Source organism: Candidatus Alcyoniella australis (genome assembly GCA_030765605.1).
Lineage (GTDB): Bacteria > Lernaellota > Lernaellaia > JAVCCG01 > Alcyoniellaceae > Alcyoniella > Alcyoniella australis.
In genome coordinates this window covers 1-57671 of the sequence record JAVCCG010000095.1, presented here as the reverse complement: position 1 = coordinate 57671, position 57671 = coordinate 1, and the positions used below count along the sequence as shown (strand labels likewise).

General features: G+C 62.7%; 53 protein-coding genes, 1 tRNA gene and 1 other RNA gene (1 of these 55 running past the window's edge). 30 read left to right on the top strand and 25 right to left on the bottom strand.

The features are described 5' to 3' along the window. Positions 1 to 1209: the 3' portion of a hypothetical protein gene (locus tag P9M14_10965; GenBank protein MDP8256260.1), read on the top strand. The gene continues 438 nt to the left of window position 1, outside the view; the window shows 1209 of its 1647 coding nt (coding positions 439–1647); its start codon lies beyond the left edge, outside the window; its stop codon occupies positions 1207 to 1209. 72 nt (positions 1210 to 1281) lie between these two features. On the opposite strand, the gene P9M14_10960 is transcribed toward P9M14_10965, so the two are convergent. Further along, positions 1282 to 2133, bottom strand: coding sequence for a formate/nitrite family transporter (locus P9M14_10960; GenBank protein MDP8256259.1), 852 nt, complete (start codon positions 2131 to 2133; stop codon positions 1282 to 1284). A 445-nt stretch (positions 2134 to 2578) separates the two neighbouring features. Here P9M14_10960 and P9M14_10955 point away from each other — a divergent pair, with 445 nt between their 5' ends. From P9M14_10955 to hypB, 11 genes are read left to right on the top strand one after another with little or no spacing between them, the layout of a single operon-like run. Next, complete coding sequence (locus P9M14_10955) at positions 2579 to 4396, top strand: NAD(P)H-dependent oxidoreductase subunit E (GenBank protein MDP8256258.1); 1818 nt, start codon at positions 2579 to 2581, stop codon at positions 4394 to 4396. 14 nt (positions 4397 to 4410) lie between these two features. After that, positions 4411 to 5127: a 2Fe-2S iron-sulfur cluster-binding protein gene (locus P9M14_10950; protein ID MDP8256257.1), complete on the top strand. Its 717-nt coding sequence runs from the start codon at positions 4411 to 4413 to the stop codon at positions 5125 to 5127. A gap of 11 nt (positions 5128 to 5138) precedes the next feature. Continuing rightward, entirely contained in the window at positions 5139 to 5684 is a 546-nt protein-coding gene (locus tag P9M14_10945; GenBank protein ID MDP8256256.1) for a hypothetical protein, read from the top strand. Between the two features lie 29 nt (positions 5685 to 5713). Beyond that, the gene (locus P9M14_10940) at positions 5714 to 7156 is read left to right on the top strand and encodes a Ni/Fe hydrogenase subunit alpha (protein ID MDP8256255.1); all 1443 of its coding nucleotides are present in this window, start codon (positions 5714 to 5716) and stop codon (positions 7154 to 7156) included. Continuing rightward, entirely contained in the window at positions 7153 to 7653 is a 501-nt protein-coding gene (locus tag P9M14_10935; protein MDP8256254.1) for a hydrogenase maturation protease, read from the top strand. Before P9M14_10940 ends, P9M14_10935 begins: the two co-directional genes overlap by 4 nt. A 15-nt stretch (positions 7654 to 7668) precedes the next feature. After that, positions 7669 to 8802, top strand: a complete 1134-nt coding sequence (locus P9M14_10930; GenBank protein MDP8256253.1) for a hypothetical protein — start codon at positions 7669 to 7671, stop codon at positions 8800 to 8802. A 4-nt stretch (positions 8803 to 8806) separates the two neighbouring features. Then, positions 8807 to 9058 carry a HypC/HybG/HupF family hydrogenase formation chaperone gene (locus P9M14_10925; protein ID MDP8256252.1) on the top strand — a complete coding sequence of 84 codons (252 nt, stop codon included), beginning with the start codon at positions 8807 to 8809 and terminating at the stop codon, positions 9056 to 9058. Next, complete coding sequence (hypD, locus tag P9M14_10920; GenBank protein ID MDP8256251.1) at positions 9051 to 10145, top strand: hydrogenase formation protein HypD; 1095 nt, start codon at positions 9051 to 9053, stop codon at positions 10143 to 10145. The genes P9M14_10925 and hypD overlap by 8 nt, the downstream gene beginning before the upstream one ends. Further along, the gene (gene hypE, locus P9M14_10915; GenBank protein ID MDP8256250.1) at positions 10138 to 11151 is read left to right on the top strand and encodes a hydrogenase expression/formation protein HypE; all 1014 of its coding nucleotides are present in this window, start codon (positions 10138 to 10140) and stop codon (positions 11149 to 11151) included. Before hypD ends, hypE begins: the two co-directional genes overlap by 8 nt. Further along, positions 11151 to 11495, top strand: a complete 345-nt coding sequence (locus P9M14_10910) for a hydrogenase maturation nickel metallochaperone HypA (GenBank protein ID MDP8256249.1) — start codon at positions 11151 to 11153, stop codon at positions 11493 to 11495. Before hypE ends, P9M14_10910 begins: the two co-directional genes overlap by 1 nt. Continuing rightward, the gene (gene hypB / locus P9M14_10905; GenBank protein ID MDP8256248.1) at positions 11492 to 12157 is read left to right on the top strand and encodes a hydrogenase nickel incorporation protein HypB; all 666 of its coding nucleotides are present in this window, start codon (positions 11492 to 11494) and stop codon (positions 12155 to 12157) included. Before P9M14_10910 ends, hypB begins: the two co-directional genes overlap by 4 nt. 21 nt (positions 12158 to 12178) lie before the next feature. On the opposite strand, the gene P9M14_10900 is transcribed toward hypB, so the two are convergent. Further along, on the bottom strand, positions 12179 to 13555 hold the full coding sequence (locus tag P9M14_10900; GenBank protein MDP8256247.1) for an NAD(P)/FAD-dependent oxidoreductase: 1377 nt from the start codon (positions 13553 to 13555) through the stop codon (positions 12179 to 12181). Positions 13556 to 13750: 195 nt separating this feature from the next. Here P9M14_10900 and P9M14_10895 point away from each other — a divergent pair, with 195 nt between their 5' ends. From P9M14_10895 to P9M14_10870, 6 genes are all read left to right on the top strand, one after another. Further along, the gene (locus P9M14_10895; GenBank protein ID MDP8256246.1) at positions 13751 to 15091 is read left to right on the top strand and encodes an acetyl ornithine aminotransferase family protein; all 1341 of its coding nucleotides are present in this window, start codon (positions 13751 to 13753) and stop codon (positions 15089 to 15091) included. A 2-nt stretch (positions 15092 to 15093) separates the two neighbouring features. Next, complete coding sequence (locus P9M14_10890) at positions 15094 to 16584, top strand: aldehyde dehydrogenase family protein (protein ID MDP8256245.1); 1491 nt, start codon at positions 15094 to 15096, stop codon at positions 16582 to 16584. 69 nt (positions 16585 to 16653) lie between these two features. Continuing rightward, a complete protein-coding gene (locus P9M14_10885; protein MDP8256244.1) occupies positions 16654 to 17841 on the top strand; it encodes an acyl-CoA dehydrogenase family protein in 1188 nt (395 codons plus the stop codon). 22 nt (positions 17842 to 17863) lie between these two features. Further along, on the top strand, positions 17864 to 18718 hold the full coding sequence (locus P9M14_10880) for a 3-hydroxyacyl-CoA dehydrogenase NAD-binding domain-containing protein (protein ID MDP8256243.1): 855 nt from the start codon (positions 17864 to 17866) through the stop codon (positions 18716 to 18718). Positions 18719 to 19001: 283 nt separating this feature from the next. Continuing rightward, on the top strand, positions 19002 to 19382 hold the full coding sequence (locus tag P9M14_10875) for a response regulator (GenBank protein ID MDP8256242.1): 381 nt from the start codon (positions 19002 to 19004) through the stop codon (positions 19380 to 19382). Between the two features lie 99 nt (positions 19383 to 19481). After that, positions 19482 to 20036, top strand: coding sequence for a hypothetical protein (locus P9M14_10870; GenBank protein ID MDP8256241.1), 555 nt, complete (start codon positions 19482 to 19484; stop codon positions 20034 to 20036). Between the two features lie 21 nt (positions 20037 to 20057). Here P9M14_10870 and P9M14_10865 read toward each other — a convergent pair whose 3' ends face one another. The 15 genes from P9M14_10865 to lnt form a co-directional block, all read right to left on the bottom strand. Continuing rightward, complete coding sequence (locus P9M14_10865) at positions 20058 to 22103, bottom strand: hypothetical protein (protein ID MDP8256240.1); 2046 nt, start codon at positions 22101 to 22103, stop codon at positions 20058 to 20060. Then, positions 22100 to 24121, bottom strand: a complete 2022-nt coding sequence (locus tag P9M14_10860; protein MDP8256239.1) for a hypothetical protein — start codon at positions 24119 to 24121, stop codon at positions 22100 to 22102. The genes P9M14_10865 and P9M14_10860 overlap by 4 nt, the downstream gene beginning before the upstream one ends. A 10-nt stretch (positions 24122 to 24131) precedes the next feature. Beyond that, the gene (locus tag P9M14_10855) at positions 24132 to 25697 is read right to left on the bottom strand and encodes a hypothetical protein (protein ID MDP8256238.1); all 1566 of its coding nucleotides are present in this window, start codon (positions 25695 to 25697) and stop codon (positions 24132 to 24134) included. Then, entirely contained in the window at positions 25697 to 26524 is an 828-nt protein-coding gene (gene lpxI / locus P9M14_10850; GenBank protein ID MDP8256237.1) for a UDP-2,3-diacylglucosamine diphosphatase LpxI, read from the bottom strand. Before lpxI ends, P9M14_10855 begins: the two co-directional genes overlap by 1 nt. Then, positions 26514 to 27473: a Gfo/Idh/MocA family oxidoreductase gene (locus P9M14_10845; protein MDP8256236.1), complete on the bottom strand. Its 960-nt coding sequence runs from the start codon at positions 27471 to 27473 to the stop codon at positions 26514 to 26516. Before P9M14_10845 ends, lpxI begins: the two co-directional genes overlap by 11 nt. A 10-nt stretch (positions 27474 to 27483) precedes the next feature. Next, positions 27484 to 28260, bottom strand: coding sequence for an acyl-ACP--UDP-N-acetylglucosamine O-acyltransferase (lpxA, locus tag P9M14_10840; protein ID MDP8256235.1), 777 nt, complete (start codon positions 28258 to 28260; stop codon positions 27484 to 27486). Next, on the bottom strand, positions 28257 to 28721 hold the full coding sequence (fabZ, locus tag P9M14_10835; GenBank protein MDP8256234.1) for a 3-hydroxyacyl-ACP dehydratase FabZ: 465 nt from the start codon (positions 28719 to 28721) through the stop codon (positions 28257 to 28259). The genes lpxA and fabZ overlap by 4 nt, the downstream gene beginning before the upstream one ends. After that, on the bottom strand, positions 28718 to 29746 hold the full coding sequence (gene lpxD / locus P9M14_10830; protein ID MDP8256233.1) for a UDP-3-O-(3-hydroxymyristoyl)glucosamine N-acyltransferase: 1029 nt from the start codon (positions 29744 to 29746) through the stop codon (positions 28718 to 28720). The genes fabZ and lpxD overlap by 4 nt, the downstream gene beginning before the upstream one ends. A 22-nt stretch (positions 29747 to 29768) precedes the next feature. Then, entirely contained in the window at positions 29769 to 30335 is a 567-nt protein-coding gene (locus P9M14_10825) for an OmpH family outer membrane protein (protein ID MDP8256232.1), read from the bottom strand. 23 nt (positions 30336 to 30358) lie between these two features. Beyond that, positions 30359 to 32665 (bottom strand): outer membrane protein assembly factor BamA, encoded by a 2307-nt coding sequence (gene bamA / locus P9M14_10820; GenBank protein ID MDP8256231.1) that lies wholly within the window; start codon positions 32663 to 32665, stop codon positions 30359 to 30361. Then, positions 32662 to 33366, bottom strand: coding sequence for an ABC transporter ATP-binding protein (locus P9M14_10815; protein ID MDP8256230.1), 705 nt, complete (start codon positions 33364 to 33366; stop codon positions 32662 to 32664). The genes bamA and P9M14_10815 overlap by 4 nt, the downstream gene beginning before the upstream one ends. Continuing rightward, positions 33359 to 34687, bottom strand: a complete 1329-nt coding sequence (locus P9M14_10810) for an ABC transporter permease (GenBank protein MDP8256229.1) — start codon at positions 34685 to 34687, stop codon at positions 33359 to 33361. Before P9M14_10810 ends, P9M14_10815 begins: the two co-directional genes overlap by 8 nt. A 9-nt stretch (positions 34688 to 34696) precedes the next feature. Then, positions 34697 to 36235, bottom strand: a complete 1539-nt coding sequence (gene lysS / locus P9M14_10805; GenBank protein ID MDP8256228.1) for a lysine--tRNA ligase — start codon at positions 36233 to 36235, stop codon at positions 34697 to 34699. Next, entirely contained in the window at positions 36232 to 37290 is a 1059-nt protein-coding gene (prfB, locus tag P9M14_10800) for a peptide chain release factor 2 (GenBank protein ID MDP8256227.1), read from the bottom strand. The genes lysS and prfB overlap by 4 nt, the downstream gene beginning before the upstream one ends. A 75-nt stretch (positions 37291 to 37365) precedes the next feature. Continuing rightward, positions 37366 to 39189 (bottom strand): apolipoprotein N-acyltransferase, encoded by a 1824-nt coding sequence (gene lnt, locus P9M14_10795; protein MDP8256226.1) that lies wholly within the window; start codon positions 39187 to 39189, stop codon positions 37366 to 37368. Between the two features lie 927 nt (positions 39190 to 40116). Here lnt and P9M14_10790 point away from each other — a divergent pair. From P9M14_10790 to P9M14_10780, 3 genes are read left to right on the top strand one after another with little or no spacing between them, the layout of a single operon-like run. Then, entirely contained in the window at positions 40117 to 40584 is a 468-nt protein-coding gene (locus P9M14_10790) for a hypothetical protein (protein MDP8256225.1), read from the top strand. Between the two features lie 12 nt (positions 40585 to 40596). After that, complete coding sequence (locus tag P9M14_10785; GenBank protein ID MDP8256224.1) at positions 40597 to 40815, top strand: hypothetical protein; 219 nt, start codon at positions 40597 to 40599, stop codon at positions 40813 to 40815. Positions 40816 to 40869: 54 nt separating this feature from the next. Then, positions 40870 to 41952 carry a hypothetical protein gene (locus tag P9M14_10780; GenBank protein ID MDP8256223.1) on the top strand — a complete coding sequence of 361 codons (1083 nt, stop codon included), beginning with the start codon at positions 40870 to 40872 and terminating at the stop codon, positions 41950 to 41952. 52 nt (positions 41953 to 42004) lie between these two features. Here the strand turns inward: P9M14_10780 and P9M14_10775 are convergent, their stop codons facing one another. After that, on the bottom strand, positions 42005 to 43594 hold the full coding sequence (locus P9M14_10775; protein ID MDP8256222.1) for a hypothetical protein: 1590 nt from the start codon (positions 43592 to 43594) through the stop codon (positions 42005 to 42007). A gap of 177 nt (positions 43595 to 43771) precedes the next feature. On the opposite strand from P9M14_10775, the gene P9M14_10770 reads away from it, so the two are divergent. Further along, a complete protein-coding gene (locus P9M14_10770; GenBank protein ID MDP8256221.1) occupies positions 43772 to 44344 on the top strand; it encodes a transposase in 573 nt (190 codons plus the stop codon). Positions 44345 to 44534: 190 nt separating this feature from the next. Here the strand turns inward: P9M14_10770 and P9M14_10765 are convergent, their stop codons facing one another. The 6 genes from P9M14_10765 to P9M14_10740 are packed head-to-tail and all read right to left on the bottom strand — an operon-like array spanning position 44535 to position 50907. Then, complete coding sequence (locus P9M14_10765) at positions 44535 to 45758, bottom strand: dienelactone hydrolase family protein (protein MDP8256220.1); 1224 nt, start codon at positions 45756 to 45758, stop codon at positions 44535 to 44537. An 8-nt stretch (positions 45759 to 45766) separates the two neighbouring features. Further along, entirely contained in the window at positions 45767 to 46609 is an 843-nt protein-coding gene (locus tag P9M14_10760) for a hemolysin family protein (protein MDP8256219.1), read from the bottom strand. Further along, on the bottom strand, positions 46610 to 46981 hold the full coding sequence (gene ybeY, locus P9M14_10755; GenBank protein MDP8256218.1) for an rRNA maturation RNase YbeY: 372 nt from the start codon (positions 46979 to 46981) through the stop codon (positions 46610 to 46612). 28 nt (positions 46982 to 47009) lie between these two features. Beyond that, a complete protein-coding gene (locus P9M14_10750) occupies positions 47010 to 49475 on the bottom strand; it encodes an HDIG domain-containing protein (GenBank protein ID MDP8256217.1) in 2466 nt (821 codons plus the stop codon). After that, positions 49475 to 50485 (bottom strand): PhoH family protein, encoded by a 1011-nt coding sequence (locus P9M14_10745; GenBank protein ID MDP8256216.1) that lies wholly within the window; start codon positions 50483 to 50485, stop codon positions 49475 to 49477. The genes P9M14_10750 and P9M14_10745 overlap by 1 nt, the downstream gene beginning before the upstream one ends. After that, entirely contained in the window at positions 50482 to 50907 is a 426-nt protein-coding gene (locus P9M14_10740; GenBank protein ID MDP8256215.1) for a secondary thiamine-phosphate synthase enzyme YjbQ, read from the bottom strand. Before P9M14_10740 ends, P9M14_10745 begins: the two co-directional genes overlap by 4 nt. A 120-nt stretch (positions 50908 to 51027) precedes the next feature. Between P9M14_10740 and mazG the strand changes: the two genes are divergently transcribed. After that, positions 51028 to 51807: a nucleoside triphosphate pyrophosphohydrolase gene (mazG, locus tag P9M14_10735; GenBank protein ID MDP8256214.1), complete on the top strand. Its 780-nt coding sequence runs from the start codon at positions 51028 to 51030 to the stop codon at positions 51805 to 51807. A gap of 338 nt (positions 51808 to 52145) precedes the next feature. Further along, the gene (locus P9M14_10730; protein ID MDP8256213.1) at positions 52146 to 52499 is read left to right on the top strand and encodes a hypothetical protein; all 354 of its coding nucleotides are present in this window, start codon (positions 52146 to 52148) and stop codon (positions 52497 to 52499) included. A 728-nt stretch (positions 52500 to 53227) separates the two neighbouring features. Here P9M14_10730 and P9M14_10725 read toward each other — a convergent pair. After that, positions 53228 to 53716 (bottom strand): hypothetical protein, encoded by a 489-nt coding sequence (locus P9M14_10725; GenBank protein MDP8256212.1) that lies wholly within the window; start codon positions 53714 to 53716, stop codon positions 53228 to 53230. A 176-nt stretch (positions 53717 to 53892) separates the two neighbouring features. Between P9M14_10725 and ffs the strand changes: the two genes are divergently transcribed. From ffs to P9M14_10695, 6 genes are all read left to right on the top strand, one after another. Next, positions 53893 to 54157, top strand: an RNA gene (ffs, locus tag P9M14_10720) — signal recognition particle sRNA large type. 59 nt (positions 54158 to 54216) lie between these two features. After that, positions 54217 to 55905 carry a DNA polymerase III subunit gamma/tau gene (gene dnaX, locus P9M14_10715; GenBank protein MDP8256211.1) on the top strand — a complete coding sequence of 563 codons (1689 nt, stop codon included), beginning with the start codon at positions 54217 to 54219 and terminating at the stop codon, positions 55903 to 55905. Between the two features lie 17 nt (positions 55906 to 55922). Continuing rightward, positions 55923 to 56237 carry a YbaB/EbfC family nucleoid-associated protein gene (locus P9M14_10710; protein ID MDP8256210.1) on the top strand — a complete coding sequence of 105 codons (315 nt, stop codon included), beginning with the start codon at positions 55923 to 55925 and terminating at the stop codon, positions 56235 to 56237. 7 nt (positions 56238 to 56244) lie between these two features. Beyond that, entirely contained in the window at positions 56245 to 56841 is a 597-nt protein-coding gene (gene recR / locus P9M14_10705; GenBank protein MDP8256209.1) for a recombination mediator RecR, read from the top strand. A gap of 2 nt (positions 56842 to 56843) precedes the next feature. After that, entirely contained in the window at positions 56844 to 57431 is a 588-nt protein-coding gene (locus P9M14_10700; protein ID MDP8256208.1) for an ADP-ribosylation factor-like protein, read from the top strand. 85 nt (positions 57432 to 57516) lie between these two features. Then, positions 57517 to 57592: transfer RNA gene (locus P9M14_10695), tRNA-Asn, on the top strand. The last annotated feature ends 79 nt before the right edge of the window (positions 57593 to 57671 follow it).

Here is a 57671-nt window from a genome sequence, read left to right as displayed (position 1 = left end):
AAATTCTTCCACGGGATGTACGTGCGGGCCCTGGGCGCGACTAAGGCCGGCGAGCACTTCGTGGCGATCACCGACTCCGGGAAGCAGCTTGAGAAGCTGGCCGGCGAGCTGGGGCTGCGCGATTGCTTTATCAACGACCCGCAGGTCGGCGGCCGCTACTCGGCCCTGACCTACTTCGGCCTGGTGCCCGCGGGCCTGATCGGCGTAGACCTCGAACGGCTGCTGGAACCGGCCGCGCGCCTGGCCGTTGATCCCGGGCCCGGGCTGGAGCTCGGCGCGGCCCTGGGCGAACTGGCGCTGGCCGGACGCGACAAATTAACCCTATTGCTCTCCCCCCAGCTGGCCGCGCTGGGCGACTGGCTCGAACAGCTAATCGCCGAGAGCACCGGCAAACACGGCCAAGGCATTTTGCCGATCATCCACGAGCCGATCGCCGCGGTCGACGAATACGGATCGGATCGCGTGTTCGTGCGCATCGGTCTTGCCGGGGACGTACCGCACCAAGCCCTGTGCAGCTCCCTGGTCGAACGCGGCCACCCGCTGATCAGCTTCCGGCTGCACGATGTCTACCAGCTGGGAGAGCAGATCATGCTCTGGGAGCTGGCAACGGCCGCGACCTGCCACGTGCTGGGAGTCAACCCCTTTGACCAGCCGGACGTAGAATCGGCCAAGGCCGTGGCGCGGGAACTGACCGCCGAGTACATCCGCACCGAGTCCTTGGAATCGGCGGACAAGGCCCTGCCCCCACTGCTGACCGACGAGGCGCAAATCAGCGCCGTCCTGTCGAAGTTTGCGCAAAGCTGCCCGCAGGGCGGCTACTTGGCGTTGCAGGCCTACGTCGATCCCCGGCCGCAGACCTATGCCGCGCTGAACAAGCTGCGCGGCCGCCTGTTCGCAATCAATCCCGTGGCCACCACCGCGAGCTTCGGCCCGCGCTATTTGCACTCGACAGGACAGCTGCATAAGGGCGGACCGAACAACGGCGTGTTCGTGCAAATCATCTCCAGGGCCGAACTGGACGTGCCGATCCCAGACGAGCCCGGCGGGATCAGTTCAAACGTCAGTTTCGCCGTATTGAAACACGCCCAGGCCATGGGCGATTGTCGCGCGCTGCTAAAGTGCGGCAGGCACGTGCTGCGCATCGGCCTGGGACCTGATCCGGCCACACAAATCGAGCGCATCGCCGCGGCGATTGGCAACGACGGCTAACCCGGATAATTAGCGCGGGTAAAAAAAAGGGCCGGCGCAAGGCCGGCCCTTTTAAGCTCTCGTGTAGTCCGATCAGTCTTTTGCATTCCTGCGATAGACGATCCAGTAGACAACGCCCACGAATCCGGAACCACCGATGATGTTACCGATGGTTACAGGCAGCAGGTTGCCGATGAAGAATTTCCCCCAGGTCAGGTTGGCCAGCGCCACATCCTTGGCCGCTGCCAAGTACTCGGGGCTCGCACCGGACTTGATGAACAGGCCGGCCGGGATGAAGTACATGTTGGCAACACAATGCTCAAACCCGGCGGCGACAAACGCTGCGATCGGGAAGATGATTGCCAGGATCTTGCCTTCGACGCTACGCGCCGAGAAGCACAGCCACACGGCCAGGCAGACCAGCGCGTTACAGAAAATGCCGCGGGTCAGCGCCACGACGAAGGTCAAACCGGCTTTGCCGCCGGCGATATTGACGGCCGTGATACCCAATGCTCCACCAGCACCGGTCTCCCAGGTGCGGGTGAGGTACATCAAGTAGGCTGTCAGCACTGAGCCGATTAAGTTGCCCACGTAGACGATCACCCAGTTGCGCAGCAGCTTGGACATCGGCAGCTTTTTGCTGGCAACGGCCATCACGATCAAGTTGTTGCCGGTGAAAAGTTCCGCGCCCGCAACTACTACCAGGATTAAACCCAGGCAGAACGCCAAGCCACCGAGCAGCTTGGTAATGCCATAAGGCAGATCGCCACCGTTGGTGACCGCAGTTGTGCAGAACACGGCGCCCATCGCGATGAAGGCGCCAGCCAGAATGGCAAGGAAAAACATGGAAATCGCGTCCATGTTACCCTTTGCCACTCCGACGTTCTCGGCCTTGTTCGCCATCGCAGCCGGGATCAAAGCGTCAAAAGAGATTTTCTCGCTCATCACTCGCTCCCTTTTTGTTTCATCGGGTTGTTTTTTCAATCATGGGCTCACGCTACTTGTTGCCCGATCATCTAGTCAGACATATCGCCAGTTGCCGATAATTTATGTCTGCTTTCTGTGATTGGTATAGGTGGCTACCAAACCGCCTTATGAATGAGCCCTCATTCACTGCGCGGGAGTCTAGCTTTTATTTGCGATTCCGACAAGCTCGATTTGATATTGTTTTTTTCTTTTGGTTTGTTACCGGCTCTTAACGACGGCCGAAGCGGGGGCTGGCGGACTTGTTTGACCAATTAATATCAATATAGGAATTATTTGTGTTTTTATCAACATATTATCGTTTATTTGTCATTCTTCATGTGGACTTATGACTTTTTAGATGCTAATTAAATGTTTGGTTTTTGCTGGCAAGTAACGTAGTAAGCACATCCGGTTGAGGTAATCAATGCAAACTTCCACTAATGGCACCATTATATCCTTGTGCAAGGATTATGGCAATTCACCAATGCGCTTAATGGACGTTGTCCAGGCAGTGCAGGCGAAGTTCGGCCACGTCAGCGGCGAGGCAATGGAGATCATCGCTCGCCAGCTGGGTACACACCGCGTCGAGGTTCAGGGAGTGGTCAGCTTCTACGCTTTTCTCTCCGAGCAACCCCAGGGCAAAATTGTCATCCGACTATCGAACTGTGCGATGGGCAACATCGGCGGCGCCCAGCAGATCGGCGAGGCGCTGGAGCAGGAGCTGGGCATCAGCTTTGGCCAGACCACGCCGGACTCGATGATCTCCCTTGAGCACACCTCATGCATCGGAATGTGCGACCAGTGTCCCGCGGCCCTGGTCAACGACGTGGTGGTCACCGGCCTGACTCCCGACAGCGCGCGCGAGATGGCGCGCAAGCTTAAGCAGACCGGCGACCCGCGCTCGCTGATCACCCAGCCGGGCGAGGGCAACAACGCCTCGGAGCTGGTAAACCAGATGGTGCGCAACAACCTGCGCAAGGCCGGCGAGGTGATCTTCAGCGACTACCAGCCCGGCGCGGCGTTGGCCAAGGCGCTCGAGCTCAGCCCCGAGGAGTTGATCGGACAGATCAAGGACAGCAAGCTGCGCGGCCGCGGCGGCGCCGGATTCCCCACGGGCATGAAGTGGGAATTTGCGCGCAGGGCCAAGGGCGAGCGGCGTTTTGTGATCTGCAACGCCGACGAGGGCGAGCCGGGCACTTTCAAAGACCGCGTGATCCTGACCCAGATGCCCGAGCTGATGATCGAGGGCATGACCTTAGCGGGCTACGCCATCGGCTCAAGCGAGGGCATCATCTACCTACGCGGCGAATACGCCTATCTGCGCCGGTTCCTTGAGGCCACCCTGGATCAGCGTCGCGCCGCCGGACTGCTGGGCAAGGACATCGGCGGCAAGGCTGGGTTTTACTTCGACATCCGGATCCAGATGGGCGCCGGCGCCTATATCTGCGGCGAGGAGACCGCGCTGATCGCCTCGGCCGAGGGCGGACGCGGCGAGCCCAAGAATCGCCCGCCCTTCCCCGCTCAAAAGGGCTACCTCGACGCGCCGACGATCGTCAACAACGTCGAGACCTTCTGCTGCGCGGCGCGCGTGGCCGAAAACGGCCCAGCGTGGTTCGCGGCCATCGGCGACCCGGAGAGCCCGGGCACCAAGCTGCTCAGCGTCTCGGGCGACATCGAGCGCCCCGGCGTCTACGAGATGGAAATGGGCGTCACGGTCACCGAGCTGCTGGCCGAGGTCGGCGCCCAAGACGCAGTGGCGGTGCAGGTCGGCGGCCCCTCGGGCCAGTGCATCGGCCAGGACAAGTTCGACAACAGGATCAGCTACTCCGACCTGGCCACGGGCGGATCGATGATGGTCTTCGGCCCGCAGCGCGACGTGTTGGAGATCGCCTCGCACTTCATGGAATTCTTCATCGAGGAGAGCTGCGGCTTCTGCACCCCCTGCCGCGTGGGCAATGTGCTGCTCAAACAGCGCCTCGACTTGATCCGCGAGGGCCAGGGCGAGCCCAGCGACATCGATTACCTGACCGAACTTGGCAAGGCGGTCAAGGTCACCAGCCGCTGCGGCCTGGGGCAGACCTCGCCCAACCCGATACTGACCACGATCGAGAATTTCCGTGCCCTGTACGATTCGAAGCTGCACGAGGTCACCGACGGCATGCAGTCGACGTTCGACATCAACAAGGCGCTGGGCGACGCAGTGAGGGTTCAGGGCCGTCAGCCGGTTCACTTTGACGACTGAGAGGAAATAAACAGATGAGCGACACTTTCACATTCACGATCGACGGCGTCGAGGTCACCGCAACCAAGGGCCAGACGATCATCGAGGCGGCGGATCAATCCGGCGTGTACATCCCGCGCCTGTGCTACTGCGAGGGGCTCAAGCCCTACGGCGGCTGCCGGATCTGCACCGTGCTGATCAACGGCCGGCCGCAGGCGGCCTGCACCCAGCCCGCAGCGCCCGGGATCGAGGTCACCAACGAATCGGCGGAACTCAACAAGCACCGCCGCGCCTTGATCGACATGCACTTCGTCGAGGGAAATCACTTCTGCATGTTCTGCGAGAAGAGCGGAGACTGCGAGCTGCAGGCCCTGGCCTACCGCTTCGGCATCACCGCGCCGCAGTATCCCTACATGTTCCCCAAGCGCGACATCGACGCCACGCACCCGGACATCTTCATCGACCGCAACCGCTGCGTGATGTGCGGCCGCTGCGTCCAGGCCTCGCGCGACGTCGACGGTAAAAACGTATTCCAGTTCGTCGGCCGCGGCAGCGATAAGCGCGTGGCAGTCAACTCCGAGGCCAACCTCGCCGACACCGACATGGCCGCCTCGGACAAAGCCGCCGAGGTCTGCCCCGTGGGAGCGCTGTTGCGCAAGCGCGTGGGCTTTGCCAAGCCGATCGGCAAACGCGACTACGACAATACGCCCATCGGATCGGATATCGAATCCGGTAAATCCGCGGCCCAGTAGTGGAGAATCAAATGAGCAAACCCAAAGTGGCAACAACGTCGCTGGCCGGCTGCTTCGGCTGCCACATGTCGCTGCTGGACATCGACGATCGCATTCTCAAGCTGATCGAACTTGTGGATTTCGACAAGTCGCCGATCAACGACATCAAGAAGTTCACGGGGCGCTGCGCCGTGGGCCTGGTCGAGGGCGGCTGCGCCAACGAACACAACGTTCACGTACTGCAAGATTTCCGTCGCAACTGCGAGATTCTGATCTCGGTGGGCGACTGCGCGATCATGGGCGGCATCCCGGCGGTGCGCAACGGCATCCCGCTTAAGGAATGCCTGGACGAGGCCTATATCAACGGCCCCACGGTTTACAACCCCAGCGGGCAGATCCCCAACGACCCCGAACTGCCACTGATTCTCGATCGCGTCTACCCTTGCCACGAAGTAGTTAAAATCGACTACCACCTCCCCGGCTGCCCGCCCCCGGCGGACATGCTCTGGGAGGCTTTAGTGGCGCTGCTGACCGACAAACCGCTCGATCTGCCCTATGAGCTGATCAAGTACGACTGAGCCAACTCACGGACACTAGGAGCCCAACAGTGGAAGCCAACTCCAATTTAAAACGAATCGCCATTGAGCCCGTGACCCGCGTCGAAGGGCACGGCAAGGTCTCGCTGTTGCTTGACGAGCACAACAAGGTCAAGCAGGCACGGCTGCATATCGTCGAATTTCGCGGGTTCGAACGCTTTGTCCAAGGCCGACCCTATTGGGAGGCGCCGGTGCTGGTCCAGCGTCTGTGCGGCATCTGCCCGGTGAGCCATCACCTGGCCGCGGCCAAGGCGATGGACCTCATCGTGGGCGTGGACCAGCTGACTCCCACCGCCGAAAAAATGCGACGGCTGATGCACTACGGCCAGACCTTCCAATCGCACGCGCTGCACTTCTTCCACCTGGTCTCTCCGGACCTGCTGTTCGGCTTTGACGCCGACCCGGCGATCCGCAACGTGATCGGCGTGGCCAAAAAGTTCCCGGAACTGGCGGTACAGGGCGTAATGATGCGCAAGTACGGCCAGGAGATCATCCGCGCCACCGCGGGCAAGAAGATCCACGGCACCGGCGCGATCCCCGGCGGCATCAACAAGAACCTGACTATCGAAGAACGCGACGAGTTCCTCAAGGACATCGATCAGATGCTCGCCTGGTCGCGCTCGGCCCTGGAGCTTTGCAAGAACTACACGCGTGAACACCTGGGCACCCTGGCCAGCTTCGGCACGTTTGAGTCAAACCACCTGAGCCTGGTGCGCGAGGACGGAGCGCTGGACCTCTATCACGGCAACCTGCGCGCCATCGACGCCGAGGGCAACAAGATCTTCGACCAGGTCGACTACTCGAACTACACCGACTACATCGCCGAAGAGGTCCGCCCCTGGTCGTACATGAAGTTCCCGTTCATCAAATCGATCGGACCTGAAGACGGCTGGTACCGCGTGGGACCGCTGTCGCGCATCAACTGCTGCGACTTCATCGACACTCCCGAGGCCGAGGCCGAACGCAAGGAGTTCATGGAGCTCGGCAACGGCAAGCCGGTCCACGTCTCGATGGCCTATCACTGGGCGCGGCTGATCGAGCTGCTGCATTCGGCCGAGAAGATCAACGAGCTGCTGCACGACCCGGATCTGCAGAAGCTCGACCTGGTCAAGACCGGCGAGCGTCGCGGCGAGGCCGTGGGCCTGCTCGAGGCGCCGCGCGGCACGCTGTTCCATCACTATAAAGTCGATCAGAACGACCAGATCACCATGGCCAACCTGATCGTCTCCACGACCAACAACAATGAGCCGATGAATCGCGCCGTGCAGAAGGTCTGCGATGAATACTTCGACGGTCGCGAGATCACCGAGGGCCTTCTCAACCACATCGAGGTCGCGATCCGCGCCTACGATCCGTGCCTGTCGTGCGCCACGCACGCCATGGGTCAAATGCCGCTGATCGTCGAGCTCTACGATCACGCGGGCGATCTGGTCGACAGGAAAGTCAAAGGTTGATCGATTCCAAAACCCGGGTGCTGCTGATCGGCTACGGCAACCCGGGTCGCCTTGACGATGGCTTGGGTCCGGCGCTGATTGAAAGGCTGACCGGGCTGGATCTTCCAGAGGTCACGGTGGACTCCAACTATCAGCTCAGCGTGGAGGACGCTGCGGCCGTGGCCGAACACGACGTGGTGATCTTCGTTGACGCCGCGGTTAAAGGGCCTGAGCCGTTTTTCTTTTGCCGAATCCAGCCCAAGGCGGCGACGAGCTTCAGCAGCCACAGCGTGGAACCCGCGGCGGTGCTTGCCCTGGCCCATGAGCTGTTCCAGAGCAAGGCCCGCGGCTACGCATTGGGAATCCGCGGCCACGAGTTCAACGAGTTCGGCCAGTGGCTGGGCGAGCGCGCAACAGCCAACCTCGAGGCCGCGTTGGAGTTCATCGTACCGTTACTGCTCTCTAAAGATTTCGAGACCGCGCTCACCGACGACTTATCGTTTGCTGATTTAAACTAATTTAGAGTGTCATCTATGGTCAGCATCCAACTACCCCGCCCGACCGCCGTTCCGCTGATAGCCATCGGCGGCGATCTCAAGTGCCGCCCTGCTCTGGCCGATGGCGGCATGGCGCACGTGGCCGACGAGATCGGCGATCTGGCCGACCCGGACAATCAGGACGCCCTCGAGGACTTCGTCGAACAGCACCGGCCGGCAGGCATTGTACGAGACGCGCACCCCGGCTACTTCTCGAGCATGCTCGCGCAGCGCATCGCCGACGAGCGCGGGATCGAGCTGATCACGGTCCAGCACCACCGGGCGCATGTGGCCGCGGTTTGCCTGGAACACGGGCTGTACCACGAACCGGTTGTCGGCCTGGCGTTTGACGGCACGGGATTTGGCGACGACGGCACGGCCTGGGGCGGCGAGCTGTTCAGCGGCTCGTTGGACGATGGTCTTGTGCGGCGCGCGCACTTCGCCCCCCTGCCCCTGCCCGGCGGCGACGCGGCAATCAGACAGCCTTGGCGCATCGCCCTGGCTCTGCTGCTCGAACGCGGCATGCCCCACGATACCATCGAAGGTTGGCTTGCACTGCGCAAGGTCGATCCGGGCGATCTGGACCTGCTGCTGCGCTCGCTGACCAGCGACATGCCAATGGCGCGTTCGACCTCCCTTGGCCGCTGGTTCGACGCGGTCTCAGCTTTGCTCGGTGTACGCACCCAGGCCCAATTCGAGGCCCAGCCCGCCATTGACCTGCAGAACTTGGCACAGCAACAAGACGTGCACGGTTTGACCGCCCAGTGGCCGTTTAGGGTCGAATCCAATGCCGACGGCCTGCTGCAAATCGACTTTCCCAACCTGGTCCAAGACGCTCTGAGCGCGCCCGAACATGCACCCGAGCTGGCGGCCGCGTTTCACGTCGCAGCGGCACAGGCCACGGCCAGCGTTGCAATTGAGTTGGCGGCGCAAGCCTCGACCGACAAGGTGCTAGCCGCTGGCGGATGTTTTCTCAACAGCCTGTTCGAGGGATTGCTCGTCGAACGCCTGCACGCCGCGGGGCTGCAATATCTCAAGTCGAACAAGTTGCCTGTGGGCGACCAGGCTATCGCCTTGGGGCAGATCGGCTTGGCCCTTAATCACGAACCGCTTCCGCGCGATAAGGGGTAGGCAAATGTGTCTGGCAGTTCCGCTACGGTTGATCGATGTAGATAAGGCACTCAACGTCGGAACCGTGAGCAGCGGCAGCACGACCATCGAGGTCGGACTCGATCTGGTGCCCGACGCACAGCCCGGCGACTATCTATTGGTGCATGCAGGCATGGCCATCGAGCGCATGGACGAGGACGAGGCGCGCAAGACCATCGAGATCTATCGCGAGTACGCCCAGGTGCCCGGGATGATCGAGCCGGAGCACAATGACTGACTCGGCAATGCGCTCGCGCGAGCTGGTGCAGCGTCTGACCGACGCGCTGGCGGACGAGGCTGCTTTGCTTGGGCACGTGCGGATCATGCACGTCTGCGGCACTCACGAACACGAGATCAGACGCTTTGCCCTGCGCTCGCTGCTGCCCTCCAACCTGGAGGTGATCGCCGGGCCGGGCTGCCCGGTGTGCATCACGCCCGCCTCGGCGATTGCCACGGCAATCAGCCTGGCGCAACTCGATCAGCGGCCGATGCTGTGCACCTACGGCGACATCGTACGCGTGCCGATCGAGTCCGGCTCCCTGTGGTCGCAACGCGCCGCAGGGGCCGACGTGCGCATTGTCTACGGTCCACGCGACGCAGTGCGCTTGGCGCGCGAAAATCCGGAGCGCACGGTGATCTTCTTCAGCGTGGGATTCGAGACCACGGCCGCGCCCGTGGCCGGGCTGCTGCTCGGCGAACTTCCCGACAATCTGCTGCTCTACTGCTGTCATCGCTACGTGCCGCCCGCAGTACGCACCCTGGCCCAAGACGACGACGGTTTTATCAGCGGCTACCTGCTTCCCGGACACGCGGCGGTGATCACCGGCACCCGCGCCTACGAGTTTTTGCCCGAACAATGCAACGCGGCAAGCGCTGTGACCGGGTTCGAGCCGGTGGATGTGCTCAGCGGACTGCTCTCCATCTTGCGCCAGTTGCGTACCGGCGAGCCGCACGTGGCTAACTGCTACCCGCGGGCCGTGCGCGCCGCGGGCAACGAGCGCGCCCAGGCCGTTCTGGCCGAGGTATTCGACATCGAGGATGCGTCCTGGCGCGGCATCGGCGTACTGCCCGGCACAGGATTCAAACTCAAGGAGCGATTCGCAGCCCACGACGCTTTGATGCGGCTCGGATTGAGCGAGGTTCCTGCCGACGACATTCTGCCCGGCTGCCAATGCCACAAGGTCGTGGTCGGACGATTGCAACCGGACCAGTGCGGACTGTTCGGCTCCCGCTGCACGCCCGAGCACCCGCAGGGTCCGTGCATGGTTGGCAACGAGGGGACCTGCCGCGCGGCCTATCTATTCCCGGAGAACGACGATGACTGACAACATTCGACTGGCACACGGTTTCGGCGGACGGCTGACCCAGGAGCTGCTCGACGAGTTGATCCTGCCCGCGCTCTCAGGGCGCGAGGGGCATGCGATCACCCTCGACGCGGCACTGATTGAAGACATCGAAACTCCGCTGGCCTTTTCCACCGACTCGTTCACCATCAGTCCGATCTTTTTCCCCGGCGGCGACATCGGCAAGCTGGCGGTCTGCGGCACGCTCAACGACGTGGCGATGATCGGCGCGCGTCCGCGCTACCTCTCGCTGAGCCTGCTGATCGAGGAGGGGTTGCCGCTTGACGACCTGCGGCGGGTGATGGCCTCCATCGGCGACACCTGCCGCGGCCAGGGGGTCGAGGTGGTCACTGGCGACACCAAGGTCTTGGAGCGCGGCGCGCTGGACAAACTGTTCATCAACACCACCGGGATCGGCCCGCGACTGACCGGTCCCTTGGGCCCGGCGCAGGTGCGTGAGGGCGACGCGATTTTGATTTCGGGCACCATCGGCGACCACGGCGCGGCGATCCTCAACGAGCGCGAACAGATGGGATTCCGCGGTGAGCTTAAAAGCGACTGCGCGCCGCTGTGGCCCATCGTGCAGGCGGCGCATGAGGCTGCTGCCGATAAGTTGCACGCCTTGCGCGACCCGACCCGCGGCGGACTGGCCGCCACGCTCAACGAGTTTGCCACCGATACCGGATTGCAATACGTGATCCAGGAGCAGAACCTGCCGATCCGCGATGACGTGGCCGCGTTCCTCGAAGTGCTGGGCCTGGATCCGCTGCCGTTGGCCAACGAGGGCAAGTGCCTGCTTTTCGTCGATCCATCGGCCGCAGGAGACGTGCTCGACGCGGTGCGTAGCGCGCCCTACGGCGAGAACGCGACCCAAATCGGCCACGTGGAACCGGCCAAGCGCCGCGGACGCGTGGTGCTCCAAACCGCCATCGGCACCCGCCGCGTAATCGAAATGCCCCTCGAGGCCGGGCTGCCCAGGATCTGCTGATGCACGAGCCGGGCATCACCCGCGGGATCATGGACACGGTGCTCGAGACACTCGAGCGCGAACGGATCGAGTCTGTGGTGCGCAAGGTCAACGTCACCATCGGCGTGTGCCAGGGCCTGGTGCCCGACGCGATGCAGATGTTCTTTGAGATGGAGCGGCCGGGGACGCCACTGGCCGAGGCCGAACTGGTGATCGAGCTGCAGCCGATGATCGCCCATTGCCCGACGTGCGATAAACAGCACCAGCTGGACCTGCCGATACTGTTCTGCCCCGAGTGCGGATCGCAGATGGAGCTGATCCAGGGCAAGGAACTGCTGGTGACTTCAATCGAGGTGGATCAATGACCGAGATTCAAATCAACAAGGACCCGCGCAGCCCTGAGCAGCGCATTGCCCAGCAGGTGCGGCAGGATTTGTTGCGCCGTAAAATCCTGGCGCTAAACCTGATCAGCTCGCCGGGCTCGGGCAAGACCACGCTGCTCGAACAGACCCTTCCCCGCTTGGCGCAACGCTACAAGCTGGCCGTGGTCGAGGCCGACTGCGCCACGCGCAACGACGCCGACCGGCTGGAGAAGCTCGGCATCGAGGTCGAAATGATCTGCGCCGGGGTCACCGCCTGCCACATCCCGCAGCCCACGGCCAAGCGCGCCATCGAGGCGCTGAACCTCGATGGCCTGGAGCTGCTGGTGATCGAGAACGTGGGCAACCTGGTCTGTCCGGCCGATGAGGACCTGGGCGAGGATCACAAGATCGCCCTACTCTCGGCGGCCGAGGGTGAAGATAAACCGCTGAAGTACCCGCTGCTGTTCCAGTGCGCGTCGCTGGTGCTGCTCAACAAGATCGACGCGGCCGACGCCCTGGGCGCTGACCTGGACCTGATGGAGCGCAACGTGCGCGCCACCAATCCCAATGTCGAGGTGCTGCGCATCTCCGCGCGCACCGGCGAGGGGCTCGAACGCTGGATCGATTGGATCGAGACTCGGATCCGGCAGAAGCGCGACGCCTGATCGTCTTGGATCAGCTTACATTCAGGAGCCGAACGCCTCTGCTGGTTTGAACAGCTCGCGCTCGGCCTTACGCCAGCGCTGGAACAGTTCCGGATCCCAGACTCGCGGATAGGCCGCGTAGAGCTTGCGCGCCCGGCGCATGGCCAGGCCCTGGCCCGCGAACAGCGGCAGCAGATCCGGGTGTTTGTACAGTCCGCGCGCTCGCGCCGGCATGCTCGACAGGCTGGGGATCATCGGCTGCACGGTGACCGACGTGGCCTGATCCTCGGGTTGCAGCAGTCCGTCCTCGATAAAGGCCGTCATCTGCTCGGTTGAAAAGCGTTCGAGCAGCAGGCGGGTGATGTCGTAGCTGGCCAACACGCTGCCGCGACCGCTCATATAGCGCCAGGCGTAAGGCCACAGCGCAGCAGTGCTCGGCCTGCCGTAGTTCAGCGCCGCAACCGCCGCCTGGCTCAGGTACTTCGCCGCGAGCATCGAACCCGCAGCGCCGCTGCCCAAAGTCGGGATCACCTGGCAGGCCGCCTCGCCGATCACGGCCAGGCCGTCGGTCACCAGCCGCGGAATGGCGCGGCGCACGCGAATCAGTCCCTTGCCGCCGATCAGGCGTTTACCCAGAAATCCCACGCGCGCGGCGTAGGCTTTAATCAGCTCGGCGGGGGTCGGCTGATCGTAGGCCGCGTTGAGCCCGACCAGGATGTAGCCCAGCTCCTGCCGCAGCGAGAGGAAGGCGAACTCCGTGGAGTAGTTGCCGGCAAAGGCCAGCTTGGTCCAGACCTGCTCGTCGCCTGCCAACCCCTTGTTGACCGCTTCCTGCGCAGCCTCGCGGTCGATGTTGCAGATGTGGTTCTCGGCCGCCACATTGTCCAGCCGATGTTCGGGCAGCTCGATGCCCAGTTGCGGATCGAGTTTGCGCACCAGGGCCGCGTCATAACCCGAGGCATCGACCGTCAGCCGTGCGCGAATCTTCGCGCTGCCGCGTCCGACCCGGAACCGTGCGCCGACCACGTAACCGTCCTCGACCAGCGCCTGCGTGGCGCTGTGCTGCGGTAAAAACTGTGCGCCCGCGGCCTGGGCCTGCTCGGCCATACGCCTGACGATCTTGTGTAAATAGACCGCGTAGATCAGCCCCTCGTCCTTGACTGCGATGCCGAGGTTCCCGCGCGGCGAGAAGATGTTTACTTGTTTTGCGTTGTATGGGATCTCCTGATCCAATGGCGCTCCGCCCATCAGTGGATCCCAGATCGACTTCTCGAGTTCGATCACGATCGGGTTGCCCAGATCCTCGCGCGTGCTGCGATCGCACAGGCAGACCCGCAATCCGGCCGCAGCCATCTCGCGCGCCGCAATACAGCCGCCGGGACCGGCGCCGATCACCAGCACGTCGTAGTCGTAATTCATCAGCACCCTCCATTGGTGTCGAGCAGGCGAACGCCGATTATGACGAAGTGCGTCGAGGCTCTCAAGGGCCCAATTACCGGGGTTGAACTGTGCCAGGGGTGGCGATAGACTTGCCGCGCCACAGGGTATTTGCAGTGTGTTGTACGGTGATACCCCAAACCCGCAACCCAGCCACACACTTCGAGGCAGACAACCATGAAAAGCCTGACCTACCCCAAGCTTAAAACTCGTCTTCCCGGCCCCGAGGCCAAGCGCCTGCTCAACCTTGATCGGCGCTACATCAGCCGCTCGTACACTCGCACCTATCCGCTGGTTGCGGACCACGGCGTGGGCAACAAGGTAGTCGACGTGGACGGCAACCAGTTCCTCGACTTCACCTCGGGAATCGCGGTCACGGCCAGCGGACACTGCCACCCGCGGGTGGTGGCGGCGATCCGCGAACAGGCGGGCAAACTGCTGCACATGTCGGGCACCGACTTCTACTACGTGCCGCAGATCGAGCTGGCCCGCGAACTAAGCAGCATAGCTCCGATCAAAGGGCGCAAGACGGTCTACTTCGGCAACTCCGGCGCAGAGGGTGTCGAGGCCGCGTTCAAGCTGGCGCGCCACCACACCGGTCGCCAGCGGGTGATCGCGTTTCTCGGCGCGTTCCACGGCCGCACCATGGGCGCGCTGAGCCTAACCGCCAGCAAGTCGACCCAGCGCCAGGGCTTCGGCAGCCTTGTTCCCGGCGTGGTGCACGTGCCCTTCGCCTATTGCCATCGTTGCCCGTACAACATGCGCCATCCCGAATGTGATCTGCACTGTGCGGACTACATCGAGCAGACAATCTTCAACACCATCGCCCCGGCCGACGAGGTGGCGGCGATCTTCGTCGAGCCGATCCAGGGCGAAGGCGGATACATCGTGCCGCCGCCGGGCTATCTCAAACGCCTGCGCGAGATCTGCGACCGACACGGCATCATGCTCGTGGCCGACGAGATCCAGACCGGCATGGGACGCACTGGCAAGATGTTTGCGGTGGAGCACTCGAAGGTTAAGCCCGACATCCTGGTCTGCGCCAAGGGACTGGCCTCGGGCCTGCCGATCTCGGCGATCGTCGCGCCGGAGAGCGTGATGGACTGGGGCCCCGGGGCCCACGCCAGCACCTTCGGCGGCAACCCGCTGAGCTGCGCCGCGGCCCTGGAAACCATTGCGCTGCTGCGCGGCGGGCTGATCGAAAACGCCCGCGTGCAGGGCGAGCGGCTGACCAAGGGGCTAAACTCGCTGGCCGCGGACAGCCCGCGGATCAGCGACGTGCGCGGCTTGGGCCTGATGGTCGGCGCGGAGATCGTCGATCTTGAGGAGCAGCCCGATCCGCAACTGCGCGACAAGCTGATCCAGGATTGCTTCAAACGCGGGCTGCTGCTGCTGCCTTGCGGCGATAACGTAGTACGTTTCGTGCCGGGCCTGGTCGTCACCCCCGACGAGATCGATAAGGCCCTGGAGATCTTCGAACAGACGCTTAACCTGCCAAGCAACCGCGGGAGGAAATGAAGATGGTCGACAAGTATCGCAACTTCATTGACGGTCAGTGGTGCGACGCCGCATCGGGCGAAACTTTTCTCAACCGCAACCCCTCCAACATTGACGACGTAGTGGGCGAGTTTCCGGCCAGCGGGCCCGAGGACGTGGACCGCGCCTGCCAAGCCGCGCGCGCGGCGTACAAAGAATGGCGCCTGGTGCCGCCGCCCAAGCGCGGCGCAGTGCTGCTCGACATCTACCACAAGATGATGGAGCACAAAGAGCAACTGGCGCAGCTGATGTCGCGCGAGATGGGCAAGCCGATCGGCGAGGCGCGCGGCGACGTGCAGGAGGGGATCGAGACCGCGATGTACATGTCCGGCGAGGGACGCCGAATGTTCGGCCAGACCTCGACCGCCGAGTTCAAGGGCAAGATGGCCTACTCGCTGCGGATGCCGATGGGCGTCGCCGGGCTGATCACGCCCTGGAACTTCCCCTGCGCAATCCCCTGCTGGAAAGCCTTCCCCGCGCTGATCTGCGGCGACGCCGTTGTAATCAAACCCGCGTCCGACGCTCCGGCCACGGCCGTGCGCATGGCCGAAATCTTCGCCGAGGCCGGGCTGCCCAAGGGGCTGTTCAACGTGGTCTGCGGCTCCGGCGGCAAGGCCGGGACTGCCCTGGCCGAGCATCCACAGGTCAACGTGATCAGCTTCACCGGCTCCACCGCCACCGGCAGCAAGCTGGCCCAGATCACCGGTCGCGATCTCAAACGGCTGAGCCTGGAGATGGGCGGCAAAAACGCGCAGATCGTGATGGATGATGCCAAGCTCGACCTGGCGGTCGAGGGCGCGGTCTGGGGCGCGTTTGGCACTGCCGGCCAGCGCTGCACCGCGACCAGCCGGTTGATCGTACACCGTAAGGTGCTCGACGAGTTCACTCAGCGGCTGATCGACGGCGCCAAGCGAGTGAACATCGGCCCGGGCAACGCCGAGTCGACCAACGTCGGTCCGCTGATCAACGAGGCCGCGCTGAACAAGGTCGAGTCGTACGTGGCAATCGGCCGCGACGAGGACCACGCCGAGCTGATCCTCGGCGGCAAGCGGATGACCGCGGGCGACTTTGCCAAGGGCTGGTTTTTCGAACCGACGATCTTTGCCAACGGCAAACGCACGATGCGCATCGCCCGCGAGGAGATCTTCGGCCCGCTGGTGCTGATCATCCCGGTCGACAGCTTCGACGAGGCGATCGACGTGCTCAACGACACCGACTACGGACTCTCGAGCTCGATCTACACCCAGGACGTCAACCGCGCCCACGAAGCGATCCGCGACATCGAATGCGGCATCACCTACATCAACGGTCCGACCATCGGCGCCGAGACCCACATGCCGTTCGGTGGATTCAAGAACACGGGCAACGGCCACCGCGAATCGGGAACCGAGGTGCTTAGCACCTATTCGGAATGGAAGACGATCTACGTCGATTACTCGGGCCGCCTGCAGCGCGCCCAACTCGACGAGGACTGATTAATAGAGATCCAGCGTTAGGAGATATCACCGCCGCCACTGATGCACCAACCGCAACAGGAGTGAAGGATGGGCTTCCCAGGGGTTGATTATTTCGACGTTGATAGCATGCTCACCGACGACGAGCGCATGGCCCGCGACCAAGCGCGTCATTTTGTGGACAACGAGGTGCTGCCGATCATCAGCGAGCACTTCAACGACCACACCTTCCCCGCGCACCTCACCAAGCAGATGGCCGATCTGGGCTACTTGGGCTGCTACTTGCCCGAGGAGTACGGCTGCGCGGGCGTGAACAACGTAATCTACGGACTGATCATGCAGGAGCTCGAGCGCGGCGATTCGGGCGTGCGCAGCTTTTGCTCGGTGCAGACCAGCCTGTGCATGTGGCCGATCTTCACTTACGGCACCGAAGAGCAACGCCGCAAGTATTTGCCGAAAATGGCGACCGGCGAGCTGATCGGCGCCTTCGGCCTGACCGAGCCCGACTACGGCTCCGACGCGGGCAGCATGATCACCCGCGCGCGCGTCGAGGGCGATTGCTTCGTGCTCAACGGCGCCAAAATGTGGATCACCAACGCCACGGTCGCCGACCTGGCCGTGGTCTGGGCCAAGGTCAAGCTTACGGGCGAAGAGCATGAGGCGATCCGCGGCTTCATCGTCGAGGCCGACACTCCGGGCTTCAGCACGCTGGAGACGCACAACAAGTTCAGCCTGCGCGCTTCGATCACCGGCGAGCTGATCTTTGAGGACTGCCGGATACCCGCAGCCAACTTGCTGCCCGGGGTCAAGGGACTGGCCGGACCGCTGAGCTGCCTGAACCAAGCGCGCTACGGCATCGCCTGGGGCGCCACCGGCTCGGCCATGGCCTGCTACCAAGCGTCGCTGGACTACGCCAAGGAGCGCGTGCAGTTCCACAAGCCGATCGCCGCGCACCAGCTGGTGCAGCACAAGCTGGCCTGGATGCTCACCGAGATCACCAAAAGCCAGCTAATGGTGATGCAGCTGGGTCGGCTCAAGGACGCCAAGAAGCTGCGCCACCAGCAGGTGAGCATGGCCAAGGCCAACTGCGTGGGACGCGCGCTGGAGATCGCCCGCGTGGCGCGCGACATCCACGGCGCCAACGGCATCACCACCGAGTACCCGGTGATCCGCCACATGCTCAACCTCGAGTCGGTCAACACCTACGAGGGGACGTACGACATCCACCAACTGATCGTCGCCCGCGATATCACCGGGCAGGATCCATTTGCAGTTTGATCTTTAGCATGGGAGGGAGATCGTGAAGTACAACAAAGTTTTCGTAGCCGGTGCCGGGACCATGGGGCACGGCATCGCCTATCTGTGCGCTGCCAAAGACGTCAAGGTCGTGCTCTACGACGTCAAGGAACTGTTCGTCCAACGCGGCGTAACGCGCATCCACAAGCTGCTCGATCGCGCCGTGTCCAAGGGCCGGATGCGTAAAGATCAGGCCGAGGCCGTCAGTCAAAACATCAGCGCGTCCATTAATCTGGCCGACGCCGCGGACTGTGACCTGGTAATCGAGGCCGCGCCCGAATCGCTCAAACTCAAGCAGGAGCTGTTCGCCAAGTTCGACAAGATCTGCCGGCCCGAGGTGATCCTGGCCTCGAACACCAGCAGCCAGTCGATCACCGCCATCGGCGGCTTCACCAACCGTCCGGACAAGGTGCTGGGCATGCACTTTTTTAACCCGGTGCCGGTGATGAAGCTGATCGAGATCGTGCGCGGCGAGCTGACCTCCGCTGAGTCCTGCGAGCAGGCCCGCGAGTTCGGCATCGAGCTGGGCAAGGAGCCGATCCTGGTCAAGGACTACCCGGGCTTCGCCAGCACGCGCTTCATCATGGTGATGATCAACGAGGCGATCTACGGCTTTTGGGAGGGTCTGGCCAAGGCCGAGGACATCGACACGGCCATGCGTTTGGGCATGAACCACCCGATGGGACCGCTGGCCCTGGCAGACCTGATCGGCCTTGACATTTGCCTCAACGCGCTGCATCGCCTGCACGAGGGATTCGGCGATCCCAAGTATCGTCCCTGCCCGCTGCTGAAGAACATGGTGGCCGGCGGACTGCTCGGCCGAAAGACCGGTAAAGGTTTCTACTCTTACGAAGAGTAACGTCACTGCCCGGGGTGTACGCCGCCCCGGGCATTTCGCCCCGTTCTGACTGCCTGATTATCATCCAGCCTCTTATTTTTATTACACTTTTAAACCATGACAATCATCTTTGACCATATCGCATGCCTAATTGCTAACTGGTCTAAATCACTAATTAATTGCGCTATGCCTCCCTGTTTGATATAAGGATCGTCAGCGTCGGCACAGGTGTTGCAGTCAAACTTAAAGGTCAGATGAACCTGATCAGTTCTATCGCACCTGTATTTGAAGAGGTCCTTGCAACGTGAAGCAACAGAAGATATTGATCATCGACGACGATAAAGACAATTGCAATAAGCTGTGCGAGTTGCTCGCCAAAAGCTTACCAATCCGTACCATTGCGCTGAACAGCGCGAAAAAAGCAATTGACCACATCGGCCTTAATAAATACGACGTATATATAATTGACCTTGCCATGCGCAACATCTCCGGACCGGAGTTCTATTTCGAACTACGGCGGCAGGACTTGGAGAATCTGAAAAAGTTGCTGTTCCTGGTGCCGATGCACATTGGCGATGACCTGCTCCGTTTTTTACATTTCAGTCAGGCGCCGTGCATCCACCAGCCGATCAATCACGAGGACGTGCTCAAAATCGTCCGTAGCATGCTCAACTTTTCTGTATAACCGCTCTTTATCGCGGTAATCGCGCCTTTTCCCGCGTTCGCTCGACCTTGCCGCGTCCAGCGCGGCGTGATATTTTCCTCGCGAGGTGCCCAATTCCCAATGATACGCAATGCCCTGACCTTCACTCTGCTCGCGATAATCATGCAAGCGCTGATCCTCGTTTCGGGTTGTTCCCCCAGTGGCGATAATCATTGGACCACGGTGACCGATCCGCAAGTCGATCTGGTGTTCTGGCTGCCGCCCGATTTCGAGATGAAGCATGTTGATTACGGCGGCCCGAGCAGGGTGATCGAGTACGCCAGCCCCGGATCGAATCTGACCGTAACGCTGCTCCCCAAGCAGACCCAGGGCGAATCGAACTCAGTGCAGCGCGAACAGCAACACCTGGCCTACGTGCTGATCGGCGGGGCCGGTCCCGACGACTCGCGTACCAAGGACCTGGGCGAGCTCAATGCCGGCCGGATCAAGGGCAACCTGATGCTGATCCAACACAACACCGAGGGCCAGGATCACGAGCTGTTTCTGTTCACCTTCGTGCATCCCGACCAACAGCGGGTGATGAGCGTGGCGGCCCAGACCACGGGCGAATGCCGCGAATACGCCAACTGCGGCCGGATAACGCGCAGCATCATCGAGGGCCTGCGCGCCCGTTGAGATCGATTGATCTGATCTAGTTTAATCAGCGACGAATAGGTTGACCATGCCGCGGGGCGCCTCGCCCTCGAAGTGCGCTACGTCGCCTAAGTACGATGGATCGTCGCAGGCTTGAGCCCAGATCACCGCGGCCACGACGTTGCCGCGCCACAACACGCTCAGTCCGCCGTCGGTCGGACTCTCCAACCGTTCGGGCACTGCGAAGCCCAGCTCCCTGCGCTGGCCGGCCTCGATTACTCCCAGGTCGAGGTAGCCGTTGCTCCAGGCCCCGTCGGGCACCGGCGTGTTGTCCAACGTCAGCCTGGTGGCCCAGGGTGGAATGCGTAGCTCGGCCTGACAATCGTTCCTGGCCTCGACCACGATCCGACCGGCGTAGGGCAGCTCGCTTAGCACAACCAGCAGCGGGTCGGCGCTGTTACACAGCAGGTTGACGCGACAGCGCCCGTCGCGACCGAGCACCGCGCTAAGGGCCAGCCGCGCGATAGCGACCGCCGCGGTCGTGGGTCCGGCGGTCTGGTTGCCACGGCAGATTCCCGCGCAATTGTTGTCAAACGATCCGGCCACGGCCGGATCGGCCTCGATCGGCCACTGACAGGTGCGCAGCTGATTTCGCGCCAGTCCCTCGGCATGCTCGTAATAGCGCGGATCCTGCTCGCCCAGCAACAGCGCGATCTGGATCAGCTCGGCCAGTGCATCGGGATCTTCGGTCCACCGTGTGTGCATGCTCGGTGCCAACGGAGCGTCGAACAACGGATCGAGCCGCTCGCGCACCCGCGTTGCCAGCGCCTCGTTTGAGCGATTGTGCGCATGGATCAGCAGGCCGCGCAGCCCGCGCAGATAGGGCAACGGCTCGCCGCTGTAGTCTCCAGCGCTGATGTACGCGCCGCTTTCGTATTCAAGGTATTCGGCCAGGCCGTTGGTCAGCTGCTCAAGCAGCGGGTCGTCGATCAGCGCCGAGGCACGCGCCAAACCCGGCAGCAGCAGCGCCTCGTCGTACCAGTCGACCGTGCCCGCAGTCCAGCCGGCCGATCGGTCGGGAAAATAGCTCGCCTCGGGCAAATGCAGGCCGTGTGCACCCGACTCCGAGCGCAACAGCAGCCCGCGTACGTTGGCGCCGACCAGCACGCGCGCGTACTGGGCGTTATCGAGCTCGATCCGTGTGGCAAGCATGCTCAGATACGAAGCTTGGTCCGCAATCACCGCCTCCAGATCGGAGAAGGCCGCGTCCTCGCGGTAGACCAGGCCGTCGCTCATCGCCCGACCAAGCAACCCGCGTCGCAACGCAGCCTCGGCCTCGACCCCGTGGTCCGATCCGCAGGCGCGGCGCAACAACAGCAGTCCCTCCAGGTCCGTTGACGCGCCGACCACCCAGTCCGTGCCGCAGTGGCTGCCGCTCCAGCCGTTGGAGTCGCGGGCCATACCGCACCAAGGGAGCATGCCGCGCGTGGGATCGAGGCCCGCGATCAGTCCCTTAAGCGCGGCCAGTGCAGCCTGCTGCGGACCGTAGGTCAGCGGCGCGCGCAGCATGCCCACCAAGTTACCCGACAGCTCGGGCGGCGCGCCGGAGACGGTGTGTAAATCGAGCAGCGTGCCCCATGACGGCGGACGCGGATAGAGCATCCGCGTTACGCTGAAGCGCTCGTCAAACAACGCACGATCAACGGCCAGGCCTTGGTCCGCGATCAATTCCGCGGCTGGTCGGGATTTTCGTTCGTCACGTAACAGCCAGAACCTTGTCTGTTCTCCGAGTTGCTCGCGGATCAGTTCGCCGATTGCCTCGGCGTCGTGGGGCAGCACCAGCACGGTCAGATTTTCGTAAGTCGCGATGCTCGACTCTCCGGAGCGCGCGGGAGCAAGCAACGGCAACGGCTGATCGCCGTGGATCCCGCGTAACAGCCCCTGGGCGCTGCTTACGCTGTCGGCCACGATCACGTCGCGCTGATCCAGATGCGGCCGAATATAACGCGCCGCGTCACGCCAGGCCTGTTGCTCGGCCGCTGAAGGGCCGCAGGCGACAAGCATCGCAGCGAGCAACAACGTGATGATCGCCGCCGCGCTGATCCTCACTGCTCCGCCGTGGCCTCTGGCTGCGGCGCGGAGTCGACCCAGATCGGGCTGGTCCAGGCCCGCTCGCCGTTGACGTCGGTCACACGCAGGTAGTAGAACGCCGCGCCGTCGAAGTCCCGGTCGATCCAGTCAAAGGCGGCCGAGCGCGCGTCCGGACGCGAGTTGAGCACGCTCTCCAGCGGCAGCCGACAGCCCGCGCCGCCCCTGACGATCTCGATCGACTCGATGTTCGCGGCGCAGGTCACGGCCAAGCGGCACTGGGGCGGGCCGTCGCTTTGGGCCCGGCCGCCCATCGGCGCACCGGCGCAGCTGAAGTCGATCAGCGGGCGAATGCCGGTGGTGGCGTAACTGCGCCTCGCGCGGATCGCCTCAAGGTACCCGGACTTGCCGCGTTCGCTGACCAGCAGGCAGGTCAGGCCGCCGGCATCCTCCTCGGGCCCGGCGTATCCCGGAAAACGTCCGAGACCAGGATGGCCGTAGAGGCTGTTGCTCGAGGCGCTGAATCCGACGTGCTCGCCGCGCACCAGTGCGGCCTGCACGCTGTGGCGCGAATCGCCCGTGCCCTCGCGCTGCCGCGGTTTGCAGTCCACGCACTCGTTGGAACCCAAGTACGAGTAGATCTGCACCAGCGGCGCGAGCTTTGTCGGCAGCGGCAACGCGCTAAAATCGGCCGCGCCCCACTGCGTCAGGCTGTGCTCCCAGATCGCCACTGCGTCGGCCCCGTCCAACTGCGCAAACAGTTCCTGCGGCTCGTCGCACTGTTCCAGGTCGGCCCGGCAGGGCTCAACCACCTCGCCCAGCGGCAGCACGTGGGCGTGTCCCGGACCCTCGGGATACTCCTGATCCCAGAAAAACGAGCCGGTCCAGGTGAACCCGGCCAGGGCTAAAAACTGCGGCGTGCTCGCGCGCTGCGCCTCGGCAACGCTGCGCCTGAACTCCTCGGAGCTCAACGGATCGCTCCAGATCCCCTCGGCGTGGTCGGTCAGGCAGGCCAGGTCCAGCCCCGACACGTCGCGGGCGTAGGCGAACGCCTGGCCCGGATCGATCGGCGCGTACGCGTCGGAGAGCCCGGAGTGAAAGCTCAGGTCGGCCCAGGCGCGCACGTACTGCGGCTGCGCCTGATGAGCAATCAACGGCTGCGCCCTGCCCGCCACCGAGCCGTCCTGGGCAAACAGCGTGAACCAGCCGCTGGTCGGCTGGTCAACCGTCCATTCGATCTGGGGGTGCAGCAGGTCGACCTCGCGGCCCGCAGTGTTGCCCGGCCGCATCAGCTCGAGGTTGTAGCGACCGGCCTGTGCGCGGGCCAGGTTGCCCAAACGGTCCAGCGGTCGCAGCCGGACGCTGAACGGTTGGCCGACGATCACGTCGCTGGGCGCGAGCACACGCACCCAGACCATCGGCCCGGGCTCCACGTTTAGGCTCGGGCTTTCCAGCTCAAGCGGCTCCGTGTTTCCGGGCAGGCGCAGTTGCGCGCGGATTGCGACCCGACCGGCAGTGGGCTGGACCCGCGGCTTGACGTAGCGCAGCAGCGCAGGCTCACCCGTTGCCAGGTCCGCGGTCAGCTCCACGTCGACCACCGAGCGACTGCGGCTGGGAATGCGGCCCGTACCCCGGGCGTGAATTGTTATCAACGGTTCGCTGCCGGAGATTTTGCACGAGATGTAACCCGAATCCTCACCGCGCTCGAGCTGGGGCACGCTCCAACTTTCGCCGGGCAGAGTCACGCGCAGCAGCGTACCCGTGGGCAATCCCGCTTCGCCCGCGGTCAGGCGCAGCACCAGGTCCGGTCCGACCTCGCCCGCAACATAGACCGGCGCGCCCTCGAGCCCCACGGTGGCGGGCAACGGCAATGCGGCGGGCATCTCGGGGGTCGGCTCGACAATCGGCTGCGCTACACCCTGCTCCGGCGTCGTGGTCGGCCGCTGGTCGCGGCAGCTGCAGAACATTGCGCACAGCAGCGCCGTCATCAGCAGCGCGGCTATGCGCAGGATGATGTTACGCGCTAGTGCTTCAGACAATCGCCGCTCTTCACCACAGCAGCTTCCACTCGAAGTAGAGCTGCGCCGCATCGTGGGCATCGTTGCGGAAGTAGTCGCCGATGATGAACAGGTGTCCTCCGTAAATCGAGAACACCACGTTGTTGGAGAACAGGTAGTCGATGCGCACGTCGTTCTCGATCCCGATCAGCGCGGAGTCGGTGTAGGGGTTCTCGCGCGCGGCCTGGATGTAGCCCACTGACACGTAGTAGTGGTGGTTGGCCTGCCACGAGGAGTCCCAGCCCACGTTGGCCCAGATCGTGTTTTCCACGCCGCCGGATCCCAGGTCGTCTTTGAGCCTGCCGGGCACTCCGGCGCCGGGCGAGAGATGCTCGTAGACCGCGAAGTAGCCGTGCTCCGCGTACTCGTCCATCCCCTCCTCGTAGATCCCGAAGCGGTTGTCCGGCGCAAAGAAGCCCTCGTAGTCGACTGTGTCCGGGTCGTCTCCCGAGCCGTAACCGCCGGCGAGGAAGATCATGTTGCGATCCTCGCTCCAGAGAAAGTCGAGCTTGGCGAATCCGGCGAAGCCCTTGAACTCGATATCGGGCTGGTCCGGGTAGTCCTCGCTGTGAATCAGTTTGCCGAACTGATGGTCGTACTGCGCCTTGATGCGGATCAGGTTGCTGGGCCGCAACTCGGTCCAGACGCCGACGTCCCACTGCTGGCTGTTCTGCTCGGTGTACAGGTCCTGCTCGAACGCCGGCAGCAGGTACAGCGGCGAGCTCGGGTCGGGGTAGCTGGGCTGCGCCACGACCTTCCAGTCGTTGATCCAGCCGTAAGCGCCGACCACCGATTGCTGCGCCGGGTAGCCCTCGACGCTGAGGACAAAGGTGTCCTCATCGTCGTTGGTCTGCATGCTCATCTCGTAATTCTCGCCCTCGTACTGCCGCGCCGACCAGAATCCGACGTTGAAGTACTCGTGCTGGTACCAGGCCTTGACGCCGTCGAACTCGCCGCCCATCAGCATCCGGTGCCCCAGGTCGAAGCGCGTGCGGCCGGCCTCCATGTACAGCGGGATCGGCCAGATCGACCAACGTGCGTACAGCTCGCGGAACTGCAAGGTGACCTGGTCGAACTTATCGGAGCCGCCCAGGCCGTAGACCGGCGCGTGGCTGCCCCAGACGATGTCGCCCAGCTGGAGCTTGATCCCCAGCTCCGCGCCGTAGCCGAAGTCGACCACCAGCTTGTTGACAAAGCGCATGTCCCACCAGCCGTAGTCGTTCTTGAACGTCGAGCGCTTGTCGTAGGCGTAGACCCGGACCCCGGCGAAGTTCTCATAGTTGTTCAGCGTGTTGGCCTCGATCAGCGCGCGGTTGCGCAGCTCGCCCTCGAACTTGACCTGCCAGCCGTTGGGAAAGACCAGGGTCTGGGAGTCGCCGCGCAGCCGTTTGTTCTGCTGCTCCAGCCGCGACACGCGCCGTTCGAGGTCCTCGACGCTCGCGCCGTCGTCGTCATTGTCGCCGTCCTCGTCGTCGCCGCCGCTTTCGTCGGCCCAGACCGCGCCCGCGAGGCACAGGGTTAAAGCGCAGATCAGCGTCAGTCTAATCAACAGCCGCATCAGCTTCCCCCGGGGAGCCGCTGGCCGACGATGAAGATCCCAGCCTCGTCAGCCAGTCGGATTGTCTGTTCAGAATCGATCACGAACACCGCGCCCGCTGCCAGGGCCAGGCCCGCGGCTTCGATCTTTGCCATCGTGCGGATCGTCTGCGGGCCCACCGTGGGTACGTCGAAGCGCGGGTCCTGTCCGGGGCGCGGGACCTTGGCGATCACCGTGCCGCCGCCGGGCAGCGCGCCCGCACGCTTAATCATCTCGTCGGTATGTTCGGCGGCCTCCACGGCCAGACACAGTCCCTCGCGTACGGCCACGCTTTGGCCGATGTCCAGGCGCGCGATTTCGCGAGCCAGACTCAGGGCGCGTTGCACGTCCTTTGCGTACGTACCGACGGACACTTTGCCCATGGTCCCGACCGGGCACAGCAGGTCGTAGAGCGCCGCATCCTGGGGCAGCAGGCGCAGCCCCTGTTCCTCGAGCACCGCCACAACCGCACCGAACAGGCTCATATCGGTACGGTCCTGCATCAGCGCCAGGCCGCGCAGGGCCAACTCGTCGAACTCGATGCCGGCGAAGTGCAGGCCCTTGTCAAGCTTGCCCAGCACCAGCAGATCGCGGACGCCGTTGTCCTTGAAGAAGCTCACCAGCTCGCCGATCCGTCCCACGGATAGCTCGGCAAAGGCGTCGGCCCCGGGATCGACAGCGCCGCTCTCGCGGATCGCGGCCAGCACCACGCGCCGCCCGCGCGCTCTTAGCGCGTGCAGGGCCTCGGCGGGCATTGTGCCGCCGCCGGCGACAATCCCGACAGTCGAGGGGATCGGATCAGACGGCATTGCCGATGCCGTCGAGGATGTCCAAGGCGACCCGCAGGCTGCGCAGCTCGTCCTCGGGGCTGACGCGCACCTCGTCGCCCTTCATCGCGCAACCGATGAAATGTTGCAGCTCGAGCTTGAGCGGGTTGCCCTTGTAGACGAACAGTCGCTCGATGATGCTCTCCTGCTTGTAGCGCAGCTGCTCGGTGGTCACCACCGCCTCGGAGCTGGCCTGGCGATGGATGTGGATCTCCTGGTCGGTGTAGTCCAGAAAGATGTAGGCGCCGGGCTGGGTCACGGCCAGGGTGCGCGACTTCTCCTCGCTGACCCGGCTGGCCAGCAGGTGGGCCATGCAGCCGTTCTCGAAACGCAGCTGCGCGGTCACCAGGTCGTCGCGTCCGCTGACTACCGAGCGTCCCATCGCCTGCATCTGAACCAGCGGGCTGTTGGAAAGCTGGAGCACAATGTCGATGTCGTGGATCAGCAGGTCGAGCACAACGCCGTCGTCGGAGTTGCGACCGGTAAACGGCCCGATGCGACGGCTCTCAAACAAGGTCGGGTTCTCGACGATCTTTTTAATTTCATTGATCGCGCCGTTGAAACGCTCGACGTGGCCGATCTGCAGCACCAGGTCCTTTTCCTGGGCAAAGGTAAACAGCTCGTGGGCGTCGCTGAACGAACGGGCGATGGGCTTTTCAAGCAGCACGTGAATGCCGGCCTCGAGAAAGTCACGCGCCACCTGCACGTGCAGCTCGGTGGGCACGGCGATGCTCACCACATCGACCTCGCCGAACATCTCGCGGTAGTCGGTCACGCCCCTGGTCTTGTAGTGCTCGGCGACCTTCGCCACACGCTGGGCGTCGGCATCGCAGACTCCCACCAGCTCGACGTCGATGATCTCGGTGTATGCTGAAACATGAAAGCGTCCCATATGTCCGACGCCGACCACACCGGCTCTGATCTTGCTCACTGGTTCTCTCCTACTTGCAAATTCCGCGCTCGCTGGCCTCAACGAACGCAATAAAATGCTCGACCTGTTCGGTCGGCTCGAGATCGAGGCGGGCGCGCTGGACCGCCTGAGACGTGTCCAGGCTTGAACGGAAAAAGAGTTTATACAGCTTCTTGAGCTGTGCAAGGGTCTGCTCGGAAAATCCGGCCCGTTGCAGCCCGACGATGTTGAGCGAACGCGGCACTGCCGGCACCCCCTGGACGATTGTATAGGGGGTGACGTCCTTGCCCACTCCCGAGTGCGCCCCGAGCATCGCATAGGTTCCGATGCGGCAGAACTGGTGCACACCGCCGTAGGCCGCGATGATCGCGCGTTGCTCGACGGTCACGTGCCCGGCCAGCCCCGCGTAGTTGGTCATGATCACGCAATCGCCCACCTGGCAGTCGTGCCCAACGTGGGAGTAGGCCATCATGTAGACCTCGCTGCCCAGCCGGGTGGCCGCGCCCTCTTTACTGCCGCGGTGCACGGTGACGTACTCGCCGATCCAGGCCTTGGGCCCGATCTCGAGAAAAGTCGGCCAGCCGCCGTAGTCGATGGTCTGCGGATCGCCGCCAAGGCTCGCGCCGTGCTTAATCAGCGCGCCGGGCCCGATGGTGGTGTTCCCCTCGACCCGGACGTTGCTCACCAGTGTGCAGTCCTCGCCGATGGACGCTCCGGCGCAGATCACGCAGCCCGGGCCGACAACCACGCCCTTGCCAAGCTGCGCCGCGGAATCGACCACGGCCGTGGGATGAATTTTAATGCTCATGTTTCCTCGGCAAAGGCGGCCAGGTAGCGCGCCTGGGCAGCCAGTTGGTCCTCGACGTAGGCCTTGGCGTTAAAATTCCAGATCGGACCGCGCACGCGCAGGGTGCGCACGTCGAAGCGCAGCTCGTCGCCGGGCAGCACCGGCCGGCGGAACTTGACGCGATCGAGGCTCATCAGGTGGATCCCCAGCCGCCGCTCCTGTGCGGGCGTCGAGAGATAGGCCAGACAGGCCGCCACCTGCCCCATGGCCTCGATTACGATCACCCCGGGCAGTACCGGTCGTCCGGGAAAGTGTCCTTGTAAAAACAGCTCGTCGGTCTGCACCAGCTTGCGACCGCTGATCCGCTCGGGCACGTGGTAGCTGTCGATGACGTCGATCAACAGCATCGGCCCGCGATGCGGCAGCAGTAGCTCGATCTGCTCCCGGCCAAACGGGGCCGACGGAAGATCGTCGATGGTCATTCTTTCTCGATCAGCGCCAACCGGCGCTCGAGTTCGCGCACGCGCGATATCAGCTCGGGCAGCCGTTTCTGCGACACGGCGAAGCGCCGCCATAGATGGGCGTCGAACGCGGGCATCCCGGCGACCATCGCGCCGTCGGGCACATCTTTATGTACGCCCGACATTCCGGCCACGATCGCGCCCGCGCCGATGCGCACGTGGTCGCCGGTTCCCGAACGCGGCCCGAGGATCGCGCCGTCGCCGATCACGGTCGAGCCCGCAAGCGCTACGTAGGCCACCAGCAGCACGTTGCGCCCCACATCGCAGTTGTGACCCACGTGCACCATGTTATCGAACTTGCTCCCCTCGCCGATGCGGGTGAAGCCCAGAACCGCGCGGTCGACCGTGCAGTTGGCGCCCATCTCAACGTCGTCCTCGATGCGCACCGTGCCGTAGTGTGGCACTTTGACGTGGGTCCCGCCGACCTGTAAAAAGCCAAAGCCGTCGGCGCCGATCACGGTCCCGGCATGCAGCAAGCAACGCCTGCCGATCTCGCAGCCGTCGCCAAGGGTGACGTTGGGACGCAGTTCGCTGGCCTCGCCCACGACGCAGTCCTCGCCGATCACCACCCCGGGGTGCAGCCGGCAGCCTGCGGCAATGCGCGAACGCGCGCCGATGAACACCAAGGGATAGACCGTGCAATCGGGGTCAACGCTCGCCGTGTCGTGGATCTGCGCCTGATCGCTGATTCCGCCGTGCAGCGGCTCGCGATAGTGAAACTCGGTCGCGATCTGGATGAACGCCAACTGCGGCAGCGGATGTACGATCTGCGGAATATCGAGGTCCTCGACCGCCGCGTCGACGATCACCGCCGCCGGTCGCAGCTGTCTAACCTTTGCCAAGTAGCGTGGGGAGACCGCGAAGGTAATGTTGCCCGGACCGGCCTTCTCGGCCGCGGCCACGTCTTGGATCTCGACGTTGCCGTCGCCGCGCAGCTCTCCGCCGGTCAGTTCCGCCAAAGCGGCCAGGGTCTTGTGTTGGGCCACCATCGACCCTCCGTTCGCAGGACTACTTCTGGCCCGACCCGCGGGAGTTGATCCTGCGAACTACCTCGTCGGTCAGATCGTAGGCCGGGTCGGCGAAGAGGATGATCGAGCTCTCGGTGAACACATCCTCGACCTTGAGCAAAATAATCGCGTAGCCCTGTTCGCCGGCAACCTGCGCGGCGATGGTCTGGATGTCTTGGATAAAGCCCTTTAACGCGTTGATCTTCTGGCCCTCGAACTGCATCTGGGCCGTGGAGACGAACTGCTGGTACTCGTAGTATTTCTTCTCGAGCAGCCCGACCCTCTCTTGCAACGCCTGTTCGGACAGCGCTTCGCCGGTCTTGCGCAGATCGTCCTCCATCTTCATGATGTCGAGCTTCATCGTCTGCTCTTTAAGCTCGAGCTCGTCCTTTTTGGCTGCCAGATCGCGCATGATCTGCTTGCCGCGATCGGTCAGGTCGAGCACGCGCTGCATCTCGACGTAGCCGATCTTCATCTCGGCAGCCCGCGCCGCACTGGGACCGATCAACATCAGCGCCGCGGCGATCAGTCCCAAACAGGCCAGGTATTTCACTGCAGGGCGTAGCATAGCCCTCCCCCTTTCAAATCAGATCAGAAGAACGTTCCGATCCCGAATTCGAAGTTTTGTTTTTCCTCGCCCGGCTGCGGGTAGAGCGGGAAGCCCCACTCGAAGCGCAGCGGACCGATCGGGCTGAACCAGCGCACGCCGAAGCCCCAGGCCTGGCGCAGCTGGCCGTATTCGATCGGCTCCTCCTCAATGAAGGCGTTGCCGATATCGTAAAACAGCAGGCCTTTGATCCCCAGGCTGGGGACGATCGGGAACACCAGCTCGGCGTTGCCCTGGGCGTATTTATTGCCGCCGATGTTGCTCGTGACCTCGACCAGCTTGGTGGCCGGATCGTCGCTGCGCGAGGCGGTGACCGTCTTTTGCTCGGGACCCAGCGAGCGCGAGTAGAAGCCGCGCACCGAGTTGATGCCGCCGAGGAAGTAGCGCTGGCTGATCGGCAGCCGTCCGCCCTCCAGCGGCTGGCCGTAGCCCGCCTCGGCGTTGAACATCATCACGATCCCCCAACGCACAGGCACGTACCAGCGGGTCTGGCCGGTGTACTTGAGGAACTCGATCTCCGAGCCCAACGTCGGACCGGCGTATTCCATGCCCAGCTGGTTGCGCGAGCCGCGCGAGGGATCGTAGGGATTGTTCACCGTTTCGCGCTCGACGCTGAGCAGCAGCGAGCTGGTGCGCGTCACGCCCTTTTGCAGCATCAGAAACGCCGAGGCGTTGTTGGCGATTTTGGCGATCTCCACTTCCTCGAAGGCGTACCCCACGTAGCCGTTTACGTCCCAGCCCAGCGGGTGGCCGAAGCGCAGCGAGACCGACTTGTCCAGCCGGTCGAAGGTGTAGTAGTCGCGCTCGGAGTTGAGCAGCGTCAGGCGCATGATCCAGCGCGAGTCGAACAAATAGGGCTCGACGAATTTCAGGTCGATGTTGCGGCGGAACTTGCCCAGCTCGGCGGTCAGCGCGACCTTCAGGCCGTAGCCCAGCAGGTTCGAGTGGCTGACCTGGGCGTTGCCCACGAAGTTCTCCAGCGAGCTGAAGCCCACGCCGATCAGGAAGTTGCCGGCCATCTGCTCGGTGACGCTGATCACCAGGTTGACTCGATCCGGGCTCGAGCCGCGCTCGGTGACGATGTTGACTTCCTCGAAGTACCCCAGCCGCATCAGCCGCTGCTTGCTGGCGCGCACTGCCGGGCCGGAGAACAGATCGCCCTCGTTGATCCGCAGCTCGCGGCGGATCACCTTGTCGCGGGTCGAGTCGTTGCCCACGATCTTGACCCGCTCGACGTAGGCCAGCTGTCCCTTGCGGATCACGAACACCAGGTCGACCTTGCGCTGCTCTTCGTCGGCCTTGGTCTTGGGTTCGACGTCGGCAAAGGCAAAGCCGATGTCGGTATAGCGCGAAGTGAGCTGCTCGATGTCGCGAATCAGCACCGAGCGCGAGAAGACCTCGCCTGGCTTGCTGTGGACCATTTCCAGCAGGTCCTCGGCCTCGAACAGCAGGTCGCCGTCAACGTCGACCTTGCCGATGTTGTACTGCTCGCCCTCGTCGATGTTGACCGTGATGTACATCCAGCGCCGGTCGGGCGAGAGGCTGATCAGCGGCGGGTCGATCTGGACGTTGATGTAGCCGTTGTCCAGGTAGTAGGCGGTGAGCAGGCCGATGTCGTTTTCGAACATGTCCTCGCGGTAAATGCCGGTCGAAGTCGCCCACGAGAACAGGTCGTTCTCTTTGGACATGATCTGCTTGCGCAGCTCCTCGTCGTCAAACTCCGAGTTGCCGACGAAGTTGATCTTCTTGATCATCACCTTGCGGTACTCGGTAACCACCAGCACCACGCGCACGCGGTTGTTCTCCAGCGGCTCGATGCGGTACTCCACGTCGGCCATGAAGTAGCCCTCGTCCGAGTAGAGCTTCTCGATCTTGGCGATGTTCTCCTTGATCGAAGCCTCGTCGAGGATCGTGTTCGGCCGCAGGGTGACCACCTCGTTGAGCTTGTCGTCTTTGAGCTTGCGGTTTCCCTCGTAGACGAATTCCTTGACCGAGGGCTTCTCGACCACAACGTAGGTCACGACCACGCCGTTGTCGCGTTGCTCGACGTCGACCTGCACGTCGTAGAAAAATCCCATCTCCCAGATCGCCAGCAGGTCTTTATCCAGCGCCAAAATGTCGATCGGTTGCCCGACGCGGGTCAGCACGCGGTCGAGAACCGCATCGCTCTCGATCCGCTGGTTGCCCTCGACCTGTAGGGCGATCACGCTCTTTCCCTGGGCCGTCGCATTGGCGGCCGTAAGCAGGATGAGCACAAAGATAGTCAGGGCAAAAGTTTTTACGCGGGTCATGTCCTCGGAGCCTCGGGGAAACGCGGCAATGCCATCCCGCCTTCAAGCTGAACCACACGGTCCATGCGGGCGGCCAGGCGCTCATTGTGCGTGACTATAACAAAAGTAGTACCCAGGGAGCCATTGATTTGTCTGATAAGCTCGAACACCCGATCACCGGTGTCGCGATCGAGGTTGCCCGTGGGCTCGTCGGCGAGCACCATTGGCGGGTCGGTGACCAGTGCGCGCGCAATCGCCACGCGTTGCTGTTCACCGCCGGAAAGTGCGCCGGGCATGTGGCGCAGCCGATCGCGAAGCCCGACCTGCTCCAGAGCGCGGCTCGCGCGCTGGACTGCCTGCCGGTTGGTCACCCGTCGCATCAGCAGCGGCAGCGTCACGTTTTCCAGGGCGTTAAACTCGGGAATCAGATGGTGCATCTGGAACACGAAGCCGACGTTGGTGTTGCGAAAGCGCGCCATGCTGCGATCGTTGGCGTAGTTCACGGCACGGCCCTCAAATAGTACTTCGCCAGCGCTGGGACGTTCCAGCGCGCCCAGAATGTAGAGCAAGGTAGTCTTGCCCACGCCCGAGGCGCCGACGATTCCGAGCAGCTCGCCGGCCTTGATCTGCATCTGCAGTTCGCTGAGCACCGTCAGCTCGCCGCCGGGCGAGTTGAACGACTTGCGCAGATCGCGCACCTGGATCAGCGTACGCTCACTCATAGCGCAACACCCGCACCGGGTCGATCATCCCGGCGACCATCGCCACTAGGGCGCTGAAGAACATCGTGCTGCCCATGGCGATCAAGGCGATAATCACGTAGTTCGCCGGGCTGAAGGCCACGGGCACGTGGTCGATGTTGTAGACCTCGGGCGGCAGCGGAACCATGTGGTAGGTCTCCTGCATCCAGGTCAGCGATCCGCCCAGCAGACCGCCGAGCAGACTGCCCAGCAGTCCGATTATCAGGCCGTGGAAGAGCACGATGCGCATGATCGAGCCGCTGGTCGCGCCCATCACCTTGAGCATCGCCAGGCTCTGTCGGCGGTTGGTGACGTTCATATAAAGGATCGAGAGAATGTTCATCGCCGCGACGAACACGATCAACCCGACGATCAGGAACGATGCCAGACGCTCGAGCTTGAGCGCGGAGAACAGATTGCGGTTGATCTGCTCCCAGTCCTTGACGATGAAGTGCTCCGGCGCGTAGACCCCGCCCGTTGCGCCGTAGAGCGCCCCTGAGACCCGGTCGCGGTCGCGGAACGGCCCGTGCAGATAGTCCTGCACCTGTCCGGCGATTTGCGAAGCACGGAACAGGTCCTGATCGTTCAGCGTGCACTCGACGCCGGTAATCCGATCGCCCACGTCGAAGAATTTCTGCGCCTCGGGGATCGTGATGTAGGCCAGCTTGGCGTCGAACTCGAACATCTCGTACTCGAAGATCCCGACCACCTCGAAACGCTTGAGCCGCGGCATGGCGCCAAACGGCGTCTGCTCGCCCTGGGGCGAGATCACGTTGACGGTCTCGCCCTCGAACAGCACGCCCAGGTCGCGCGCGAGCTGAATGCCCAGGAGGATCCCAGGCAGTTGGTCCTCGTCGCGTTTGAGGTCGGCCAACCTGCCGCGCAACAGTACTCCGGCCCCGCCCTTGCTTCCGGATAGATCAAGGGTGTCGACCACCGTGGGCACGGTATCCGGGTCGATGCCGCGCAGCACCACGCCCGAGACGCCGGTCTCGGAGCTGATCATCACCTCGGAATAGACAAACGGACTGGCCTGCTCGATCCCCGGAAAGGCGCGCACCTGCTCGAGCACCTCGCGCCAACCCTCAAACACCGGCGGATCGAGCACCAGCAGATGGCTGTATGCGCCGAGGAACTTCTCGCGCATGTCGCGCGAAAGCCCCTCCTGCACCGAGGTCACCAAAATCAGCGTGCCCACGCCCACGGTCACGCCCAGCACGCAGATCACGGTGATCACGGCCAGCAGCAGCTGGTTCAGGCGCGGCATCAGCAACCGCAGTCCGACTTTGACCTCAAAGCGCATCGGCTTGGTCTACTCCCCTTTGACGTCGGGCCGCAGCAGCGGAAAAAGGATCACGTCGCGAATGCTGGCGCGATCGGTGAGCAGTTGCACCAGGCGATCGATGCCGATCCCCTCGCCTGCCGCCGGCGGCATGGCGTACTCCAGGGCGCGGATGTAGTCCTCGTCGTAGGGCTGGGCCTCGTCGTCGCCCGCGGCGCGCGCCTCGACCTGGGCGGCGAAGCGCTGGGCCTGGTCCACCGGGTCGTTGAGTTCGGAAAAGGCGTTGCCGATTTCGCGGCCGCCGATGAAGAACTCGAAGCGGTCGGTCAGCTCGGGACGCTCGTCCGCACGGCGGGCCAACGGACTAACCTCGACCGGGTAGCCGTGAATGAACGTCGGCTGGATCAGCTTATGCTCCACACGCTTCTCAAAAATCTCAAGCAGCAGCTTGCCCGAGCCCCAATCCTCGTCCACCGAGATCTGATGCTGATCGCAAAAATCGACGAGCGCAGCGCGGTCGTCCACAGACTCGGCTGGCAGCCCGCCGAGCTGCACTGCGGCCTGTTCGAGGGTCAGCCGCTGCCACGGCGGCGCCAGCTCGATCTCCTGGTCCTGGAAGGTGATCAGCGTACGCCCCAGCACGCCCTGCGCCACCTCGGCAAACAGTTGCTCGGTGAGCTCCATCAGCTCGGTGTACGTGGCGTAAGCCAGGTAGAACTCGAGCATCGTGAACTCGGGGTTGTGCTGAGTCGATATCCCCTCGTTACGGAAGTTGCGGTTAATCTCGTAGACCCGCTCCAGGTTGCCCACCAGCAGTCGCTTGAGATACAGCTCCGGCGCCACGCGCAGGTACAGCTCCATGTCCAGGGCGTTGTGGTGGGTCACAAACGGCCGCGCGGCCGCGCCGCCGGGAATCGGCTGCATCATCGGGGTCTCGACCTCGATGAAGTCGCGCGAGTCCAGGAACCCGCGAATCGCGGTCACGGTACGGCTGCGAATGCGGAAGGTCTCGCGGCTATCGCTGTTGGTCGCCAGGTCGAGGTAGCGCTGCCTGGTGCGCGCCTCGATGTCGCTCAGCCCGTGCCACTTCTCGGGCCAGGGCCGCAGGCATTTGCTCAGCAGACGCAGTTGCGAGACGTTGAGACTCAGCTCGCCGCGGCGCGTGAGGAACGCCGTGCCACCGGCGCCGACGATGTCGCCGCAGTCCAGCCGCTTGGCCAGCTCGAGCAGCTCGTCGCCCGCGGACTTGCGGTTGACGTACAGTTGCAGCCGACCGCTACGGTCCAGCAGGTCGAGAAACACGGTGTTGCCGTGATCGCGCAGGGCCGTGATCCTGCCCGCGAGGCTAAAGCCGCGATCATCGGCCGCGAGCTGTTCGAGGGTCTGACCGTCGCAGATCTCGTGCAGACCGACGGTGGTGATCGTCGGCTTAAAGTCGTTGGGATAGGCCGGATTGCCGGCCTGCTCGTGCGCACGCAGCTTTTCGCGGCGCACCGCGATCAGCTGGTGTTCGTCCTGCTGTTGCGGCGCGTCCTGCTCCGCGTCGGGTCGCTTGCGATCGTCGCTCACTTTGCCTTCTCCGTTGTCTGTGCTCCGCCGACCATCTTCAGATACGACTCGATGAACTGGTCGATGTTGCCGTCGAGCACATCGTCGACGTTGCCCTTCTCAAAGCTGGTGCGGTGATCCTTGACCATCCGGTAGGGCTGCAGCACGTAGGAGCGGATCTGCGAGCCCCAGGCGATTTCCTTCTTTGCGGCGTGCATCAGCGCCATCTTGGCCTCGGCCTCCTCCTCTTTGACCCGCAGCAGCCGCGCCTTGAGCACCTTGAGCGCCAGCGCCTTGTTCTTGTGCTGGCTGCGCTCGTTCTGGCACTGGACTACGATGTTGGTCGGCAGATGCGTGATGCGCACCGCGGAGGAGGTCTTGTTCACATGCTGGCCGCCCGCGCCGGAGGCACGGTAGGTGTCGATGCGCAGTTCCTTCTCGTCGATCTCCACCGAGAGGTCGGCCTCGACGTCGGGATAGGCAAAGATCGAGGCAAAGCTGGTGTGCCGCCGCGACTGAGCGTCGAAGGGGCTGATGCGCACCAGTCGGTGGATGCCGACCTCGGCTTTGAGCATGCCGTAGATGTTCTTGCCCTCCACGCCCAACGTGGCGCTCTTGAGCCCGGCCTCTTCGCCGGGCATCGAATCGATCAGCTCGACCTTGTGGCCCCGGCGCTCGCACCAGCGGGTGTACATCCGCGTGAGCATCTCGGCCCAGTCGCAGGCCTCGGTGCCGCCGGCGCCGGAGTGGATCTGCAAAATCGCGTTCGCCGAGTCGTGCTCGCCGGAGAACATCCGCTCCAAATCCAGCTGGTCGAACTTGCGCAACGCTTGGTCGATCTTATCGCCGGCCTCGGATGCGGTCTGCTCGTCGTCAGCCTCCTGCGCCATTTCCAACAATACCCCGGCGTCCTGGATCTCGAGGGCGATTCCGTTCAACAGCGTGATCGACGATTCGGCGTTGGACTTTTCCTGGGCCAGCTGCTGTGAGTTCTCGCGCTCGTCCCAAAAGCCGGGCTGGGACATCTTCTGCTCTATTTCGGTAACCCGCTTGATAAGCACAGGCAGGTCAAAGATACCTCCGATGTTCGTCGAGCCGTTCGCGGGCCTTGCCGATCTTGGCTCTGATCTCAGGATTCATTATCTCTCTCCTTATGCGCGGCGGCGCGCGATCATCCGTCCCAGGGCCAACGCGGGCAGCACTTGGAACGCGAACAGCCCCAGGGCGAACGGCACGCCCCAGCCGACCCAGCCGAAAAACGGCCAGATCAGACCCAGGGCGATGAACGCCGCAAAGCTGCGCTTGCGTCCACGCTGGATCAGCCTGGCGCGCTGGACCAGCCACAGGCCCACGCCAATCACCAACAGCCCTGCACTGTGATCCTGGGCAGAGTATAGCCACAGACCGGCTCCTGCCAAGGCCAGAGTACCGAGCAATCCCCAAATTCCCCAACCGCGAGCCGCTAAAATCGCGATCGCCAGCAGCGCCGCCAGCGAGCACAGCGCCGGGATCAGCAGGCCGATGCGCTGAAACAGCGTCTGGATCCGCAGTCGGCCGATGGTGCCGACGAACTGCGCGTCCACCCGATAGTCGGTCGCGTTGCTGATTCGACCCAGGGGGTCGATCAGCGCCGAAATGCCGGTGTTGGCCGCGCGGACGATCCAGCGTCGGTTCTCAATGGCGCGCATAGCGGTCATCCGCAGGTGCTGCGGCGGGGCCGAGGTGTCGCCGAACCAGACGTCGTTGGTGATGTTGACGAAGTAGTCGATACCCATCCGCGCCAGGCGCAGGCCGTGACCGGGGTAGATCGCCTCGTAACAAATAATTACACCCAGCGGTCCGGGCGCGGGCTTGATCACGTTGTACTTGCCCGAGGGGCTGAAGCCCAGGGTGCGGCCGGCCTGTTCGGGCGCCACCACCCGCAGCCAGGGCTTGAGCGGCACGAACTCGCCAAAGGGGACCATGTGATTCTTGTCGTACGAGCCCAGCACCTGGCCTTGGGCCGAATAAAGGTAGGCGCTGTTGTAGTTGACCCGCGTCTCGCGCGTGGGCACGTATTTACTGGGCATGCCCAGCAGCATCGGCACACCGACTTCCTTGACCAGCTCGACCACGAACGGCCGCGGCCGCTTGCGCCGATTCTGATACCCGGGCACCGAGGTCTCGGGCCAGACGATCAGATCCGGCTGCAACACTGCGGCCTGCATGCTCAGCGCACGGTACTTGTCGAGGATCTGATTGCGATCCCCTGCGCGCTTCTCGAACTGATCGATGTTCCCCTGCACCACTCCCACCCTCAGCTCGGTCTGCCCGTCGATTGCCCGTTGAATCTGCGGCACGCGCCACAGGCCGTAGGCATAGAGCGCCACGACCGTCAGCACGGCCACTATCACTGCGACAGCTGGAAAGCTGCGGCGGTTCCGTGCGATCCAAAACGCCACCTGCGCCAGGCAGGCGTTGATCAGCACCAAACACAGGCTCAGGCCGTAGACCGAGATCACGTCGGCCAGCTGGCAGGCGTAAAGGTCGGGCCACAGGCCGTAGCCGTAGAGCGTCCAGGGAAATCCGCCGAGAAAGCGCGAGATCAGCAGTTCGTAGGCGGTCCAAATGATGGGCGCGGCCACGACCAGCGGCACGCGTAGCTCGTTGACGATCCGTCCCAGCAAATACCACGGCAGTGCAAACAGCACGCCCATGGCCGCGAGCAGCAAGGCAAAGACCAGCAGAGCCACGATCAAGGGGAACTCGCCGTAGTAGTTGATCGTGTAAACCAGCCAGTAGCAGCAGCAACCCTTGTTGATTACGTTGAAGACAAATCCCAGCCAAAACGCCTGCTTACGACCGGCTCCCGGAATAGCCGCCAGGGCCGGGATCAGCGCGAACCACGCCAGGTGATACAGCTCGAGGCGCGGAAATACCGCTGCCGCCGCCAGGGCGGAAATCGCGGTCAATAGGTAGCGCCAGAGCGGTTTCATCGCTGCATCACTTCTTTGTTAATCTACAAACCGGTTTAAAAATCGGCGGATTATACTCGATCGATTGATCCGTGGAAAGGCCGGCGGCTTACCAGCGGCCATCAGCCGCGGCGGCTTCGAGCCGCAGCAATGCACGCGAGCAACCATGGTCGTAATCCAACGAGCCTCTCCGCGCCCGGCTTTGAGCCGGGGGCAAGGCTCGCGCAGTCCGCTGGTCCTAATGCCACGCCCCGCCCCGCGTAGAAAGATGGGGGTGGAGAATAATGTTGGATAACATTATTAGGTGGGCGCGAGCAGGGCATTGTCTCAAAATTTATTAATATCGGAGTGCATGCCCCCTTTGACAGTATCCGCGACCCTCAACAGTCAGTAGGTCAGCCTTACAGGGTTCTCGACGCACGTTTTCTTCGACATGCACGTGGAAAAGCACGCCGCTCAGTCCACCTCAAAATTAATTTCGAACACCCCGCGAACTGGGGAGGAGAGGCGGCGGCGCAGCATGGAACATGCTGCGCCGCATTCCCACCCCACCCTGCTCGCCGAGGATCAGCACTAAGCCGGAAGCGCGATTGCTCGCTCAGCGCGGTCTCATCCGTGGGTCGGCTGATACGCGCAGTTTGCGGTGCCAGGTGCCACGCCACGTTCTATGGTCGACAATCGTGCGGAACATCTTCTCTCGATGAACAAACCTTCTTTGAGAACGCGCTGCCGGCTTGGAGCCGGCACGATACTCGCGAGCGTCACCTGTTTTATGACTCAATAATGCTCTCCGCGACGCGGGGCTTGGCGTTGAACAATGATGGTCGTACTGCGCGAGTTTTGCGGGCACCTCAAAGGTGCCCTCGGCGAGCCTACACACAAAGATCGATTTATCGATCTTTATCTCCCCCATAAAATCTGTGCTAGGATTTATCCATCGAGGTATTGATGATCGCAATAGCACGAGCGGCGCTGATCGCCGGTATTATGATTCTGGCATGTAGCGGCTGCGGCAACCACGACAACCCCGAGTTGGCCACGCCGCAGTCCACGGCCGCCTACTACATCAGCAACGCCTATTTCCTCGAACACAGCGTGGATGGCATGGCCTACGGCAAGTTGATCAACTGCTTCAGCCCGCAGGCCCGCAGCTATTTCGAGAACAACTACCTGCAAATCGCGGGCGAAGAGTACGTTTACGAGATCAAGGCCCTGAGCGGCATGCTCAAACAGGCCTACGCCTTTCAGGTCGCGGTGCTGCCCGCCGGGCCCAGCCCGGGCAACGGCCGCCCCGAGGTGAGCATCGTCTCCTCGGCCGATCGCGAGGCGCTGGTGCTGATCAACGGCAAGCAGGTACGAATGATCAAACAGGCGAACCAATGGCAGATCGACGAGCTGTTCGGCCTGATGCACTGACGAGATTGCGCGATGCCGACTAACGATATGCGACAACGCGGAGCAGCGGGGCTGAATCTGGCGTTCAACATCGTGATGTTCTGCGCGCTGATCTTCTTCTTTTTTCATTTCCAGCAGCCGCTGTTTCGGATCATCGTCGGCGTGGCGATCGTGCTCAACCTGTATACGTTTCTCAACGTCTACCTGGAGCACCGGCGGAGCCGCCGGGAAAAACCGGACCGCTGGACTTAACCCAACCCTGGGCCGTGGTGTCCAAACGGCATACAGACAGGGAGGATCGAAACAATGACCGAAAAACTAAGGCCACTGATGTTTATCGCCTTGTGCACCGTGCTGGCGTTGGCAATCGGCCTGGCCGCCTGCTCGGGCAGCGACGAGGACGATGACGACGACGACGACTGGTTCGACGACGACGACGACGGCGGCGGGCTGGACGACTTCCTCGACGCGCTGCCCGATCCGCTGAACCTAAGGTTGAGCCTGCCTGAAAGCGATGCAAAAGATCTGGGCGAGTTGGCGCAGCTCTACCGGGACACCGTGAACTTCACCACCGACGTCAACGAGCACGCGTTGATGTTCCTCTCATGGATCGACGAGATCACCTCCTACCCGCCCTCGAACTATGACGAGCAAGACGACGCCTACACCTGGGGCCCGTGGAACGCCGGCGGACTGTACGGCGGCGAATACCGCTTCGTGATGACCCGCGGTTCCCAGGGCTATTACGAGTACGTGCTGCAGGGGCGTAGCCGCGGCAGCGAGGACCCGTGGGGCAACGTCTGGTCCGGGCACGTCGACGTCTCGGACGCCCAGACCGCGCGACGCGGCGTGGGCAGCTACAGCGTGGACTTCGACGCCGCGCGCTCGATCGAACTGTGGATGGTCGAGGAGGGGCAAGTGATCGTGACCTACGACACGATCAACGACGGCCGCGCAATCGACGTCGAATACGTGGGATTCAAGCCCGACGACGACGATTACCAGGATCTGGTCGACGGCCTGTACTCGTATCACAATCGCGCGGACGACAGCGGCGAGTTCACCTTCGACGTGCTGGCCGACATGCATTACGAGCAGTACCACGGCGAACAGTACGACCAGCGCGAGCACTTCTGGTTCAACACCCGCTGGTACGGCGACGGCCGCGGACGCTCGGATGTGTTGGTCACTGACGGCGACCTGCCCGACATCGAGGTCGGTGGATCGACTATTGCCAGCTATGTGCTCGCCGAGTGCTGGGGCAACGACTTTCTGCGCGACTACTGGCTGGAAATGGTCGTGCTCGCCAACGGCAACGAGGAGACAATCGAGGAGCAAGGGATTGAGTCGGACTGCTCGTTCGACCAGCAGCTGCCAGAGGTTAAATAGACGGCAGCACGATTAGAGCTTTTTACAACGGCGGCCTGCTGGCCGCCGTTTTTTATTGTTTGAGTAATCTCAATCCCACGGCCCGCGCCAAAGGGAAAAACGGATCGTCGAACGCGCCCAGCGGGCCGCGTCCGCGCCGGACCGCCGGGCCGTAGCGGTAAAAGGTCAGCCCGATGTGCTTGTCGGTCATCAACGCCAGGCGCGATTGCGGATCGACCACGATCTTTCTGACCCACGGCGGGCACAAAACGCGGTCAAGGGGCTCGAGTGTGTCCAGATCGAAAATCTCCAGGTAGGGCGCGAACCCGGCCACGAACAACAGCCGCTGCTCGGGTTCCACGGCCAGGGCTCGGCAGCCGACCAGGGTCTGGATCGATCCCGCGGGCTCCAGGGTCTTGCGATCGATCAGCAGCACTTGGGCCTGGGTGGGCGCGGCCACCAGCAGGCGGTCTGTCTGCGGATCGTAGGCCAGGCCCGCACTGTTTCCGGGCACACCCACCCGGCGCTCGAAATCGAGGGTCTCCAGCTTGAGCTCGTCGAGCGTCCCTTGCAGGCTCAAAGCGTAGAGCAACCCGCGCGATTCAATGCACAGCAGGTCGAACAGCGAGTCGCGCGAATTGGGCTTCGCCGCTGTTGAGCTGCGTTCGATGCGCAGTCCAAAGAGATCGAGACGATCGATGCGGCCCTGGTTGCCATAGGAGAGCAGCATCGAGCTATGGTCGGTGCAGCCCGCGACAACAAAGCCGACCTGCTCATCTTCGAGCGTACCCAGCAACTGCGCCTCGCCAAGGCGCGGATCAACGGTAAAGGCTCTGCCGTCTGCGGCAACGGCGTAGAGCAGGCCGCGCGATGAATCGTAGCTCACGCCGGTGAGGTCCACGTCGATCCCCAGCTCGACCTCGCCGGTCAGCGTGCCCTCCGAGGTGTCGACGAGCATCACACGTCCCTCTTGACTGGTGGCCATGGCAATGCGCTGCTCGGAGTCCAATGCCAGCCCGTAGCACTCGCGCTCCCAAAGGATGCGTTCGCGCAGTTGATAGGCCTCGGGCCGCCACGGCGCACGGCTCATGCCCAGCAGGGTCAGCATCCCCGCGAACAGAACCACTGGGATCAGCGGCGCCAGGCGGTGCTGCCGCGGCAGAGCGCCGGTGGGATAGTACCTGCGCCACGACGAGGCCCAAGCGGCCGCCGGCAGCAGTAGATCGCCGAGCAACGGCACGCGCATCACACGATCCAGCGGGCCGTTACGCTTCACATTGAGGCTGATCGCCGTCATTCCCAGTATGTTGAGCACAATCCATCTCCGGGCCAGCTCGTCGGCAACCAACCCGTTGGATTGCAAAACCAAATTTCGAATTGCGGTCCACAGCCACAATGGAATCCCGGCCAGGATCGCGATCTGTAACACAATGGATAATTTGGTTAATTTGGCCCGTGGCTTTCCGGGCAACATCAGGTTCACGGCCAAAAGGGTCAGGGCGAACCAGAAGATGTTGCGCGCCATGCTCAGCGCTCCGAGCATCCGCAGACCCTGGTTGTGGTCAAACTGCGTAGGCAGCGCCAAAGCGAGCAACGCGCATCCGAGCAGCATCGCCCAGCTGCCGCGCAGATCGATCAGGGCACGGCGCACGGTACTACTCAACGCGCTCCGCCTCCTGACGCGTTGCGGCATGTATCTAATTGATCTTTATGGGAAATGCCCATTTGCAGCGCCGGGTTGTACAATATATATCAGATGTGTTAGAATACGCGTCCCCGCAGGGACTGGCGCTTCGTAATTGAAGGGCCGCTATTATATGTATGGAGTGAATGTCGGATAATGGCCACGAACACCTCAAGCTCAACCAACCGCAATCGCCGCCGCCCCAAGATGGGTGGCGATACACACTTTATCACGATTAAAATCCAGGACAAGCACCCGGTCTTTCAAGAAAAGAAAGCCGTGCAGAGTCTCAGGGAATGCATCCGCAAGGTACAGAGCCGTTACCCCTTCGAGGTCGAGGCTCTGGTCACCATGCCCGACCACCTGCACCTGATCTTGACCCTGCCCCAAGACGACGACGTGCTCAACCTGCGAGTGCAGGCGATCCAGACCGCGTTCGCCAAAACCTACGGCCGCAACCTCGACCTGGGCAAAGACAGCCCGGACTCAAGCAGGGTGCGACAGTCGACGATCTGGCGGCGGCGCTACTGCAACCACCTGATCTGCGACGACGCGGACCTGGCCAAGCACATCGAGTACGTCTTCTGGAATCCGGTCAAGCACGGCCTGGTTAAAAACCCATCGAGCTGGCCGTATTGCAACATGTCGCGCAAGTCCCGCAACGGCCACACCAACAACGGCAAGATTTGCAAGATGCCGGCCTGGATCTCCAGCGCCGACTGGGACTGATCTCCCGCAATCGTCCGTAAGCCCCCGGCCCACAGCAACGCAGCCTAGCGCACAGCACGATTCCATCCATCAAGATAACCCGGGCCATCAGCGCCCGGCCACTGCGCGGACCAATCTTTGATGTAAAAGGCAAGCACGGCGCGTCGAAGCGCTTTCACAGCATTGATCCGGCGCGCCGAGCTTTGCGGGCCTACCCCAGGTCGAACTTGAGCCGCGCCTCCTCGGGCATCCACTCGTTGATCAGGTCGTCCACGTAGCGCAGGTCGTACTTGACGTAGACCCCGAAAAACGACGCGAGGTAGGTGTTGAGCAGGAACTTGGCCTGATCCGGCGGCAGGAACTCGAACGGATCGCCGGTCTCGTCGTATTCGCCCATGCCGCAGCCGTCGCCCTCGCCCATCAGGCTGGGGATGAACGAGCAGGCGTCTGTGGGCGAGTAGTGACCGCCGCGCAGCACCTCGAGCATCACCTTGGGCGCGGGCGCGGTCTCGTAGCCGAGCATGATCAGCTCGTCGGTGTCGAACATCGTGTTGTCCTCACGCGAGAGCCAGAACATGGTTGCTGTCTGGTAGTTCTGCGGGTAGCTGGGAATCAAGTAGCAGCACAGATCGACCGCCGCACGAAAGCGCGTGTCCTTTTTAGCCGCCTCGACCGCGGTCAGCCCGCCAAAGCTGTGGCCGACCAGGCCCACGCGCTCGGGATCGAGCCGTCCCTCGAACAATCCGCCGGGTTCCTCGTTCATCTTGTAGCACTGGTCGAGCAGGAACGAGAAGTCGCGCTGGCGCTGACAGATCGACGCGGGCATTCCCAAGATGTTGTAGATCACGTACGAGCCGGGGAACGGCGCGAACAGCGCGTTGCCCGTGTGATCCGGCGCGATCACCAGGTAGCCGTGGCTCGCCAGGTGGTTGCACATCGTGTAGTTCTGCGAGCGTACGCCGGAGTTGCCGTGGCTGAAGATGATGATCGGCAGCTCGTCGAGCTCGGCGCGCGGCGGCGCGTCGCGCACCGCGCCGGTGGGCAGATCGAAGTTGTCCAGCTCCTCGGGTGATACCAGCAGGCTGAGGATCGAGCGCACCATCTCTTCCCATTCGCCGAAGAACTCGCCCAGCCGATCCTGCTCGGCGTCGCGATAGGCCTCGTCCGTGGGGTACCAGAACTCGACGCAGAGCTGCCGCGGGTTGCCCAGCATGTCGGTGTCGTCGGGATTCTCGAAGTACAGCGTGCGGTGGCCGATCGGATAGGGACCGGTCTGGGAGGGATCGAAGTACTCGCCGCGCGGGTCTTCGACGTCGTCGCCCCCTTGATCATCGGGGGGCTGGGCGTCTTCGTCGTCTTCAATCTCGCAGGCCGCCACGAACAGAGTGAGCAAAATTGCCAATGTCAGCGCCATCAGCGCGGTCGACCGTTTCATCGTTCCTCCTACTTATCGCCGGAAAGATCGGGTTTAATCTTGATCTTTATAATACGTTTTTCGTCCGACTCCAAGACCACAGCCCTCAACGGGCCGAGGCGCACGCTCTCGCCCTTGTCCGGAATGCGTCCGGTGACCTCGAGGATCCAACCGCCCAGGGTGGTGAAGTCGCCTTGGGGATGCTCGACGTCGGGGAACAGTTGGTCCAGCTCGCCCAGCTCGAAGCGCGGGTTGACCACGACCCAGCCGTCGGCAGTGCGTTGCGGCTCGTTCTCCGAATCGTCGTACTCGTCCTCGATCTCGCCGAAGACCTCCTCGATGATGTCCTCGAGGGTCACCAGGCCGGCGGTGCCGCCGTACTCGTCGATGACGATCGCGATGTGCAGCCGCTGCTTCTGGAACTCGCGCAGCAGTTCCTCAATGCGCTTGGACTCGGGGATGAAGTACGGCTCGCGCAGCAGCAGTTCGAGCTCGACCTCGTCGTCGCTACGTCCCCAGCAGCGCAGCAGGTCCTTGGCGTAAAGCAGGCCCTCGATGTGGTCCAGGTCGTCGCGAAAGGCGGGCAGCCGCGTGTGCCCGGACTCGATCAAGCTGCGGATCGCGTTGCTCAGCGGCTCGTCGAGGCTCACGCCGGTGATCTCCGGCCGCGGCACCATGATCTCGGCCACCCGCGTATCGCTGAAGTCGAGCACCGAGCTGAGCAGGTCGTTCTCGCTGGGGCTGATCAGGCCCTGTTCCTCGACCTGTTCGAGCAAGCGCTCGATTTGTTGCTGCGCGTCGCCCTGGTCGGGCATGCGCCCCTTGATCAGCCGCCTGAAGCGTACGATGAAACTGTCGTCTTCGTCGGCCAACTATTCCTCCCGATCCAGCAGCGCCGCGCTCAGCTGCGCCAGGTGCTCCTCGACGCGGCGCATCTTGCGCGCCTGCAAGCCGCCGTGGACGTGATCCATCCCCAGCAGATGGCAGATTCCGTGGGCCAGCAGCCGCGCCAGCTCCTCGCGATATCCCACGCCCAAGCTGCGGGCCTGGGCCGCGCAACGTTCGAGGCTGATCACCACGTCGCCCAGCAGCTCGCCCTCAAGCGCATCCTCGCCCTCGAGCATGCTGAAGGACAACACGTCGGTGGCTTTGTCCACCCCGCGATATTCAAAGTTGAGTCTGTGGATCTCGCGGTCGTCGCACAACAGTACGCTCAGCTCGGTCCCGCGCACCTCCTGCGCCACCAGGCACGCGTCGCAGAATTCGCGTATCTCAGCTCTGGTGGCTTTTGTTCGGGGGCCGCGGATCAGTATCCGATTGGCTTTCGCGCTCAGGTGCGTTCTCCTCGCGTTCGTCGTCGGGGTACTCGATGCGCTGATGGAAGATGCCGATCAGCACGTGCGAAAACGACTCGGCGATCTTGTGCAGATCGCGCAGCGTCAGGTCGGACTCGTCCAGCTGCCCCTCGGCGGACACGCGGTTGATGTGTTCGCTGACCAGGTTGCGAATGCGCGACGGGGCCGGCGCCTTGAGCACTCGACTGACCGCCTCGACCTGGTCGGCGAGCATCACCAGCGCGGCCTCGCGCGAGCGCGGCTTGGGACCCGGGTAGCGGAAGTCCTCCTCGTGCAGCTGCTCCATTTGCGGGTCGGTCCGCTCCCGGGCGCGCTCGTAGAAGAAGCGGATCAGCCCCTTGCCGTGGTGCTGCTCGACGATCTGCGCCACCGCGTCGCCGAGGTTGAAATCGCGCGCCAGCTCCACGCCCTCGCGCACGTGGTTGACCAAAATCAGCCCGCTCATCATCGGATAAAGCTTGTCGTGCGGGTTCTCTCCGCCGCGCTGATTCTCGATGAAGTAGTGCGGTTTGCTGATTTTGCCGATGTCGTGATACAGCGCCGCGACCTTGGCCAGCAGCGGGTTGGCGTTGATGCTCTCGGCCGCGGTCTCGGCCAGGGTGCTGACCAAAATCGAGTGGTTGTAGGTGCCCGGCGCCTTGAGGATCATCTCCTTGAGCAGCGGGTGGTTGAGGTTGGCCAGCTCCATCAATTTGATGTCGGTGGTGTAGCCGAAGATCCACTCGATTACCGGCGAGAGCGCCAGCACGGTCAGCGCGCACAGGACGCCGCCGAGCACCGCACCCGCGGACTCGAATCCCAGCTGCTTCCAGAACTGCATGCCCTGCACCGTCGAGAGGAACGAGGTCGAGAGCACCAGCAGCATGCCGGTGATGCTCACCAGCAGCCCGGCCTTGAGCGCGTCGAGCCGCTGGCTGACCTTGCCCACGGCCCAGGCGCCGGCGAACGAGCAGACCAGGACGTACATCCCGAAGTACAACGAGTTGTCGGCCATCATCCCGGCGAGCATCGCGGCCACCGGCATATAGGCCAGCGCGGTCTCGGAGTTGAGAATCAGCCGCACCAGCATCGGCGCCATTGCCACGGGAATCGCCATCAGGAAAAAGGCCATCGGCATCGTGCCGCCGGTCTCGGTGATCGACTCGGCAATGGCGATGCCGATCCAGAGGATCAGCGTCAGTCCCATGGTCAGCGCGGCGAGGAACAGTATGTCGCGGTTGCCATGACGGAACTTGCGCACGTTGTTCTTGACGAAGCCGAACAACACGGTAAACAGGATGAAGAAAACCGAGGCGATGCCGACGAACACCAGCCCGAAGCTCGACTGCGGGCCGGAGGCCTCCAGCGCCTCGAGCACCAGCAGCGTCTCCTCGGTCACCAGCTCGCCCTCGCCGATGATCAGCTGATTCTTCTCGTACTTGGCGACCACCGGGGCGATCTTGCGCGCAGCCTCGCTCTTGCGGGTTTGGGTTTCAGCCTTGGCAAAGGTCAGGTTGGGCTCGATCAGCGCAACGACCAACGCGCCGATCGTCTCGCGCAGCCTGCGTGAGGCGTCGGGTATCTCTTGCTTGACCCGCCCCTGGACGCCCTCCTTGACCTCCTCGACCGCCAGCACCGAGCTGAAGTCGGAGATCTCCTTTTCCTTGCCCGACTCGACCTCGCGCCGACTGAAGGCCTGTCGGCTGACGTCGAGCAGCGTCTGATCGAAGAAGTTGCGGTCCGAGACGATGTAGCCCAGGTACGATTCGGAGATCAGCTTGTCGATCGCCTGCTGCAGCTCGGCGGAAAACCCGGCCTTGCGCAGGATCTCGAGCTGATCGTCGTCAAGCACGGCCCCCAACTGGCGGTTGAACTGCTGGTAGTGCTCGGCCAGCAGCTCGGGCGGGATCTTGCGCGGCTGGGGCACGGGGGTCGGAGTCGCCCCCGGCGTGGCCCCGGGTTGCGGCACGACCGGCGTCGGGGCGTACTGCGCGAAAAATTCACGCATCTGGACAAAGGCGCGGTCGACCTTGGTGCGGGTCTGCTGCACCAGATTGCGATCGAAGTCGTAGACCGGCAGCACCGCGTAGCGCGCCTGTTCGCGCTTGGCCGAGGTGGCCTTGTCATCCTCGACGCTGAAGGGCATCGGCGCCTTGATCGCCCGCGTTGTGTACTGGCCGATCTCGTAGAGGTCCACGGTAACCGAGGTGGAGGGAGCCAGAAACAAGGCGATGTAGATCGACAGCCCGAGGCCGACCAGCCAAGTCGAGGCGCTCAGCGAGTTGTCGCCGGGGGTAACGTCGCGCAACTTGGCCCACAGCCGCCGCAGGCCCTTCTCGGCCTTGCGTGACTGGCGGCGCGATTTGACGTCGGCTCTGAAAGGTCTGATCCTGCGCGGCGGCATCAGCCCGACTCCTCTTCCTGCTGATCGGGGCTCTGTTGCACCGACAGGCGGCGCAAGTAGGCATCATAGGCCTTGACAATGTCCATTACCAGGCGATGACGCACCACGTCGGTCTCGTTGAGATAGACGAACTTCAACCCGGAAACTTCGGCCAGCACATGTTGGATCTGGACCAGGCCCGAGGTCGTGCCGTTGGGCAGGTCGATCTGCGTGATATCGCCGGTAACCACGGCCTTGGAGCCGAAGCCCAGGCGCGTGAGGAACATCTTCATCTGCTCGCTGGTGGTGTTCTGCCCCTCGTCGAGGATCACGAAGCTGTCGTTAAGCGTGCGTCCGCGCATAAACGCCAGCGGCGCGACCTCGATCGTTCCGCGATCGATCATCCGTTGGACCTTCTCGATGCTCATCATCTCGTGCAGCGCATCGTACAGCGGGCGCAGGTAGGGGTTTATTTTATCGAGCATCGTCCCGGGTAAAAACCCCAGCCGCTCGCCGGCCTCCACCGCCGGACGGGTGAGGATGATCCGGTCGACCTCGCCCCTATTGAGCGCGGCCACGGCCTGGGCCATCGCCAGATAGGTCTTGCCCGTGCCCGCCGGGCCGATGGAGATCACCAGGTCGTACTCGCGTAGGGCGTTGATGTAGAGCTTCTGGTTGAGGCTCTTGGGCGCGATCACCTGCTTGCGGTTGGAGATAAAGACCGTATCCAGGAAGATCTCGCGCAGCTTGACGTTGCGGTCTTGCGCCAGCAGTTTGACCGCCTGCTCCACATCCGAGGCGTAGATCGGCAAGCCCTGAGCGACCAGGCCGTAGAGCTGGGTCAGCGCGTCGCGCGCCAGGGCCACGGAGTGCGGATCGCCCTCGAGAAACACCTGGGAGCCGCGGGCCGAGACCTTGATCTTGGTTTGCTCGGCCACTGTGCGCAGGTTCTCCTCGTGCTCGCCCAGCAGGGTCTGAGCCACCCGCGAATCCTCGAACAGCAGCGTGTCGCGAACCGTCTCGCCGCTCAAGAACCCTCTCCGATCAGTTGGATTTGCACACGGCGGTCGCGCGGGCGGTTGTCGAAGTCGACCAGCACGATCTGCTGCCAAGTTCCCAGGCCCAGCCCTCCATCGTGGACCGGAATCGACAGCCCTGGCCCGAGCAAGGCCGCCCGCACGTGGGAAAAGCCGTTGCCGTCGCCCCAACGGGCGTCGTGGTGAAAATGCCGATCTTGGGGCACCAAATGCTCGATACACTCCTTGAGATCGCGCATTGCGCCGGGCTCAGCCTCGATCGTGGTCACGCCGGCCGTGCTGCCGGGAATAAAGACCGTACACAATCCCGATTCGAGACCGCTCGAGCGTTGCGCGGCTTCGACCTGACTCGTGATATCGATGATATCACAGTAGCCCGCGGTCTTCAGATTGAACTGGATCGTTTTACAAATCATCTCCGCCAAACCTCCGACTGCTGGCTAACAGTTTTACCGCGCCATTTCAAGTGCCCTGCCCGCTGTTGAACGTCGGACGTGCCTCGGCTAGAGTCAGGCGGCAAACCAGGAGAATGGCTGATGGACGATAAACAGTACGGCTTCGATGATCTGCAGGCGATCATGGATCGCCTGCGCGATCCGCAAAGCGGCTGCCCGTGGGACTTGGAACAGACCTTGAAAACTCTGCGCACCTATCTGCTCGAGGAGGTCTACGAGGCGCTGGAGGCGATCGATAGCAACGATCCCCAGGCGCTGTGCGAGGAACTGGGCGACTCGCTGTTCGAGATCGTGTTCCTGGCCAAGGTCAGCGAGCAGGAAGGACATTTTGACATCCATCAGGTGATCGACAAGATCAGCCGCAAGATGATCCGCCGCCACCCGCACATCTTTACAAACGATGTCCAGGCCCAGTCCGCGGCCGAGGTCGAGGGAATCTGGGCGCGCGCCAAGGTCGAGGAAAAAAACGACATGGCCTCGATCCTCCAGGGTGTGCCGCGTCAACTCCCGGCCCTGCTGCGCGCCTATCGGCTCAGCGAACGGGTTTCCAAGGTCGGCTTCGACTGGGAAAAAGCGCGGGACGTGCTCGACAAACTTCAGGAGGAAACGGCCGAGCTGGTGCAGGCCGCGGAGCTTGGCGACCGCGAACAGCTCGAGGCCGAGTTCGGCGACCTACTGTTCACAGTGGTCAACCTCGGACGCCATCTGGAAATCTCGGCCGAGGACGCCCTGCGCCGCACCTGCGACAAGTTCGTCGATCGCTTCAGCCGGGTCGAACTGCTGCTCAAACAGCAGGGGCTGGACCTGCAATCGGCCAGCCTGGACCAGATGGAACAGGCCTGGTCCGCGGTAAAAAACTAGCCTGGATTATTCCCGATGCTGCTACTGCTGCACAATGTAAGGAGAATTACATTTCAATACATTCGCAGCCGGGTTCGGAGCTGTGGACAACCTGGGGAAATCTCCGGTAACACCCAGGGCAACCGAGTGAAAACCAAGGGCTTTTCCAACCTCAGGAGTACGATAGGCTTAGAAGATAATACCCTTTATTTTCAAGCCTTTATCAGCCGAATGGCGACTTATCAAACAGCATGCGACCATGGCTGATAAAACCTTGAACCATTTATTCACAACTTGTATCTTCTTAAGCAGAAAAATTGGGGTTTTCATTCTGCGCAACGACCCGGCGGAGGGGATTAATGAGTGCTGTGAAACATAAGTCAGCGGGCAAGGCCGCGGCGCTCTCTGCGTTCCTGCTTCCCGGTGCGGGTCAGCTCTACAACGGGCAGCGCGTCAAGGGCTCGGTGGTGATGGGCGTGACCCTGATTGTGGTGGTGGCGCTGTGTCTGGCAATCGCGCGTTTTTTCCTGACGTACTTATCCGACATCGTGGCCGTGGCCGCCAACCAGGCCCCGGACTCGCTGATCCCCGACGTGGGCAGCCTCTGGTTTTGGGTGATCATTCTGCTGGTGATCTATATCTACGCGATCGTCGACGCCTATCTGGTGGGCAAGAAGGCGCACAAAACCCTCAACGCCCGACGCCTGGACTAACCCGCGTCGCAAGATTGGCGGGGGGTAATAATGTTGAATAACATTATTGGGTAGGCGCGAGCAGGGTTTCTAGATTTAGATTTTCACCTGGCTACGCACGATAGCCCGATCAGCACGTTCTCAAAGAAGTCTTGTTTATCGAGACAAAATGTTTCGTACGATTATGGGTCTTAGATCGTGGCTTGGCACATGGCACCGCAAACAGCGCGCATCAGCCCACCCCACGGATGATCCGGCTTGGAGCCGGCACAAAACTCGCAAGCGGGCCAAACTCGTGGCTCAACGATAATCTCCGCGACGCGGCATAGATCGACGCTAAACGATCCGGGAAATATGCGAGCCTTGCAGCGGCTCCAAGCCGCCCCACCCCACCTGCTCGCCTTTAATCAGCTCCAAGTCGGCAGCGTGATGGATTGCTTTGCGCGTTATCTTTGGAGGATGGACTGATCCGCGTTCGTGGCAAGTACAGGTGCCAAGCCGCGGCCGCTTTTTGTTGATCGTTGTAAACAGGCTGTACCGATGGGCTATGGGTCTTTGATAACGCGCAAAGCAAGCCATTGCGCTTGGGAAAACCAAATTGATTAAAGGCGAGCCTACACACAAAGATCGTTTTAACGATCTTTACTCCACCTCACGAATCTTTCGACGCGGGGAGGGTCGGTGCATTACGACCAGCGTACTGCGCGAGTTTTGTGGCACCTCTAAGGTGCCCCCGGCTCAAAGCCGGGTCAATAGGGAGGCGGTCCCAGAACGTTGCAGACCGGCTCCATGGCCATGGACAGGTAGAATCCCGGGCTGAGGAAATATCCGCAGCAGATCAACTGCTGACAGTTGTCCGCGTACTGCGGATAGCACTGGTCCATGAATCCGGCCACCGGCTCATCGTCCGGACACAGGGCGAGGAACTCGGCGGAGTCCGGATCGTCGATCAGCGTATCGCCGTTGCAATCGCCGTAAACTTTGTACTGCGCGTCGGCGCACGCGGCCTCGTCATCATCATCATCGTCGTCGTCATCGTCGATGTCGTCGTCATCGTCGTCAACATCGTCGTCGTCCGAATCATCGTCGTCAGTATCGTCGTCGTCATTGTCCGAGTCGTCGTCGGTCGTGCGTCCGTCGTCGTCGTCGTCGTCCGAACCGCAGGCCACGAAGACCAGTCCGGCGGCCAGCATCAGCGCCAGCACGCATATCAAAACGGTAAGAGTGCGCGTTTTCACTTTGGCTCCTTTCCTCGCCTGGATCACCTATCGAGTTTGTACTGCAGCGAAGGCTCAAGAAAAATCCAGACCAATTCATCCCCTCAATAGCAGAGCCGATGCTCGTTCGTCAATTGTCCGCGCCCCCCTTATCCGGCGTTGACATCATGCGGCCCGATGACTAAGGTCTGCTTAGGCCGTGCTAGGGGGGGAGCCAGTGGTGCCCTGTAACCCGCAATCCACTATAAAGGGCCTGAATTCCCCTGTAGAGGCTTGATTCCGTGTAGGGGTCCGTTCTCGCGGACGGATGGGTCGGGTCCCACGCAACAGGCGCAGCTGAACCCCGTCAGATCCGGGAGGAAGCAGCGGTAAGGTTAGCAGCCTGTGTGTTGTGGGCAGCCTGGCCAATCGTCCCCCGTGGGAAAACGCTCTACTCGGATAGGGTCGATCAGGGGTGCACGGCTGTTTCTCAAGATCATCGGCGTCAAATCGATCGACCGAACAAGGCGGGATAAATAAGCGTGTCGTACATCGTCCTGGCCCGCAAATATCGGCCGCAGACCTTCGATCAGATCGTGGGCCAGGCCCATATCACGCGCACGTTGCAAAACGCCCTGATCTCGGGGCGGATCTCGCACGCCTACCTGTTCTGCGGCACGCGCGGCGTGGGCAAGACCTCGGCGGCGCGGATTTTGGCCAAGGCGCTGAACTGCGCCCAAGGGCCGACGTCCACACCCTGCGGCGAATGTTCCTCTTGCAAATCGATCGCCGCGGGCAACTCAGTGGACGTATTCGAGATCGACGGCGCCTCGAACACCGGCGTGGACGACGTGCGCCAGTTGCGCGAAAACGTCAAGTACGCACCGAGCAGCGGACGCTACAAAGTCTACATCATCGACGAAGTTCACATGCTCTCGACCAACGCGTTCAACGCGCTGCTCAAGACCCTCGAGGAACCACCGCCGCACGTGGTGTTCATCTTCGCCACCACCGACCCGCACAAAATCCCGGACACGATCCTCAGCCGCTGTCAGACCTACGAGTTCAAGCTGATCCCGCTGACCCTGTTGCTCGATACGCTCAAGTCGATCTGCGCATCCGAGGGGATCCAGATGGCCGAAGAGCTGCTGATGCTGATCGCGCGCAAGGCCGAGGGAAGCATGCGCGACGGCCTGTCGTTCCTGGATCAGACTATCAGCTTCGGCGCCGACAAGATCACCCGCGAGGAGCTGATCGAGCTGTTGGGAGTTATCGACCGCGCGTTCCTGATCGGGCTGGTCGAAACGATCCTCGACAGCGACGTGCCCGGCGTGCTCGAGCGCTTTGAGGCCACGGCCGAGTTCCGCTTTGAGCCGCGTCAGTTTTACCAGGATCTGGTCGAGCTGCTGCGCGACCTGATCGTGGTCAAGGTCAGCAAAAATCCCGGCCGGCTGGTGGTGGCGCCGGACTCGGAGCTTAAGCAGTTGGGCGAAATCTGCCGCAGCCAAAGCTTCGAAACCCTACAGCGCCAGTTCGACGGTCTGATCCAGGCCGAGAACGAGGTGCTGCGCGCGTCCCATCCGCGTTTGGTGCTGGAGATGCTGCTGGTCAAGATGGCGCACGACCAACCGATCGTGCCCCTCGACGGGCTGATCGCCAAGCTCGACGAGCTGATCGCCAATGGCGCCATAGCGCCCGGCGGCGGCCAGGCCGGACCCAAGCCAACTCCCCAACGCGCCGCAGGGTCCGCAAGCCCGCGGCCGCGTTCAGCCAAGGCCGCACCCCAGGCCGTTTCCCGCGACGAGGCTCCGGCGCAGACCCAGGCAGCCAACGAGAGCGCCGATCCGCAGTGGCTGAAGCTGGTCGAGGCCACCAAGGGCAAGCGGCTGTCGGCCGGAGCGCTGCTGGACAACGGCGTTCCTCAGCAGCTTAGCGCGGACCTGGTGCGCATCGGCATGAATCCGACGCACCTCAGTCTGTTGGGTCGCGCCGAAGACAACGAGGCGCTGCTCGACGCGGTGGCCGAGGTCTTCGGCGCTGATGCACGGCTCGAGCTGATCGCTCTGGACAACGGCTCGTCCCAGCAACAGGCGAGAAGTTCAAAAAAAAAAGAGTCTGATAAACTAAGGACGATCAAACGGCAGGCGTTGGAATCGCCTGTGGTCAAGGACGCGCTGGAACTGTTCAACGGCGAGGTGGTCGACATCCGAATCCAGCGCCAACGCAAATAGCACTGATTGGAGGACAGATGAGCAAAGGTCTTGGCAACATCATGAAGATGGCCAAGCAGGCCCAGGCGAAGATCATGCAGGTTCAGGATGAGATGGCCTCACGTTCGGTCGAGGCCTCCTCGGGCGGCGGGATGGTCGTGGCCACGGTCAACGGCAAGCAGGAACTTTTAGCATTGAAGATCGAGCCCGACGTGCTGCAGGACGGCGACGTCGAGATGGTCCAGGACCTGGTGGTCGCCGCGGTGAACGAGGCGATGCGCAAGGCCCAGGAGATGGTCGCCGAGGAGATGTCCAAGGTTACCGGCGGAATGAACCTCCCCGGCCTGTTCTGAGATCGCCTTGGACCACCCTGCCCCGATCCGCAACTTGGTGCGCGAGTTCAGCCGGCTGCCGGGGATCGGCGCCAAGTCGGCCACGCGCCTGGCCTACCACCTGCTCAGCACCAGCGACGAGGGTGCTAAGCGGCTGGCCGACGCGATCATCGAGCTGCGACAGCGCATCGGACTGTGCGAGGTCTGCTTCCAGCTCACCGACGTCAACCCCTGCGCGACCTGCTCCGATCAGGCGCGGGACCACAGCCTGATCTGCGTTGTCGAGCAACCGCCCGACGTGAGCGCCATCGAGCGCAGCTCGCAATATCGTGGGATGTATCACGTGCTGCACGGCTCGATCTCGCCGCTGGACGACGTGGGCCCTGACGAGCTCAAGATCGCCGAGCTGATCAAACGCGCCTCATCGCCGGATGTGACCGAGGTAATTTTGGCCACCAACCCGACCAAAGAGGGCGAGGCCACGGCGGTCTACATCGCGGACAAGCTCTCCTCGATCGACGTGCGAGTAACCAGAATCGCTCACGGTATTCCAGTCGGCGGCGAGGTGGAGTACACTGATTCAGCAACCCTGGGTCTGGCGCTCGGCGGCCGGCGGGAGATGTAGCGATGGCCTTCGTCAACAAGCAGACCAAGGAAATCAACTGCAAGATCGTATTTTACGGTCCCCAGCGTTCGGGCAAGACGCGCACGCTGCGCTTTATCCACGAACAGACCAAACCCGAAAATCGTGGCGAGCTGATCAGCGTCAGCGCCGACGACGAGCGCACGCTGTTCATCGACTACGTGCCGCTGATCCTCGGCAGTTACCAGGGCCTGCGCACGCGGCTGCACCTCTACGCCATGCCCGGCGCGCCGATCTCGCAGATGAACCAACGGCTGATTCTCAAGGGAGTGGACGGCATCGTGTTCGTGGCCGACTCCAGCCCCGACCGCGTGGAGGACAACGTCGAGTCCCTGGGCGGCCTGCGCAACCTGCTGGCCGAGATTAAGAAGGACCCGGACAAGATCCCGATGGTGTTCCAGTACAACAAACAGGACCTTCCCGGAGCGATCAGCGCCGAGAAGCTGCGCTCGCTGCTCGGAGCGCGCGATGTGGACTTCGCCAGCAACGCCCGCTCTGGCCAAGGGCTGTTCCCCGCGCTGAAACAGATCAGCAAGCTGGTGCTGGCGCAGGTCGACATCAACGGCGGCTGATCAACAAGATTATCAACGAAACCCTTGACAGACGCGGCCCAAGGGTTTAATAAAAGCGGCTCTTGTTTGGAAAAAACCCAGATGCTCCTGGGTAGCTCAGTTGGTAGAGCAGGTGGCTGTTAACCACCTTGTCGGGGGTTCGAGTCCCTCCCCAGGAGCCAGAAATCTCTCCCGCAGAATTTGCGGGCTAAACGGTTAACAGAGGCCCCGGAGCAATGACCTCTCGGGGCTTTGCCTTTT

Bases quoted from the DNA above. Each gene is read 5' to 3' on its own strand.
- P9M14_10960 (MDP8256259.1), bottom strand. From the start codon at position 2,133: ATGAGCGAGAAAATCTCTTTTGACGCTTTGATCCCGGCTGCGATGGCG.
- P9M14_10955 (MDP8256258.1), top strand. From the start codon at position 2,579: ATGCAAACTTCCACTAATGGCACCATTATATCCTTGTGCAAGGATTAT.
- P9M14_10950 (MDP8256257.1), top strand. From the start codon at position 4,411: ATGAGCGACACTTTCACATTCACGATCGACGGCGTCGAGGTCACCGCA.
- P9M14_10945 (MDP8256256.1), top strand. From the start codon at position 5,139: ATGAGCAAACCCAAAGTGGCAACAACGTCGCTGGCCGGCTGCTTCGGC.
- P9M14_10930 (MDP8256253.1), top strand. From the start codon at position 7,669: ATGGTCAGCATCCAACTACCCCGCCCGACCGCCGTTCCGCTGATAGCC.
- P9M14_10925 (MDP8256252.1), top strand. From the start codon at position 8,807: ATGTGTCTGGCAGTTCCGCTACGGTTGATCGATGTAGATAAGGCACTC.
- hypD (MDP8256251.1), top strand. From the start codon at position 9,051: ATGACTGACTCGGCAATGCGCTCGCGCGAGCTGGTGCAGCGTCTGACC.
- hypE (MDP8256250.1), top strand. From the start codon at position 10,138: ATGACTGACAACATTCGACTGGCACACGGTTTCGGCGGACGGCTGACC.
- P9M14_10910 (MDP8256249.1), top strand. From the start codon at position 11,151: ATGCACGAGCCGGGCATCACCCGCGGGATCATGGACACGGTGCTCGAG.
- hypB (MDP8256248.1), top strand. From the start codon at position 11,492: ATGACCGAGATTCAAATCAACAAGGACCCGCGCAGCCCTGAGCAGCGC.
- P9M14_10900 (MDP8256247.1), bottom strand. From the start codon at position 13,555: ATGAATTACGACTACGACGTGCTGGTGATCGGCGCCGGTCCCGGCGGC.
- P9M14_10895 (MDP8256246.1), top strand. From the start codon at position 13,751: ATGAAAAGCCTGACCTACCCCAAGCTTAAAACTCGTCTTCCCGGCCCC.
- P9M14_10890 (MDP8256245.1), top strand. From the start codon at position 15,094: ATGGTCGACAAGTATCGCAACTTCATTGACGGTCAGTGGTGCGACGCC.
- P9M14_10885 (MDP8256244.1), top strand. From the start codon at position 16,654: ATGGGCTTCCCAGGGGTTGATTATTTCGACGTTGATAGCATGCTCACC.
- P9M14_10870 (MDP8256241.1), top strand. From the start codon at position 19,482: ATGATACGCAATGCCCTGACCTTCACTCTGCTCGCGATAATCATGCAA.
- P9M14_10855 (MDP8256238.1), bottom strand. From the start codon at position 25,697: ATGCGGCTGTTGATTAGACTGACGCTGATCTGCGCTTTAACCCTGTGC.
- lpxI (MDP8256237.1), bottom strand. From the start codon at position 26,524: ATGCCGTCTGATCCGATCCCCTCGACTGTCGGGATTGTCGCCGGCGGC.
- lpxA (MDP8256235.1), bottom strand. From the start codon at position 28,260: ATGAGCATTAAAATTCATCCCACGGCCGTGGTCGATTCCGCGGCGCAG.
- fabZ (MDP8256234.1), bottom strand. From the start codon at position 28,721: ATGACCATCGACGATCTTCCGTCGGCCCCGTTTGGCCGGGAGCAGATC.
- P9M14_10825 (MDP8256232.1), bottom strand. From the start codon at position 30,335: ATGCTACGCCCTGCAGTGAAATACCTGGCCTGTTTGGGACTGATCGCC.
- bamA (MDP8256231.1), bottom strand. From the start codon at position 32,665: ATGACCCGCGTAAAAACTTTTGCCCTGACTATCTTTGTGCTCATCCTG.
- P9M14_10815 (MDP8256230.1), bottom strand. From the start codon at position 33,366: ATGAGTGAGCGTACGCTGATCCAGGTGCGCGATCTGCGCAAGTCGTTC.
- P9M14_10810 (MDP8256229.1), bottom strand. From the start codon at position 34,687: ATGCGCTTTGAGGTCAAAGTCGGACTGCGGTTGCTGATGCCGCGCCTG.
- lnt (MDP8256226.1), bottom strand. From the start codon at position 39,189: ATGAAACCGCTCTGGCGCTACCTATTGACCGCGATTTCCGCCCTGGCG.
- P9M14_10790 (MDP8256225.1), top strand. From the start codon at position 40,117: ATGATCGCAATAGCACGAGCGGCGCTGATCGCCGGTATTATGATTCTG.
- P9M14_10785 (MDP8256224.1), top strand. From the start codon at position 40,597: ATGCCGACTAACGATATGCGACAACGCGGAGCAGCGGGGCTGAATCTG.
- P9M14_10780 (MDP8256223.1), top strand. From the start codon at position 40,870: ATGACCGAAAAACTAAGGCCACTGATGTTTATCGCCTTGTGCACCGTG.
- P9M14_10770 (MDP8256221.1), top strand. From the start codon at position 43,772: ATGGCCACGAACACCTCAAGCTCAACCAACCGCAATCGCCGCCGCCCC.
- P9M14_10765 (MDP8256220.1), bottom strand. From the start codon at position 45,758: ATGAAACGGTCGACCGCGCTGATGGCGCTGACATTGGCAATTTTGCTC.
- P9M14_10750 (MDP8256217.1), bottom strand. From the start codon at position 49,475: ATGCCGCCGCGCAGGATCAGACCTTTCAGAGCCGACGTCAAATCGCGC.
- P9M14_10740 (MDP8256215.1), bottom strand. From the start codon at position 50,907: ATGATTTGTAAAACGATCCAGTTCAATCTGAAGACCGCGGGCTACTGT.
- mazG (MDP8256214.1), top strand. From the start codon at position 51,028: ATGGACGATAAACAGTACGGCTTCGATGATCTGCAGGCGATCATGGAT.
- P9M14_10730 (MDP8256213.1), top strand. From the start codon at position 52,146: ATGAGTGCTGTGAAACATAAGTCAGCGGGCAAGGCCGCGGCGCTCTCT.
- P9M14_10710 (MDP8256210.1), top strand. From the start codon at position 55,923: ATGAGCAAAGGTCTTGGCAACATCATGAAGATGGCCAAGCAGGCCCAG.
- P9M14_10700 (MDP8256208.1), top strand. From the start codon at position 56,844: ATGGCCTTCGTCAACAAGCAGACCAAGGAAATCAACTGCAAGATCGTA.